Raw genomic sequence first — 57,671 nt, 5'->3', positions numbered from 1 at the left:
AACTGGCAGAGAAGTATGATCTCAAGGTTGTTGAGGATGCCGCACAGGGTGTGGAGGCATATTACCATGGCAGGGCACTTGGAACAATTGGAGATTTTGGCTGCTACAGCTTCCATGAGACCAAGAATTACACAATGGGCGAGGGTGGAGCCCTTGTTTTCCAGAAGAGCGAATATCAGGAAAAGGCAGAGATCCTCCGTGAAAAGGGAACAGATAGAAGTAAATTTTTCCGTGGTCAGGTAGATAAATACCGCTGGATCGATTATGGTTCTTCTTATCTGCCGAGCGAGATGAATGCCGCTTATCTTTATGCACAGCTTGAAGAATGTGAAAAAATCAATCACAAGCGTCATGAGATCTACGATTATTATCATACAAATCTCAAGAATCTTGAGGATGCGGGCAAGCTCCAGCGTCCGTTTGTGCCGGAAGGCTGTGTACACAATGCACATATGTACTACATTAAGGTCAGAGATCTGTCTGTCAGAAGCCGGTTGATCGCTTACCTTAAAGAGAATGGCATCTGTGCTGCATTTCATTATGTTCCGCTGCACAGTTCACCGGCGGGAGAGAAGTTCGGCAGATTCTGCGGCGAGGATGTTTATACGACAAAAGAGAGTGAACGTCTGGTACGGCTTCCGATGTTTTATGATCTTTCCGAAACAGATATGGAATACATTGTAGAAAAGATACAGCAGTTTGAGTTTTAGACGGAGGTAATACAATGAAAAAAAGAATATGCCAGATAGCTGCGTTGGGAAGTGCTTTGATTCTGGCGTTTTCTGCACAGGTACAGGCAGCTGCCGTTACTGCAAACGGTACTCCGGCAGCAGTCGCAACCAACAATATCCAGAGCTGGCCGGCAGGGCCACAGACCACTTCTGAGGCAGCGGTTCTGATCGATGCAGATACAGGAGCAGTTCTCTATGACAAGGGAATGAATGAATGCCGGTATCCTGCAAGTACAACGAAACTGATGACACTTCTGGTAGCAATTGAGAACAGTTCGCCGAAAGATGTCGTGACATTTACAGAGACGGGAATTCGTGATGTGACCTGGGACAGCAGTAATATCAATGCCCAGCTGGGCGAGCAGATGACGATGAAGGACTGCTGGTTTGCTGCCTATATCAAGTCCGCGAATGAGGTTTGTGCCCAGATTGCAGAATATGTCGGCGGTACAGAGGCCAATTTTGTCGATATGATGAATCAGAAAGCCAAAGAACTTGGCTGTACGCATACACATTTTGTAAATGCCAGTGGCCTGCCGGATGAAAATCATTATACCAGTGCACTTGACCTTGCAAAGATCATGAAGGCTGGTCTTAAGAATGCAAGGTTCCGGAAAGTGATTGAAAGTGTTGGCTATACAATTCCGGCAACAAACTTAAGTGAGGCAAGACCAATGCATACTCATATGCCGCTTATGGCAAAAGAATCAGATCTTTATTATGAAGGCTGCATCGGTGGAAAGACCGGTTTTGCCAATGAAGCACAGCATACTCTGGTTGTTGCGGCAGAAAGAAACGGCAGGACATACATTGCGGTGACTATGAGGACGGTTGATCTGGGAATCAACTGTACAGACAGTACAGCGTTGTTTGACTATGCGTTCAATAATTTCGATACGATTGATGTGAATGGTACAAAGATGTCTGTACCTAAGGGAGTCACGGTTAATGATCTGACGACAGAAAGCACAGACAAAAACGGCAGGACCATGAACCGTTATTATTACAATGGTCAATATGTTGGCTATGTGATGGAAGCAGATCCGACACCTGCACCAACAGAAGCACCTGTACAGGAAGAAGTAACCGAAGAAACTCCGGTAGGAGAACAGACAGAAAACGCAGTATCAGAAATACAGAATGAAACAAAAGGATTTTCCATGACATCCAAAATCCTTCTCGGAGTGATGGCCGGAATGGGAGTGCTTCTGGTCATTCTTCTGATCCTGCTTCATCGTAAAAATTATTAGAGTAGATATGTAAACAAAAGGAGGGCAATCCATGAAAGGTATTATTTTAGCAGGCGGTTCAGGAACCAGATTATATCCGCTGACCAAGGCAATTTCCAAGCAGATCATGCCGGTATATGACAAGCCGATGATCTACTATCCACTTTCCACGCTGATGCTTTCTGGCATCCGTGAGATTCTGATCATTTCCACACCGAGAGATCTTCCGGTATTCCGTGAACTTCTGGGAGATGGAAGTCAGCTGGGAATGAGATTTGAGTACGCAGTACAGGAACAGCCGCGGGGACTGGCAGATGCCTTTATCATCGGTGCTGACTTTATCGGTGATGATGCTGTAGCACTTGTTCTGGGAGACAATATTTTCTACGGACAGAGCTTTTCAAGAGTGCTTCTGAATGCATATAAACGCACAGAAGAGGAAAAGGGAGCAACTATTTTTGGATATTATGTAAGGGATCCAAGAGAATATGGTGTCGTAGAATTTGATGAAAATGGAAAGGCACTTTCCATCGAAGAAAAACCGGAGCATCCGAAGTCAAATTATGCAGTTCCGGGACTCTACTTCTATGACAATGATGTTGTAGAGATTGCCAAAAATGTAAAACCGTCTGCAAGAGGCGAGATTGAGATCACCAGCATCAACAATGAATATCTGAGAAGAGGAACTCTTAAGGTGGAGACTCTTGGACGCGGCTTTGCGTGGCTGGATACCGGAAATCATGATTCTCTTCTGGATGCAGCTGATTTTGTTGCAGCATTCCAGAAACGTCAGGGACTTTATATTTCCTGCATTGAAGAGATTGCGTACAAACGTGGATTTATCACAAAGGAGCAGCTTGTTGAGCTGGCGCAGCCACTTCTCAAGACTGCCTATGGAAAATATCTGATCGAAGTAGCGGAGGGATTATAAAATGGGTAAGATCACAGTAGAAACCTGTCATATCGAAGGACTGAAGGTTATCACACCGACCGTATTCGGAGATGAACGTGGTTATTTTATGGAAACATATAATTACAATGATTATAAGGCAGCAGGGATTGACATGGAATTTGTTCAGGACAACCAGTCCAGTTCCAGAAGAGGTGTCCTTCGCGGACTTCATTTTCAGATCAATTATCCGCAGGATAAGCTTGTACGTGTTGTGAGCGGAGAAGTTTTTGATGTTGCGGTAGATTTAAGAGAAGGTTCAGAAACTTATGGACAGTGGTACGGTGTGGTTCTGTCTGCCGAGAACAAGAAGCAGTTCTTTATTCCGAAGAATTTTGCACATGGATTTGTAGTTCTTTCTGATACTGCAGAGTTTGCTTACAAATGTACAGATTTCTATCATCCGAACGATGAGGGCGGTCTTGCTTACAATGACCCGGATATCGGTGTACAGTGGCCAATCCCGGAGGACATGGAACTGATCCTTTCCGAGAAAGATCAGAAGTGGGGAGGCCTCAAGGAATACACTGCAAACAGGAGTAAAAAGGATTGAATAAAAATACCTGGCTGCCCGGAGAAATCTACAAAAACAGAAGATTAGTCTTTTCTCTGGCAAAAAATGATTTCAAAACTAAATATGCCGGTTCCTATTTTGGAACGGTCTGGGCATTCATCCAGCCGATCGTTACGATCTGCGTATACTGGTTTGTGTTTGGGCTGGCGCTCAGAAACGGATCGGACAAAGGCGTTCCGTTTGTGCTCTGGCTGATCGCAGGTCTGATTCCATGGTTTTTCTTTCAGGAGGGACTCACAGGAGGAACAAATGCACTTCTGGAATACAATTATCTGGTCAAGAAGGTGGTGTTTAATATCCGCATTCTGCCGGTAGTCAAAGTATTCTCAGCAGTGTTTGTACATGCCTTTTTTGTTGTGATCCTGCTGGTGATCTATACCTTTATGGGCTATCCGCCGAGCCTTTATGCACTGCAGCTTATTTATTACAGCTTCTGTATTTTTATGTTGATCCTTGCACTGACTTATATGACGAGTGCGGCAGTTGTTTTCTTTCGCGATCTGAGTCAGATCATCAACATTGCCCTTCAGGTGGGAGTCTGGGTGACTCCGATCATGTGGGATTTCAATGATCTTGGACTGGGCGGGATCCTTCAGAAGATACTGAAATTGAATCCGCTGTTTTATATCGTTCAGGGATACCGGGATTCTCTTATCGGCAAGGTAGCAATCTGGGAGCATCCGGTGCTGACACTTTATTTCTGGGTGTTTACAGCGGCAGTATTTATTTTCGGAACCAGACTGTTCAAAAAACTTCAGGTACATTTTGCGGATGTACTGTAATGTGGAGAGTAGAATGAGTGAATTTGCAATTCAGGTAAAGCATCTGGATAAGATGTACAAATTATATAACAAACCCTCAGACCGTCTGAAGGAGGCACTGGGATTTAAGGTTCCGGTGCGGGAGCATTATGCACTGCGGGATGTGAGTTTTGAAGTAAAAAGAGGAGAGACTGTGGGGATTATCGGAACCAATGGTTCCGGTAAATCCACAATTCTTAAGATCATCACCGGTGTACTGAATCCAACCGGCGGCGAAGTTGTGGTAGATGGACGTATTTCTGCGCTTCTGGAACTTGGAGCCGGATTTAATATGGAATATACCGGAATTGAAAATGTCTATCTCAATGGAACCATGATGGGATTTTCCAGAGAGGAGATAGATGCACGCCTGCAGGATATTCTGGATTTTGCGGACATCGGTGATTTTGTTCATCAGCCGGTCAAGGCATATTCCAGTGGTATGTTTGTCCGTCTGGCTTTTGCCGTGGCGATCAACATTGATCCGGAGATCCTGATCGTAGATGAGGCACTTTCTGTAGGAGATGTCTTTTTTCAGGCAAAATGTTATCGTAAGTTTGAAGAATTTAAGAAGATGGGAAGGACCATCCTTTTTGTAAGTCATGATCTGAGCAGTATCGCAAGATACTGTGACAGGGTTGTACTTCTGAACAAAGGCGTGAAGCTGGAGGAAGGTTCACCGAAGCAGATGGTTGATATGTATAAGCAGCTTCTGGTGGGACAGGATCCTGCAAAACAGCAGATTCAGGAGGAAAAACCAAAGGAGAGCTGGAGCGAAGAGTTCCAGGTCAATCCGAATATGCTGGAGTATGGAAGTAAGCTTGCTGAGATCACAGACTTTGCAGTGATCGATGACAAAGGAAGGTCAACCAATACCATAGAGAAGGGAAGTACTTTCCAGATTCGCATGAAGGTTGTGTTCCATGAAGCAATCCAGGAACCGATCATGGCATATACCTTCAAGGATATTAAGGGTACGGAGATCACAGGAACCAATACCATGTTTGAAAAGATGCATATTGAGCATTCTGATGAGGGCGATACCTGTACCGTAACTTTTACGCAGAAGATGTTCCTTCAGGGCGGAGAATATCTGCTGGCATTTGGCTGTACCGGATACAGGGACGGAGAATTTACAGTTTTCCACAGACTCTATGATGCATGTAATATTACAGTTGTTTCTGAACAGAATACTGTAGGTTTTTATGATATGGACTCAAAAGTAGAGATACATTACGGAGAAGAAAAATGAGTGAAAAAATAGGACAGGTTGTGCTGGATGATACGTATTATCCGGGAAAAGATTTATATACGGACGGTGCGATCGAAGATGAGATGCTTGAGATCGCCAGAACTTATCCGGAGGAAGAATGGAATCAGGTGATCGCAGAGCGCAAAAGCTGGCCGATCCTGTATCATTTTTCACATATAAGAGAAAATATCTTAAGCTGGCTTCCGTTTACAGGAGAGGAAAACGTTCTGGAGATTGGCTCCGGCTGTGGTGCGGTAACAGGTGCTCTGTGCAAAAAAGCAAAGAAGGTGACCTGTATTGAACTGTCACGCAAAAGAAGTCTGATCAATGCCAACAGACATAAGGCTTTTGATAATCTCAAGATTCTCATGGGAAATTTCCAGGATATTGAGAAGAATCTCACAGAAAAATATGATTATATCACACTTATTGGCGTATTTGAGTATGGAGAGGCTTATATCCAGAGTGATACACCGTATGTGGATTTTCTGAAGATCATTTCCAGGCATCTCAAGCCGGATGGAAAGATCGTCCTTGCAATCGAAAACCGTTTTGGTCTGAAATACTGGGCAGGCTGTACAGAGGATCATTTTGGTACATTGTTTGAAGGACTGGAAGGCTATCCGACTACCAGCGGAGTGAAGACATTTACAAAGAAAGAGTTTGGTTCGATTCTCAAAGAAGCAGGTGGTCTCAAAGCATCCTGGTATTATCCATTCCCGGATTATAAACTTCCAATGACTATTTATTCAGATGAGCGTCTTCCGTTCAAAGGAGAACTGAACAGGCTGGAAACCAATTATGACAGACTTCGTCTGCAGCTTTTTCAGGAATCTCCGGTGTATGATTCTCTCCTGGATAACGATCTGTTCCCGACATTTTCAAATTCCTTTCTGCTTCTGATCGGAAAAGAAAAACCGGAAATTGAAACAGTATATTCTAAGTTTTCAAATGAAAGATCAGCAAAATTCGCACTTCGTACAGATATCTGTAAACATAACAAAAAAGATGTATTTGTGCGGAAAGTCCCAACAGAAACAGCGGCGGAAGCCCATGTAAAGAATCTGGAATCCATCTCCAGAGAAATGTCAAGGATCTATGCAAAAGAAGGGCTGGAACTGAATCAGTGCACGCTGGATAAACAGGGAGTACAGTTGGAATTTCTCAAAGGCAGGACACTGGAAGAACATCTGGATATCTTTGTGAAGCAGGGCAGGAACGAAGAAGCAGAGAAGCTTCTGTTCCATTATATTGATAAAGTACGCCGGATCCACAGCAGAGAGACATTTTATAAGACACCGGAATTTGTCAAAGTATTCGGAAATGTTTCACTGGAAGGTACATTTTCCTGCAGTGGAATCTCAAACATTGACCTGGTACCGGCCAATATCCTGATCGATGACGACAGGGTTTCCGTGATCGATTATGAATGGTCTTTCCGTTTCCCTGTTCCTGCTAATTATATAATTTACAGGATGATCCACTATTATCTGGAAAGCGACGGCAAACGCCGTGCACTGAAAGATCTGGATTTCTACAGCAAGGCCGGACTTACAGCGAGGGAACTGGAAGTATATGAAGAGATGGAGCACAATTTCCAGAATTATATCAAGGGCAGCCATGTTCCGCTTCTTGATATGTATGAAGATGTCTCTCCGGGAAAAGCCGATGCATTGTCATTCTATGAACAGCTTCGTATTGCGGGGGCGGAAAGAAAACTTCAGGTTTTTTATGACAGAGGTAAAGATTTCAGTGAAAATGATTCGGAGATTTATCCGATGGCAAAGGCAGGTCTTTGTCTGAAAATACGGATCCCGCAGGGAGTAAAGAGACTGCGCCTGGATCCCGGTGAGGCAATGGGCGGACTTCTTCTTAGGAAACTTGCATTTGAAGACGGCAGACCGGTTATTTTCCAGACCAACGGATTTGATATGGGAGATGGAAAATATTATTTCGGAGCAGGTGATCCGCAGTTTATCATCGATGATATTCAGGAAAATACACTGGATATTGAAATCGAGGTATTGAAAGAGCAGGAAGCCAGAGAAGAATTCTGGCGGAAATTCTCACAGGTGTCTTCACAGAAGGATATGGAGATCCGTCATCTGAACGAGAAAATCCGGCAGATGGAAAACACCAGAGTCTGGAAATTGTACCGCAGCATCAAGAAAAATAAGTAGGGGATAGAACATGGAAAATTTTTGTTTCAGCATAGATGAAGAACGTTACGATGACAGACATGGACATGTTCTGAGCCTGGATGGCTGGTATGCACATCCGGAAAGAAAAGTATATGAGTTTGAACTTCTGGGAGATGGCTATGACACTGTTGAGCTTCCGCAGATCCAGCGAAGAGAACGACCGGATGTCGCACAGGCACTTGGCTGTGAATTCGGTGATTTTCTTCCCGGATTTACAGTCCGGATTCCGGAGGTACTGAAGCTGGCAGAAAAATATCAGAGTCTGGAATTGTTTCTCCGTCATGACGAGGAACGCATCAGTATCTGGGAGATCAATGCAGAGGAGCTTGATGAGCTGATCAAGGAAAATCTGGTAGAATATCACCTGGACCGGGTAGAGATCCTTTACGATACGATGCTGGAGATCCAGGGCTGGGTTGTTGACCAGAGGGGAAGCGTGGATGTGACTGTGCATCAGGAGGACGCGTCACTTCTGGACTGCCGGATTAGCCGCGGACGCAGACCGGATGTGGTTGAACGAAGAAATCTTGATGAAGAATATAAGATGCAGGAAATTGGATTTCGCATATCAGCGGCACTTCCGGAAATCAAAGGAAGAGAGATCATTCTTCATTTCTGCGGTGATTCTGTCACAAAAACATGTAATATTGATATTGAAGCACTCCGAAAAGAAAATAAGCCGAAGGGACTCTTTGGCAGACTCTTTGGAAAAGAAAATGTGGCTGAGGGCGGTTATGAAGCGTGGCTCGCACGGCATAAAGCAGATAAGCGGGTACTCCGCAGGCAGAAGCATGCTTCTTTTGCACAGAAACCGTTGATCAGCATTGTAATTCCGCTGTACTGTACACCGCTTCCGTATCTTAAGGAGCTGATCGAATCTGTCCGCAGACAGTCTTACGAAAACTGGCAGCTGTGTCTGGCCGACGGAAGTCCGGATGATAAGGCGAAGGAGTTTCTTGAAAAACATTACGGAAGAGAAAAACGTATTGTTTATCAGAAACTGAAAGAAAACGGGGGTATTTCAGCCAATACAAATGCGGCGGCAGAACTGGCGAAGGGCGAGTATCTCATGTTCTGTGATCATGATGACACACTGGAGCCGGATGCTCTTTATGAAATCGTAAAAGCCATAAATGACACAGATGCAGATGTGGTCTACACAGATGAGGATAAGGTCAGTATGGACGGGCAGCACTATTTTGACCCGAATTTCAAGCCAGATTTTAATCTCTTTCGTCTGAGGGAAAACAATTATATCTGTCATATTTTTGTAGTCAGAAAAAGTCTGACAGATGAAACCGGAATGCTCCGTTCGGAATTTGACGGGGCACAGGATTTTGATTTTATCTTACGCTGCTGTGAAAAGGCGAAGAAGATCACACATATCCCGAAAGTGCTGTATCACTGGAGATGTCACATGGATTCCACTGCGGCAGATCCTTCCAGCAAGGCATATGCCTATGAGGCGGGAAGAAAAGCTATCCGTGAGCATTATCAGAGAATGGGAATTGATGCGAAGGTAGATATGACGGAGCGTCCGGGCTGGTACAGAAGCCATATAAAGGTTCAGGGAAATCCTATGGTATCGATCATCATTCCGAACAAGGATCATACAGATGATCTGGAACTGTGCCTTTTTTCCATGTCACGGAAATCCACCTACCGTAATTACGAGGTTCTGATCGTGGAGAATAACAGCGAGAAGGAAGAAACCTTTGAATATTATAAAAAACTTCCGGAGCGCTATCCGAAGGTAAGGGTGCTGACCTGGGAAAAAGAATTCAACTATTCTGCGATCAATAATTTTGCTGCAGAGGAAGCACAGGGTGAATACCTTCTGTTTCTGAATAATGATGTGGAAATCCTGACACCTGACTGGATCGAGGAAATGCTCCAGAACTGTCAGCAGGAAAATGTGGCGGCTGTGGGAGCAAAACTGTACTATCCGGATGATACGATCCAGCATGCGGGCGTTGTTCTGGGACTTGGCGGAATTGCAGGGCATATTATGTGCCGTGCTTCCAGAGAAGATCCGGGATATTTTGGACGTATGATCAGCGTGCAGGAGATCAGTGCAGTGACGGCAGCCTGCATGATGGTAAAAAAATCTGAATTTGATTCGGTGAAAGGTTTTGATGAAACCTTCCAGGTGGCATTTAACGATATTGATCTGTGCATGAAATTCCGTGCGTCAGGAAAGAAGATTGTTTTTACACCTTATGCAGAGCTGTATCATTATGAATCAAAATCAAGGGGACTGGAAGATACACCGGAAAAACAGTTCCGTTTTGATAAAGAGGTAAAGAGATTCCAGGAGAAATGGGCGCAGCAGCTTGAGATGGGAGACCCGTATTACAGCCCGAATCTTTCTGTGACAGAGGGGGATTGTTCCCTGAGAGAAGACTGAGAAATGAGGTTGGATATAGATTATGGCAAGAGAAATTTTTGAAGTGACCAAAGACAGGTTTCATCTTCAGGATCCGTGTTGTTACATCCTTCAGGGGACATGGCCGAAAGAGGCAAAAATGCGTGCCTGCCTGGACGGGTCAGAGGTAAAAGCGGAGATCAAGAAGCTTGAGATGGTCAGCGCACTGGAGAGATTCAAGGATCCTGACCTTATGCGGGGGGAGAGGATCACAGCTGAGATTTGTCTTCCGGAGTCGCTGGATGGATTTCAGAAACTTTCTATTTATGCGGATATGCCGGACAAAACTTTCTGCTGGTTTTCTGTTCCTGTCAAGGATCTGGAAAAGCGAAGAAATAAACCACAGTTTTTTATTGAAGAAGAGAAGGTTCAGCAGGGATTTCTCAGGGTACGTGGCTGGGCTGTTGCGGCAGAGCCGGTGAGGATCCAGATTTTTGATGAAAATAAACAGAAGATCCAGGCAGAGATCCTTCGCACGGAGCGAGTGGATGTGGAGCAGCTCTATGAAGAAACAGAGATCCATGATAAGACAGGATTCTTTGTGGAACTGACAAATCTTACCGGAAAAGTAGTTTACATCGTTTTTTATGCAGGAAATACTAAGGCTGTCCATATTGCACATCTTCAGCCGGCAGTTGTTCTCAGCAAAAAAATCGAGAAGTATGCAAAGAAGGGACTGCGTTACTGGAGAAGTCAGGGAAGTGCAGCACTTGCAGGTAAGATCGTGGCAAAAGTCAAAACGGCTTCCACAAGAGAGATTCCATATCAGAAATGGATTCTCCGACATCTTCCGAGTCAGAAAGAACTCGAAAAACAGAAGAGGGAGAAGTTTGAATTTCAGCCAAAGATTTCAATTGTAATCCCATTATACAAGACTCCCGAGAAATATCTCAGACAGCTGGTGGAGACGGTCAAAGCACAGACATATCCGAACTGGGAACTCTGTCTTTCTGACGGAAGCGGGGCAAATTCTCCGATAGCAGGACTGCTCAAAGAACTGGAAGCCTCGGATGAGAGGATCAAAGTGGTTTCTCATGAGAGAGCACTGCAGATTTCAGAGAATACAAATGCAGGAATCGAGATCGCCACAGGTGATTATATTGCTTTTGCAGACCATGATGATGAGCTTACACCGCACGCACTGTTTGAGTGTGTCAAGGCTCTGAACAAAGACAGAAAGATTCGTGTTCTGTATTCTGATGAGGATAAGATGTCTATGGATGGGCATAAATTCTTCCAGCCGCATTTTAAACCGGATTATAATCCGGATCTGCTCTGTACGGTAAATTATATCTGTCATTTGTTTGTGGTTGACAGAAAGGTCATTGACAAGGTTGGCACGCTTCGTTCAGAATTTGACGGAGCACAGGATTATGATTTTATTTTCCGCTGTATTGAGGCAGTGAATCCGTCAGAAATTTATCACATTCCCAAGATTCTGTATCACTGGAGATGCCATGAGGATTCTACAGCTGAGAATCCGGAAAGCAAAACTTACGCATTCGAGGCAGGAAAACGTGCAATTGAGGCACATTATGAGAGAACCGGCATCCATGCAGAAGTTTATCAGGGAGAATTTCTGGGACTTTACAGGACAAGATTTATTCGTGACCATGATCCGCTGATCTCCATTGTCATTCCGAACAAGGACCATATTGAGGACCTGAAACGCTGTATGGATTCTATTGATAAGAAGTCAACGTATCAGAATTATGAGTATATCATTGTGGAGAACAACAGTACAGACGAGAAGACATTTCAGTATTACAAGGAACTGGAGGCTTCCAATCCGAAAGCGCATGTGGTCTACTGGGACAGAGAGTTCAATTATTCCGCAATCAATAATTATGGTGCATCCTTTGCGAAAGGGGAATATCTGCTTCTTCTTAACAATGACACGGAGATCATCAATCCGGACTGTCTGGAGGAGCTTCTTGGCTATTGCATGAGAAGTGATGTGGGAGCGGTCGGAGCCAGAATGTATTATGAGGATGATACGATCCAGCATGCCGGTGTTGTGATCGGCTTCGGAGGAATTGCAGGTCACTGTTTTGTGCTTCAGCCAAGAGGAACTACCGGATACTGCCACAGGATCATCTGTGCGCAGGATTACAGTGCAGTGACGGCAGCCTGCATGATGGTGAAGAGAAAAGCCTTTGATAAGGTCGGCGGTCTTACAGAAGAACTTGCAGTTGCTTTTAATGATATTGACTTCTGTATGAAGCTCAGGGCAGCAGGATATCTGATCGTATACAATCCATATGCGGAATTGTACCATTATGAATCCAAGTCCAGAGGTCTTGAGGATACTCCGGAAAAGGTTGCGAGATTTAATAAAGAGATCCAGATCTTTGAGAAACGGTGGCCGGATATTCTGAGAAACGGGGATCCGTATTACAATCCGAATCTGACCCTGAAGAGTCAGGATTTTTCACTGAGACGTATATAGGAGGATTTTGGAAATGAAAGTATTAGTAACAGGCGTAAAGGGACAGCTTGGATATGATGTGATGAATGAGCTGGCCAGAAGAGGTTATGAAGGTGTCGGCGTTGATGTTGCAGAGATGGACATAACAGACAGTGAGGCTGTAGAAAAAGTAATGACAGAAGTTCAGCCGGACAAGGTCGTCCACTGTGCTGCCTGGACTGCAGTAGATGCTGCTGAGGATAATCAGGAGGTTTGCCATAAAGTAAATGTGGATGGAACCGCAAATATTGCAAAGATGTGTGGAAAACTTGATATTCCGATGGTATATATCAGCACGGACTATGTGTTTGACGGTCAGGGAACCCGCCCGTGGGAGCCGGATGATCCGGTTGTGGAACCGCTGAATGTCTATGGTCAGTCCAAATATGAGGGAGAGGTTGCAGTAGAAAAGTATGCTCCTCATTATTATATTGTCCGTATTGCGTGGGTGTTTGGCCTGAATGGCAAGAACTTCATCAAGACTATGCTGAATCTCGGCAAAACACATGACACTCTGACGGTTGTAGATGATCAGATCGGTACACCGACCTATACCTATGATCTGGCAAGACTTCTGGTGGATATGCTGGAAAAAGAAGAGTACGGAAAATATCATGCGACCAATGAGGGCGGATATATCTCCTGGTGCGACTTTGCAAAAGAAATCTTCCGTCAGGCAGGTATGGATGTCAGGGTTCTGCCTGTAAGCTCCGCAGAATATCCTGCAAAGGCAAAACGTCCGTCGAACAGCCGTATGGAGAAAAAGAAACTGGAAGAGCATGGATTTACTCGTCTTCCGGACTGGAAAGATGCTCTTAAACGCTATTTGAAGGAAATTATGTAAACTGATGAATGAAAAAAATAATTCCAGACCAAAGATCCGGACAGCACAGAAGCTGTCCGGATTTTGTCAAAGCCCTGACGTGAGGGCACTTTGCTTTTTGTTTCTGCTGCTGAGTGCAAGCTGCAGCTTTATGTTCCGGGATTATCTCTATGGAAATGATCTGATGATCTTTAACGATATCGGAAGTGATACCTGGCAGCAGTATATCATGAATTATACCAGCATTGTAAATCATCTGAGAGATGGAAGCTTTTCTCTCTGGGATTTTAATAACGGACTGGGAATCAATCAGTTTAACTTTAATCTGTTTGATCCGTTTCTGATGCTGCTTTATGGAGCCGGAGTGATTCTGGGACCGGCACATATGCTTCTCTACATCAATGTGATCCAGATTCTCAAGATCATGGTGGCGGCATTTGCTTTTTACTGGTTTCTCTCGCAGTTTTCATTCAGTGTGTTGTCCAGGATGATCACATCTTATGTATATGCACTGAATGGTTTTCTTCTGGTGTGGGGACAGCATTATCAGTTTGGAACTGTTGTGATCTATTTTCCGCTGATGCTTCTTTTCTGCGAAAAGTTTATTCAGAAGAAAAAGGGTAAGGCACTGTTCCCGGTCATGGTATTTCTGTGCGGAATCTACAGCGTTTATTTCACATATATGTGTCTGGCAGCGACAGGACTGTATCTTGTGTTTCGAATTCTGATGCTGGACGGGCTTAGTTGGAAAGAGAGAGTCCAGAGATTCCTGCTTGGCTGTGCAGAAATGATCCTGGGAGTGGGGATGAGCCTTGTGGTCTTTCTTCCGATGGCAGAAGTTCTTTTGAATGTGTCTTCCAGACTGGACAGTGACGGAACCGGGCTTCTGGATTTTCTGAGGCAGTGTTTTACACCGTATTCGCGTAAGTTTTATCTGTCCATGCTCAAAAGAATGTTCTCAAGCAACCTACAGAATGGTTATGGACTGGCAAAGGGACCTCAGCAGTATGTGATGAATTATTATGAGGATCCGGCACTTTTCTGCTCAACACTGGCTGTTTTTCTGAATGTGCAGTTTCTTGCAGTCCTGCACAGAGCAGAGATGACAAAACGTGCCAGAAGAGTCCTGTACGGAGCGGCTGTCCTGATTTTTGCCGGTGTGGCACTCCCGATCGGTGGAATGGCATTTAATTATTTTACATTGCCGACGCAGCGTTATACATTTGTTCTGATGCCGATATTACTGCTTCTGATGGCATGGATGTGGGATTATATGCGAAAAGGCGGACGGCTGAATCTTGTGCTGATCCTCGGAGTAACTGTCCTTATGGGATGGGCATACAGATGTGGATATGAACAGGCCGGATTTCAGGAATATAAGACAAACATCCTGATCCTGACAGTTACAGGAATTCTGACAGCCCTGTGCCTGACGGTACTCTGCTTCCTGAAAGATACACAGATCCGAAATGTGACCCTTGGATTTCTGGGAGTTGTGCTTGTTGTGAATGTGGTGTCTGAGGGAGGTACAAACTATCAGAATCGTGTGACGATGAAAAAAGCAGATGTTCCGGCAGAAATGATGGAGCAGGAGACAAAGCGTTATGAAGAGATGAAGATCTCAGAGGATAAAGAGACAAAATACAGGGCAGAACTTGAAAAACCGCAGGATTTCTTCCGGGAAATGTACAGAGTTGATCTTAAGGACTGCTTAAACTATCTAAAAGAAAAAGATCCGACCTTCTATCGTGTGGAAAAGGATTATATTTCAGGAACTGTCTCCATGGATTCATCCGGTCAGGGATATCGGGGAATCTCAACCTATAATTCTGTTATGAACGGAAATATCAAGGAATTTGTCGAAATCTGTTATCCGGAACTGTTCTTTGCAGATCATAATCATTATACCTTCTGGAATAATGTGGAAGATAACTGGCTGGCGGCTTTTCTCGGCGTGAAATATATTCTGTCAGGAAACAGCGAACCGGATGAAACGAAGTACAGACTTCTGGATCAGGTAGGAAGCCTTTATATCCATGAGAATATACGGGATGCAGAGACTGCACATTTCTATTCACAGGATATCTCGGAGGAAAGTCTGAAGGAACTGTGTACAGAAGAAACCAGAGAAGAACTTCTGGGAGAGGCGATCGCACTGGAAGACGGGACAAAGATCCAGGATGTATCTGAGATCCGGAAACTGAAATCAGAAGAACAGAAAGCAGCGGAAGAAAGTTCTTCTGTGATGCTGTATGCACCGCAGAAGGATTCTGTTGTCACGGGAAGCATCCATGCAGAGACGGATGGATATGCCATGTTTATGATTCCGTATGAAAAGGGATGGAGTCTTATGATAGATGGAGAAGAGACAGAGCTTCTGCGTGGCGATATTGGTTTTCTGGCGTGTAAAGTGCCAGAGGGAGATCATACAGTTCTTCTTACCTTCCGGGCTCCGGGTCTTAGAGGAGGTGCGGTGGGAAGTATTCTGTGCTGGATTCTGTTTGCAGGAAGCAGGATACTGATCCTGTACAAAAAAGAAAAATCAGCGAGTGCCTGAAGGCATACCGCTGATTTTTCTTTTTGGTGTTTCGTGGGCACTGTTTTATAAAAATACAGGTTCCTTATGATTTCGCAATTTTGATGATCCTCCACAGAATCAGAAGGAATACTACGAGTCCGGCACCGCCGATCAGAATGTATGGAAGATTGTTTGTGTTCTCAGAGTATGCTCTGGCAGCTTCCAGATTCTGTTCGCTTTCGTGGTCGAAGGAAGTTGTCTCTTCCGGTACGTCCTCCATGACCGCAGTTCCAACGGCATTGCCGCCAAAGAAATACTGTCGGGTATACTCGCCATCCTGAATCTCGCCATCCTCAGTGGTGAGGCTGTCGGCTGTGGCACCGGCCGGAACATAAACATCTCCTCCGGAAACCATATTGAAGTCGTTATTTCCAAGAGAAAGAGTCTGGAAATTATCGAACCCATAATCAAGAAGACTTCCCGCTTCCGTGGCAGTTGTTCCGGAAGCACCCTGAAGTACGACTGCGATCAGAGTAGTATTGTTTTTTTTGGCAGCACAGACAAGCGTGCTTCCAGATGCCTCGGTATAACCCTCTCTTCCGCCGAGACAATACTGATAGTAAGCAGCATTGGAGGCGGACATCATAGAAAAGTTGTTTGTAAGGACACGATCACCGCCGGATACGTTTGTAGCAGGGATAGTATAGGAAGCAGTGCCGGCAATGGTCCGGAAGGATTCATTATCGATGGCTGCCTTCATGATAAGTGCCATGTCGTGTGCTGTCGTATGCTGGTTTTCGTCCGGAAGTCCTGTTGGATTTGTAAAAACAGTATTTGTACATCCAAGCTGTGCAGCACGGTCATTCATCATCTGTACAAAAGCGTCCACAGAGCCCCCGATATGTTCGGAAAGCTGAAGTGCGATATCGTTGGCGGAACTGAGCATGATCGCATAGAGGCATTGTTCTACAGTAAAAACCTCATCCAGCTGGGCGGAAATATTAGCACCGCCGTCGGTAACACCGGACACACCGGTTGCTGTCATGGTAACCTGATCCGTGAGCTGACAGTTCTCCAGGGCAAGAAGAGTTGTCATAATCTTGACGGTGGCACCGGGATAAAGTACCTGATTCATATTTTTAGAATAAAGAAGCGTCTGTGTGGCGTCCTCCATGATCACAGCGGCGGAGGAAGTGATCTCCGGGCCCTGCGGCCATCCGGGAATACTGTTGGTGGTTACAGCAGAAGCATCCGTCTGCGTATCTGTGGTTGTTTCTTCCGCTGCAAGAACCGGTGTCTGGAACATTAAAGAACAGGAAATTCCCAGAGTCAGAAGACCACGGCATAATCTTTTTAATTGCATAATCTATTCTCCTGTGACTGATAAAGTAGTATATTTTTTGTTAAAGAAAAATACGTAACTGCGAGGATACTGAACAGTTACAAAAATACATATCAACTCTTATAATATCCCATTTTTCGACGCAATTCAAGCAGAATGACATAGCCCCTTGCAAAAACAGGCCCAGAATGGTAAAATAAAGCCACTTATGAATAAAAATAGTGTAAATAAAAAGTCCGAGGACACAATATATGAATAAAAAACAACAGGCTGTGGGAGGAATCCAGTGGGGGCGTATGCTTAAGAAACTGAATCCCTACACAATTCAAAAAGGATTCCGTTATCTGAAGCATTATGGTCCAAAAGAATTCTGGATTCGTCTGCATGAACGTTTTGAACCGGAAGAAGTTCCGTATGGTCCGTGGTATGAGGCTTATATCCCGGATGCGGCAGAACTTGAGAAGCAGAAGAAACACAAGTTTGGCTATACGCCGCAGATCAGTGTCGCAGTACCGGCATTTCGTACACCGGAGGTTTTTCTGCGTCAGATGATTGAGTCTCTTATTGATCAGACGTATCCGAACTGGGAACTCTGTATTGCAAATGGAAGTCCTGAGGACACCGCAATGGCAGCTGTTCTTAAGGAATATAGTTCCAGAGACAGGAGAATCTGTGTCAGAAATCTGGACGAGAATCTCGGAATCGCGGGAAATACCAATGCGGCGCTTACCATGGCAGGAGGAGAATTTGTAGGACTTCTTGACCATGATGATCTTTTGGCACCGAATGCTCTCTATGAAATCGTAAAGAAACTCAATGAAGACAGGCAGCTGGATGTTGTTTATACAGATGAGGATAAGGTCACAACTGACCTCAGTGAACATTTCCAGCCACATCTCAAGCCGGATTTTAATCTGGATCTTCTGAGATCCAATAACTATATCTGCCATTTTTTTGTGGCCCGTAAATCTATTGTGGATAAGGTGGGAGGGTTTCGGCAGGAATTTGACGGTGCACAGGATCATGATTTTATTTTCCGCTGTGTAGAAGAAGCTTCCGGAAGAGTGGGACATGTACCTGAAATCCTTTACCACTGGCGCACACATAAGGCGTCCACGGCAGATAATCCTGCCAGTAAGATGTATGCATTTGAGGCAGGCAGGAGAGCAATCGAGGCACATCTTAAGAGAATGGGCATTGAAGGCGAGGTAAGTCATACACCGGATCTTGGCTTCTTCCGAGTGAAGTACCCGGTCCATGGTGAACCGATGGTCTCTATCATCATTCCGAATAAGGATGAGAAGGAATCCTTAAAGGCATGTATAGAGTCAATCAGAGAGAAAACAGAATATCAGAATTATGAGATTCTGATCATAGAAAACAACAGTACTTCGGAGGAAATTTTTCATTATTATAAAGAACTTTCCAGAGATCCGAAGATCCGTCTCCTCAGATGGAAGAAAGAATTCAATTATTCTGCCATCAATAACTACGGAGTGCGCCATGCAAAAGGCGAGTATCTGCTCTTTTTGAACAATGATGTAACGGTGATCACCCGGGGTTGGATCAAGGAAATGCTCGGTGTCTGTCAGAGAAGAGAAGTCGGGGCAGTTGGCGTGAAGCTGATCTACCCGGATAATACGATCCAGCATGCGGGATGTGTGATCGGGATCGGTGGTATTGCAGGTCATATGTTTGTCGATATGCCGGCGAACAGAACGGGATATCTTCACAAGGCCTCGCTTCTTCAGGATATGAGTGCGGTGACAGCTGCCTGCATGATGATGAAGCGCAGTGCTTTTGAGGAGGCTGGTGGTTTTACGGAGAAGCTGTCCGTTGCATTCAATGATGTGGATCTTTGTCTGAAGGTGCGTAAGAATGGAAGTCTGATCGTATATGATCCATATGTTCAGTTATATCATATGGAATCCAGGACAAGAGGGGCAGAGGACAGTGAAGCCAAGATAAGACGTTTCCAGGAGGAAATTGAATATATGCGTTGCCAGTGGATCGATATTCTCAAAAAGGGTGATCCTTACTATAATAAGAATCTGTCTCTGACAAAATGGAATTACTCCCTTCGACCGATTCGGGGAATGGAGAAACACGGCAATAAGGAGAAATAATATGGAAGTATCGGTTGTCATACCGAATTATAACGGGATTGCGTTTCTGGACAGTGTGCTTGCAAGTCTGGAGGGGCAGACTCTCAAAAATTTCGAAGTTATCTTTGTAGATAATGGTTCTTCAGATGGAAGCTGCTCGTTTGTAGCGGGGAATTACCCGTGGGTGCACATCATCGAACTGCCGGAAAATTATGGATTCTGCCGTGCAGTCAATGAGGGGATCAAGGCGTCCAGAGCACCCTATGTACTGCTGCTCAATAATGATACAGAAGTGAAGGAAGATTTTCTGGAAGAGATGACTGCTGCGATCCGGAGACACAAGAAAGCTTTTTCCTGTGCAGCCAGGATGGTTCAGTATCATGACAGGGATCGTCTGGATGATGCGGGAAACTTTTATAATGCATTGGGCTGGTCCTTTGCCAGAGGCAAGGGAAAGGACATCCATACCTATGAGGAGGAAGAAAAGATATTTTCTTCCTGCGGAGGAGCGGCAATCTATCGAAGGAAGGTCTTTGAACGGATCGGTTATTTTGATGAAGAACATTTTGCCTATCTGGAAGATACGGATATCGGATATCGTGCAAGAATATACGGCTATGAAAACTGGTACGCACCGAAGGCTGTTGTCTATCATGTGGGAAGCGGTACTAGTGGTTCCAGATATAATCAGTTCAAGACCAGATATTCTTCAAGGAATAATGTCTATCTGATCTATAAAAATATGCCGTTGTTCCAGATTATTTTGAATCTTCCGTTTCTTTTGGCAGGATTTCTGATCAAGTTTCTGTTCTTTGCTGCAAAGGGAATGGGAAAGGAATATCTGGCAGGTATCAAAAACGGTTTTTCCATCAGCCGCAAAGGCCATAAAGTACCGTTTTCGATGAAACATCTGTCAAATTATGCAAGAATACAGCTGGAATTGTGGAAGAATATTTTTCTGCGATTTACTGCATAAAATTCTGCTTACAGAGAAACTGATAAAATTTTATAAAATAAAATCTGGTATTTTATTGATTTTAAGAAATAACTATTATAATATAAAACACACATAACTGTTCAGAAATCTCACAGTTACGAATCAAAATGTATTTTAAATTACCTTCTGAATAGTTACAAAAAAATGGAGAGGTGACAGAACTTGATTCAGGATAATCAGAAGAGTTTCAGTCGTCTCCAGATGCTGATAGATGCCGTTGTCATTGCAGCAGCCTATGTTGTTGCCTGGATGATCCGCTTTATAGGTCCGTTTGCATATTCTGCAGTCCGGGCACTGGCGTTCGAGCAGTATATGTTTGCACTGATTTTTATCATTCCGGGATATCTGCTGCTGTATCAGGCATTTACCCTGTATGAACCTCTGCATATGCAGGGAAGGCGGCTTGTGCTTGCCAATATCATCAAGGCAAATGTGCTGGGACTGCTTCTTGTTGTATTCAGTCTTTATATGATCGGTGAGCCTGATTTTTCCAGACTTACAGTTTATATTTTTTGTGTTGTTAATATTTTTATGGAATGGGGAGTCAGACTTCTGATCGATTCCATTCTTAAAGATATGCGCAAGAGAGGGCTGAACCAGAAACAGATATTGCTGGTAGGTTACAGCCGTGCGGCGGAAGAGTACATTGACAGAATTATGCAGAATCCTCAGTGGGGATATATTGTCCGTGGAATTCTGGATGACAATGTGCCGGCAGGGACTATATATAACGGAGTCAAGGTGATAGGACGCATTGCGAATCTTACCGTGATTCTGCCTGCAAACAGACTGGATGAGATTGCCATCACATTGGGTTTAAGTGAATACTATCGTCTGGAGGAGATTGTTGCAATGTGTGAAAAGTCCGGAGTACACACAAAATTTATTCCGGATTATAACAAGATCATTCCTACGAAGCCATATACGGAGGATATTCTGGGACTCCCGGTGATCAACATCCGTTATGTGCCTTTGAGTAATACATTTAATGCAATGGTCAAGCGAATAATGGATATTGTGGGTTCTGTTATGGCAATTATCGTTTCTTCGCCGGTCATGCTTCTGATGTGTGTCCTCATCAAAGCAACATCACCGGGGCCGCTTATCTACAAACAGGAGAGAGTAGGCCTTCATAACAAGACATTTCGAATGTATAAATTCCGTTCCATGGAAATTCAGCCGGAAGCAGAAGAACGCAAGGCATGGACCGTCAAAAATGATCCGAGAGTTACCGGAATCGGTAAATTTATGCGAAGGACGAGCATTGATGAACTTCCACAGCTTTTTAATATTCTGAAGGGCGACATGAGTCTGGTAGGTCCAAGACCCGAAAGACCGTTCTTTGTCGAAAAGTTCAGGGAAGAAATACCAAGATATATGGTCAAGCATCAGGTGCGGCCGGGTCTCACAGGATGGGCGCAGGTCAATGGATTCAGGGGAGATACATCTATCCGGAAACGAATTGACTGTGATCTGTACTATATTGAGAACTGGAGCATAGGATTTGACATAAAAATTTTGTTTCTGACAATTTTTAAAGGTTTTATTAACAAAAATGCATACTAAGTAAGAAGGAGAAAAGATGGCAGGAAAACGCAGATCAAAAAAGAAAAAAGTACTTTTTGCGGTTGAGATCCTTGTACTTCTGGTATTTATCGGTGGACTTTATGTCTATGGCCAGCTGAATACCAAACTGGACAAGATTCAGCAGCCAGTATTGGATGAGAGCAAAATCAAGGTGAACCAGGAAGTTCAGGATTCTATTAATTCCGAAACCTCTACGCTGACAGGATATACCACATATGCGTTATTTGGTATTGACCACCGTGACAAAAACACTGCTCTTGGTGGCGAAAACAGTGATACGATCATTATTGCGAGTGTCAACAATGATACCAAAGACGTAAAACTTGCATCAGTTTATCGAGATACACTTCTGAACATGGGCTTCAGTGACAAGGAAACCTATTCCAAAGCGAATGCGGCATATGCGTATGGTGAGGCTGAACAGGCAATCACAATGCTGAACACAAACCTTGACCTGAATATTTCTGATTATGCAACTGTAAACTTTAATGCACTGACAACCATCATTGATGATCTCGGTGGTCTGGATATGGATATGTCCTATGCAGAGATCGTTCATATGAATAACTACTGTGTAGAGACTTCTGAGGAAACAGATAAGGATTATACACCGATTGAACTGCCGGAAGAGCCGGAAGACATTGAGAAGATTCAGTATACTTATCATCTGAATGGTGTACAGGCAACTTCCTACTGCCGTATCCGCTATACAGCAAGTCTTGACATGGGACGTACAGAGCGTCAGCGTAAAGTGATCCAGATGATCGTAGATAAAGCGAAATCAGCAGGACTGAGCACAATTTTCAAGATCATGGATGATGTATTCCCGATGGTAACTACTTCTATGGATAAGACAGAAATCCTTCAGATGCTTCCGACCCTGGTCGGATACAGCGTTAATGATACAACTGGTTTCCCGAGTTCTTTCAAGTTCTCCAATGTCAAAGGAAGCGTTATTGTACCAACTTCACTGGAATCAAATGTTATCGAACTTCACAAGTTCCTCTACGGAGATGAGGCATATACACCTTCAGCGACGGTACTTGCCAACAGCCAGAGAATTCTGGAGATCGTAGGTGGTGAGGCAAGCCTTGAGGATACACAGAAGGTAACAGAAGAGAATACTGCAAATGATAACGTCATCTTCGAAAATAACGGAACATCATGGGAAGAAACAGCCGGAAGTGACGACAGCAGTGATAATACAGATTCCACCGGCGGCGGAGACAGCGGAACTACCGGAGGAGATGATTATACCGGTGGCGGAGACAGTGGAAGTACCGGAGGAGATGACTACACCGGTGGCGGAGACAGTGGAAGTACCGGAGGAGATGACTACACCGGCGGAGGAGACAGCGGAAGTACCGGAGGAGATGACTACACCGGCGGAGGAGACAGCGGAAGTACCGGAGGAGACGATTCCACCGGCGGAGGAGAAGAATCTGGCGGAGGAAACGAATCTGGCGGTGGAGATGACGGCGGCTACACAGAACCGGATTATGGCGGAGATGGCGGCGGTGAGGATGTCGCTACAGAATCAGTAGAAGCAGCCTGAAACGCAGTGTAATAATATAAGACGATTTAGAAGGGAATTTCTCAGGCAGGAATTCCCTTCTGCTATAGATGGAGATTTATATGATGGAGAAAACAATAGATGTGATCATTCCCACATATCATCCGGGAAGGGAATTTGAACAATTGATCGAACGACTTTATAAGCAGGACTGTCCGATAAACAAAATTATCATCATGAATACAGAAGATGCATTATGGAATAAGGAATGGGATGAGAAATATCCGTTTCTGGAAGTACATCACATTCCAAAGGCAGAGTTTGACCATGGCGGCACCAGAAAAAAGGCGGCAGGACTGTCTGAGGCAGACATTATGGTTTTTATGACTCAGGATGCACTTCCGGCGGACAGGCATCTGCTTCGGAATCTGACCGCAGCACTGTATGACGACGAACAGACAGGAGCAGCCTATGCAAGGCAGCTTCCGAATGCAGACTGCAGCTTTGTGGAGCGTTATACGAGATCTTTTAACTATCCGGAATTCTCTTCTGTCAGAACAAAAGCAGACCTTCCGCAGTATGGGATCAAAACCTACTTTTGCTCGAATGTGTGTGCCGCCTACAAAAAGGATATTTTTGAAAAGCTGGGCGGATTTGTAGACCGGACGATTTTTAATGAAGATATGATCTATGCCGGAAATCTGATCCAGGCAGGATATAAGATTGCATATGCAGCAGAGGCGAGAGTGATCCATTCTCATAATTATTCCTGTATACAGCAGTTTCACAGAAATTTTGACCTGGGTGTTTCTCAGGCAGAACATCCGGAGATTTTTGAATCTGTGAAGTCAGAAGGAGAAGGGATCCGGCTGGTAAAACAGACATTTTCCTATCTTATCGCAAAGAAAAAAATATGGCTGATCCCGGGTTTTATCATGCAGTCAGGATTTAAATATGCGGGATATCTGGCAGGAAAGAAATACAGGAAACTTCCATCAGGAGTTATCATGTGGTGCACGATGAATCCTTCTTACTGGAATGTGTGAGAAACACGCTTTTTTAAAGGAGTTATCACACTTTGAACACAATTGCTTGTTACACTGTTTTCATATAAAAAAGGGATACAGAAGGGAGCAGAAAGATGGACGATGAAAGTAGATGGAATCCGGCTCCGCAGAATAAGAAGACAGTAGAAGATTCGAACGTGCCGCCTTCCTATGCACATTATCATATGCATCAGGGAACCTCGACACAGAAATCAGAGATTTCAGACAAAAAACCGACTCGTAAGAAACAGAGATCCAGGAACAAATTAGGCACTACGATCGGACTTGCAGTTGTATTTGGTCTGGTAGCGGGAATTGTTTTCCAGGGTGTAAATCTGACAACAGAAAGATTTCTTGAAACAGATACAGAACAGAAAAATCAGGTAGAGACAGCACAGCTTACGAAGGAAACTACAGCGGATTCAAAAGATACACAGAACAGTGTAGTTTCTTCTGAAGTTACAGGAAGCGTGGCGAGTGTGGCAAAGACCGCAATGCCGACGGTTGTGGCGATTACTTCTGTAAGCATTCAGGAGATTCCGTATTATTTTGGATTTGGCTTTTCGTCGAGAAGTACACAGCAATATTCCAGTGAGGGCAGTGGATCAGGTATTATCGTTGGGGAAAATGACGACGAGCTTCTGATTGCTACCAATAACCATGTAGTATCCGGTGCGACGACTTTGAATGTGTGTTTTATGGGATCGGATGTTGTCAGTGCAGAACAGGAAACAGCAGAAACGGCCGCGGATGATTCAGCAGATATCAATGTAGAGGATGCGGTCAGTGCCAAGATCAAAGGAACGGATGAGTCAAACGATCTGGCAGTAATTGCAGTTGCAAAAGCAGATATTCCGCAGGATACACTTTCTGAGATCAAAATCGCACAGCTTGATACCTCCGATGATCTTGAAGTTGGAGAGCAGGTTGTTGCGATCGGTAATGCACTTGGTTATGGACAGTCTGTAACTTCAGGATGGATCAGTGCACTGAACAGGACTATCTCCACAGATGATATGACGGGTTCCGGTCTTATCCAGACAGATGCAGCGATCAATCCCGGAAACAGCGGTGGTGCACTTCTCAATATGAAAGGTGAGGTTATTGGTATCAATTCTGCCAAATTTGCAAGCAATGCAGTGGAGGGAATGGGGTATGCTATTCCAATCTCCAAGGCACAGCCAATCCTTGAAGATCTGATGAGCCGTGAAACAAGAGATAAGGTAGACAGCTCGGAGGCATCCTATCTTGGAATCAACCCGCTAGATCTGTCGGCAGAGGTAACAGCAATGTTTGATATGCCGGAGGGCGTTTTTGTAAGCAGCGTAAGCACAGGTGAGGCAGCAGATAATGCCGGAATCCGTAAGGGGGATATCATTACAGGCTTTGATGGTCAGACAGTGACCGGCAGGGACGATCTTAATGATAAGATGAAGTATTATGCCGCGGGAGAGACTGTGGATATTACGATCGCAAGGGCGCAAAACGGGCAGTATGTGGAACAGACCGTGCAGGTAACTCTGGGAAGCCGCCCTTCCGCAGATTGAAGTAACACGGCAGGTGATTTGCAAAGTATTTTATAAAAACTTTAGTTTACAGCTTGAATGGTTATGTTATAATGAACGCATAGACTTCGGACCGGAATAAGGCTCCAAAGATCTGTGCGTTCTTTGGCTTATAAAGAACGAGAAACCGAAAGGAGATAATGTAAATTATGTCAGACAAATATGACGATGAGATCATAGAGGAAGAAATCAGAGACCAGGATGATGATGACAGGCATGAGCCGGAGAAATTCTGTACGCTTTGCCGCAGATCAGAAAAGCAGGCCGGTAAGATGATCGATCTTCCAAATAATATACATATCTGCTCCGACTGTATGCAGAAGAGCTTTGACAGTATGAACCAGCAGATGAGCAGCAGTAATTTTAATTATAACGATCTTTTTAATATGCCAAATATCAGCATGATAGACTTAGGCAGTCTGTCAAATCCGATGCAGCAGAAGAAGGTCAAACCGAAGAAGAAAGAAAAGAAGGCCGAGCCGGTACTGGATCTTAAGAAGATTCCGGCACCGCATAAGATCAAGGCAACGTTGGATGAGTATGTGATAGGTCAGGAACATGCCAAGAAGGTTATGTCTGTGGCTGTATACAATCATTATAAGAGAGTTGCAACAGATACGATGGACGACATTGATATTGAGAAATCCAATATGCTTATGATCGGACCTACAGGCTGTGGTAAGACTTATCTGGTCAAGACACTGGCGAAGCTTCTGGATGTGCCGCTGGCAATTGCGGACGCCACATCTCTGACAGAAGCAGGTTATATCGGAGATGATATTGAGAGTGTTGTATCGAAACTTCTGGCTGCGGCAGACAATGATGTGGAGAAGGCAGAACATGGAATCATCTTTATTGATGAGATTGACAAGATCGCAAAGAAGAAAAACACCAACCAGAGAGATGTCAGTGGGGAGGCGGTACAGCAGGGAATGCTGAAGCTTCTTGAGGGAGCAGATGTGGAGGTTCCGATCGGTGCCAACAGCAAGAACGCAATGGTGCCTTTAACTACAGTAAATACCAGAAATATTCTGTTTATCTGTGGAGGTGCTTTCCCGGATATCGAGAGCATCATCAAGGAGAGGCTGAACAAGCAGGCATCTATCGGATTTTATGCGGATCTGAAGGACAAGTATGACAATGATCCGCACCTTCTGGAGAAGGTGACCGTGGATGATCTTCGAAACTTTGGAATGATTCCGGAGTTCCTTGGACGTCTGCCTGTCATTTTTACCCTGAATGGTCTGAATGAGGATATGCTGGTGAAGATTCTTTCAGAGCCCAGAAATGCAATTCTGAAACAATATCAGAAACTGCTTGCGCTGGATGAGGTGAAACTGGAGTTTGATGAGGGTGCACTTCATGCGATCGCAGCCAAAGCAATGGAAAAGAATACAGGAGCCAGAGCACTGCGTGCGATCCTGGAAGAATATATGCTGGATATCATGTATGAAATTCCAAAGGATGATAGCATTGGCCAGGTAATCATCACAAAAGAATATATCGAGGGAAATGGAGGACCACAGATTCTGCTTCGTGGACAGGAAGTTCCGCTTCTTCCACATAATGACTAAGATTCTATAAGAAAGAGAGGGCTTTATTATGGCAAAAGATTTTTTTGGCAGTTTAGGAGAAACATTGACAAAGACAGCAAGAGAACTGAGCGACCGTGCAGAAGAAGTCTATGAAACACAGCGCCTCAAAAACAAGATCTCAGGAGAAGAGAGACAGATAACCAAAGCGATGGCAGATATCGGAAAAATAATCTATAAACGATACAGAGATGGTGTTCCGCTGGCAGAGGAAGAGAAGGCAATCTGTGAGCAGATTGATGAAAGAAGAGTACAGATCGACAAATACAAGGAAGAGATGAACGGTGTCAAAGGAAGCAGGTTCTGTCCTTCCTGTGGGAATCCGCTTGGCAGAAACGATGCGTTCTGTTCCAAATGCGGTGTGGCCTGCCCGAGCCCGGAGCCGGAAGAAGCAGCCGGAGATACCGTGGATGGAACAGCTGAGGAGATTTATGAGGCAGAAGAAGCTTCCGATGAAGCGGATATGGCAGAAGAAGTTTCCGGGGAAACAGATGTGACAGTCGGAACAGAAGAAACCGGGAGTAAAGTCAGCCTTACCAAAGAGGAAGCAGTCGGTGAAGCCGAGACGGAAAAGGTTCCGGAAACAGAAACCGGTGTACAGGAAGAGAAATCTGAATAAGTGAAACGGGAGAGAGTATGAGAGGGAATATTCAACTAAAATCTGGCAGAAATAAGATGAAATGTCTGCTGTTTGCGGTATTATTTCTGATCGCAGCTGTTGGAGTTCTGACATTTTCAACAGCAGAAACGCAGGCTGCTACATCAACAAAGAAAACTGTAAAGATCAAACTGGCAGATAAGAGTGGCAGATATTTGCTTGATACAGGTTATAACTGGTGGCTCAAAGATAAGAGTGGAAAGCGCATTGGTGGATTCAATTACATCAAAGTGCCGGCAGGAAAAGGCTTAAGCAGTGGGTATTATATGTTTGACAAAAGAGGCCGGCTTTGTAAAGGCAGGCATTTTCATAAAGTAAACGCTGTGATCGCAGGCAGGAAATTCAAGGGAACCTTTTATTTTGGCGGAAAGAACGGAAGCCTTTACTGCAAAAGAGGATGGATCAAGATAGGAAGCCAGAAATATCTTCTTAGTTCTTACGGGAAACGCTATGAGAATTGCTGGAGATGGGGCTATTATCTTCAGGCAGATGGAACCATTGCCCGCAGTAAGAAACTTCCGGATGGAAGTTATGTGGATTTTGAAGGACACAAATGCACAAAGAAAGATATGGAACTGAACGGTCTCAAAAAGAAACTGTGTCAGATGCTGAACGGATATGGTGGAGCCTGGTCGGTTTATGTCAAAGATCTTAAGAGTGGGGCTGTGATCAATCTGAATGATCAGGAGATGTATCCGGCGAGTACGATCAAGGCATTTGTTATGGCATCCACTTTTGATCAGATCCAGAAGGGAAAGCTTAAATACAATGCGACAGTAAAGAGTCTTCTGACAGACATGATCACTGTGAGTGATAATGAGGCATGCAACCAGCTGATAAGATATAACAGCAGTTCCAGAAGCTTTCTTGATGGTACCAAGACGATCAACCGTTATCTGAGTGCAAATAAATACACGGAAACAGGATGTCATCACAGTCTTCATCCGGCAGCTTCTTCTTATGCAGGAGATGGCAGAAGCAACGTGTCTTCGGCAAAAGACTGCGGAGTTCTTTTGGAACATATTTACAATGGTACTTGTGTATCACAGAAATACTCTAAAGCAATGTTGAATCTTCTTCTGAGACAGACCAGGAGATGGAAAATACCGTCAGGTCTTCCGTCTGGTGTCAGAGTGGCAAATAAGACAGGAGAAACTTCCAGTGTGGATCATGATATGGCAATTGTTTTTGGGAAAAAGACAGATTATGTAATCTGTGTTTTCTCAAGGACCGGAAGTGAAGGATATGCGATCCCGCGTATCCGGGATATTTCGGGAACAGTCTATAAATATCTGAATAAATAAATTTGGCAGGAAATGACAGAATGCAGGACAGGACTTATTTAAAACAGAAATACAGAAAAATATCTGTGGCACTGATATCCAATCTTTTAATACTGGGAGCTATGGCGGCATTTATGCGTCCATCATTTGAGACAAATGATGACATTGTTTTTGCAGAGCTTGGGAGTGGTCTGCGAGGCGTAAAGGATGCACATCTGGTATTTCAGAATTACGGACTGGGAATGATCTACCGCCTTCTGTATGGAGTGACAGGCAGACTGCCATGGTATACAATTGTTCAGTATATGATCCTTTTTGCGGCATTTACTGTGGTTACTTATGTGTTGATAAGCAGGCTGGGAGAAATTTCCGGCCTGTGTCTTTTTGTGATTCTTGCATGCGGATTTGGATATGAAGGATATATTCATCTGCAGTTCACCAAAACAGCAGGGATCGCAGCAGCAGCGGCAGTATTTCTCTTACTTTATCTGCTGGAGCAGGAGAAGTATTCCTGGTGGGGGATTGCAGGAGGGATTTTACTGGCGGTCATCGCCTATATGTACAGAGAGGATCAGTTCTGGGCAAGCTGTGGACTGATGGCAGGGGCAGGATTGTTGTTTTTGTTCGATCTTCGAAAGTACAGGAACAAAAAGCTTCGCAGACTTGGAATCTGCGTTCTGACATTTGGAGTACTTCTTTTGAGCGTATTCGGTGTGGACAGGTGGGATTCTTCAAAGTACCGGAGTGCAGAATGGAAGGAATATCAGGAATTCAACCAGCTGCGTTCGGAACTTCTGGATTATGGATTTCCAGATTATGACAGTAATCAGGAGATTTACGAGGAACTTGGGATCAGCAGAGAGGCATATGAATTATACAAAAGCTGGAATTTCAACGATACAGAGAAATTTGATACAGAGGTCATGAAGAAACTGGTGGATCTGAAACAGAAGAGACCGCTGACGATCCGGACAGTGACTGCTTTTCTCAGAAGGTTTCCGTCCGATCTTCTCAGGATGCCGATGTTTTATTTCTTTGCAGTCTTTGCTGTGCTCTGGCTCTTATGCGGAAAAAAAGATGTCTGTTCTGTAATTTCAGTACTGGCAGAATGTCTGCTGCTTGTGGCGGTATATTTTTATCTGTATTATCAGGGACGCTATATGGTCAATCGTGTAGATGTGGGTCTGTGGTTTAGTGCATGTCTTGTGATGCTGTGGATTTTTTCATCTGGAGAAGTCAGATATATGAATACAAAGGTGTCGGTGCTGTTGTGTATGATCTGTGTGGTGCTGGGACAGTTCATGATGTATAAGGACTGGCGGCTCGCAACATCCTCCATACCGGAAGCAAGGGTGAGTCAGAGAGCGGTTCTTGAAACAATAGGAACAGATAAGGAGCATACCTATCTTGCAAAGAGCGGCATGCTGTCAGAGATCGTGTGCTATGGGCCTTTTGACCGTATGCCTGAGAATCTTCTTGATAATGTATACTGGTTTGGCGGCTGGGAATGCCGGACGCCGGGATATACCAGAGCCATGGAAGTACGTGGGATCATAAATCCGTACAGAGATGTGGTCAATAATGAAAATGTCTATCTGGTGGATGACAATATTGATCTGACCCTTAAGTATATACGACAGTATTATGCCGAGAATGCAGAGGCTGTTTTTGTAAAAACAATCGGAAATGTGGATGTATATCAGATCACAGATGATTCTGTGAAGAAGGAGTAAATAAAATCCCGGGAATTCTGAAATTGCTCAGAAAATCCCGGGATTTTGCTCTGAAATAGTTTGCTCGGATATAAGATATTTTTTGCAAAAAAAGAATGCAGGAGATGGGACTTGAACCCACACGATCTTGCGACCACAGGCACCTGAAGCCTGCGCGTCTGCCAATTCCGCCACTCCTGCATTTCATATGAACCAGACATCCTGTAGAATTGTCTGATTAATGCAGGAGATGGGACTTGAACCCACACGATCTTGCGACCACAGGCACCTGAAGCCTGCGCGTCTGCCAATTCCGCCACTCCTGCATTCATAATAATCAATCGCACTCGTCGACTGCTTGACTATCATAACCCATAGAACACAAAAAGTCAAGAGAAAATTTGAAAATTAGTGTAATTTTTTTGTTTGTCTTTTCAACTGCAACAATTCACCGAAGAAAAGTTTTTGAGTGCAACTGAATTATTTTTAGCATCGGAATCTGTTGAAAAAGTGAAATTCATATGATATAATCTCGAAGATTTAGATAAAAAACAGAAAGGGAGATTATATGAAAGCATTTCTGATATTAGAAGACGGCCATGTGTTTAAAGGAACCAGTATCGGTTCGACAAGAGAAGTTATCAGTGAGATTGTTTTTAATACTTCCATGACAGGATATCTTGAAGTAATGACCGACCCATCGTATGCAGGACAGGCTGTCTGCATGACTTATCCTTTGATTGGCAATTATGGTATTTGTTATGAGGACCAGGAGTCCAGGAAACCCTGGATTGATGGTTTTATTGTTCGTGAATTATCCCGTATCCCAAGTAACTTCAGAAGTGTGGATACGATTCAGCATTTCCTTGAAAAGCATGATATACCGGGTATTGCAGGTATTGACACTCGTGCTCTCACCAAAATTCTTCGTGAAAAAGGTACCATGAATGGTATGATCACAGTCAATGAAAATTATAATTTAGATGAAATAATCCCCCGTTTAAAAGCCTATACAACAGGAAAAGTAGTTGAGAAAGTTACCTGCCAGGAGAAAGATGTTCTCAAGGGAAAAGGACCAAAGGTTGCTCTTATGGACTTTGGTGCAAAACGCAACATTGCACGTTCTCTGAATGAGAGAGGCTGCCAGGTAACGATTTATCCGGCGCTGACACCGGCAGAAGAAATCCTCGCTGACAAGCCGGATGGCATCATGCTCAGCAATGGACCTGGAGATCCGAAGGAATGCACCACTATAATAGAAGAAATCCGTAAGCTGTATGAGTCTGATGTGCCGATTTTTGCAATCTGTCTGGGACATCAGCTGATGGCACTTGCCACAGGCGGTGATACACATAAGATGAAATATGGACACAGAGGCGGAAACCATCCGGTTAAGGATCTTGCAACGGGACGTGTTTATATTTCTTCACAGAATCACGGATATGTGGTTGATGCGGAGGCACTTGAGAAGAAAGGTATTGCGAAACCTGCTTTTGTCAATGTAAATGACGGTACCAACGAAGGTATGGCTTACACAGGCAAAAACATCTTTACCGTGCAGTTCCATCCAGAAGCCTGCCCGGGACCACAGGATTCCAGCTACCTGTTTGACAGATTTATGGAAATGATGGGAGGAACAGATCATGCCGAGAAATAAAGATATCCACAAAGTTCTTGTAATTGGCTCCGGTCCGATTATTATCGGTCAGGCGGCAGAATTCGACTATGCAGGTACACAGGCATGCCGTTCTCTGAAAGAAGAGGGCATGGAGGTAGTTCTTCTGAACTCCAACCCTGCTACAATCATGACAGATAAAGACATTGCAGATAAGGTTTACATCGAACCGTTGACTGTAGAGGTTGTAGAACAGCTGATCCTTAAGGAGAAACCGGATAGTGTGCTTCCGACACTTGGAGGTCAGGCTGGCCTGAATCTTGCGATGGAACTTGAAGAAAAAGGATTTTTCAAGAAGCATAATGTACGTCTGATCGGTACCACAGCAGAAACCATCAAGAAGGCAGAGGACCGTCAGGAATTTAAGGATACCATGGAAAAGATCGGTGAGCCGGTTGCAGCTTCCAAGGTTGTAACAACCGTAGAAGATGGTGTCGCATTTACCAGAACCATCGGTTATCCGGTTGTTCTTCGTCCTGCTTATACGCTTGGTGGAAGTGGCGGTGGTATCGCCAACAATGAATATGAACTGAGAGAAATCCTTGAAAATGGTCTTCGTCTTTCCCGAGTAGGAGAAGTTCTGGTAGAACGCTGCATCGCAGGATGGAAGGAAATCGAATATGAGGTAATGCGAGACGGTGCAGGAAACTGTATCACAGTCTGCAACATGGAAAACATTGACCCGGTTGGTGTCCATACAGGTGACTCTATTGTAGTTGCACCATCTCAGACACTTGGAGACAAGGAATATCAGATGCTTCGTACTTCTGCACTGAACATTATCACAGAGCTTGGAATCACAGGTGGATGTAACGTACAGTATGCACTTCATCCGGAAAGCTTTGAGTACTGTGTTATCGAGGTAAATCCTCGAGTAAGCCGTTCTTCTGCACTGGCAAGTAAAGCTACCGGTTATCCGATCGCCAAGGTTGCTGCCAAGATTGCACTGGGATATACTCTGGATGAGATCCCGAATGCGATCACAGGTAAGACTTATGCAAGCTTTGAGCCTATGCTTGACTACTGCGTAGTTAAGATTCCGAGACTTCCATTTGACAAGTTTATTACTGCCAAGAGAACACTGACCACGCAGATGAAGGCTACCGGTGAGGTTATGAGTATCTGCCATAATTTTGAAGGGGCTCTTATGAAGGCAATCCGTTCTCTGGAACAGCATGTAGACAGTCTTATGTCTTATGATTTTACAGGTCTGGATGAGGATGAACTGATCGATGAGCTGGCGGTTGTAGATGACCGCCGTATCTGGAAGATCGCAGAAGCAATCCGAAGAGACATTTCTAAAGAATATATCCACAGAATCACCAAGATCGACAGATGGTTCATTGACAAGATCGCGATCCTGGTAGAGATGGAGCAGGCACTGAAGACGCAGCCTCTTACAGAGGAACTGCTTCTTGATGCGAAACGCATGGAATTCCCGGATTATGTGATCGCAGATCTCTGTGGAAGAACAGAGGCGGATATCAAGGCTCTTCGTCAGGGCTACAAGATTACGGCCGCTTATAAGATGGTAGATACCTGTGCAGCTGAGTTTGCAGCAGCTACACCGTACTATTATTCTGTATATGGCGGACCGGACACCGAAAATGAAGCAAAAGCTACCCCGGATAAGAAAAAGGTTCTTGTTCTTGGTTCCGGACCAATCCGTATCGGACAGGGTATCGAATTCGACTTCTGTTCCGTGCACTGTACCTGGGCATTCGAAAAAGAAGGATACGAGACAATTATTGTAAATAACAACCCGGAAACGGTCAGCACCGACTTTGACATTGCAGATAAACTGTATTTTGAGCCACTGACACCGGAAGATGTGGAAAACATCGTAAATATTGAGAAACCGGACGGAGCAGTTGTGCAGTTCGGTGGACAGACCGCGATCAAGCTCACAGAAGCGCTGATGAAGATGGGTGTCAAGATCCTCGGAACATCTGCAGAGGACGTAGATGCAGCGGAGGACCGTGAGCTGTTTGATGAGATTCTGGAGAAATGCGAGATTCCGAGACCGAAGGGACAGACTGTATTTACAGCAGAGGAAGCTAAAAAAGCAGCTAATGAGCTTGGGTATCCGGTACTTGTACGTCCTTCCTATGTTCTTGGAGGACAGGGAATGCGTATCGCAGTCAGCGATGAGGACGTAGAAGAATATATCGGAATCATTAACCAGATTGCACAGGAGCATCCGATTCTGGTAGATAAATATCTCATGGGCAAGGAGATTGAGGTAGATGCTGTGTGCGATGGAGAGGATATCCTGATTCCTGGTATCATGGAGCATATTGAGCGTGCAGGTATTCATTCAGGAGACAGTATTTCTGTATATCCGGCACAGACGATCAGCCAGAGTGCAAAGAATACGATCGCAGAGTATACACGCCGTCTTGCACAGGCACTTCACGTAATCGGAATGATCAATATTCAGTTCATTGTGTGCGGAGAAGAAGTGTATGTCATCGAGGTAAATCCACGTTCCAGCCGTACAGTACCATACATCAGTAAGGTAACAGGAATTCCGATCGTGCCACTGGCAACCAAGGTTATTCTGGGACACAAACTCAAAGACATGGGATATACCCCGGGACTCCAGCCAGAAGCGAAGCATATCGCGATCAAGATGCCAGTATTCTCCTTTGAGAAGATCCGTGGTGCAGATATCAGCCTTGGACCTGAGATGAAATCCACAGGTGAGTGTCTTGGTATTGCGGAAAACTTCAATGAAGCATTGTATAAAGCGTTTATCGGAGCCGGAATCAAGCTTCCGAAACATAAGAATATGATCATCACTGTCAAAGAAGAAGATCATGAAGAGGTCGTTCCGATCGCAAGACGTTTTGAAGCACTTGGTTATCGTATCTATGCTACAAGAGGAACCGCAAAGGTTCTCAAAGAAAACGGAATCAAAGCAATCCGTACCAATAAGCTGGAGCAGCCGGCACCGAACCTTATGGATCTTATCCTTGGACATAAGATCGATGTTGTTATCGATACTCCTCCGCAGGGAGTCGAGCATCAGAAAGACGGATTTGTGATCCGTCGAAATGCAATCGAGACAGGTGTCAATGTTCTTACCAGTCTGGATACAGCAGAGGCACTTGTAACCAGCCTTGAGAATACAGACCTTCATAATCTGACACTGGTTGATATTGCAACTATCGCAGGAAGATAAATGAATTAAGGTAACTGTGAGGATACAGAACAGTTACGAAATAAGGCTAAATAGGATGCGCTGACAGGCAGATCCAGGAGTTACTGACCGGAGAGACAGAAGATGTTTCTCCGGTTTTGTTTTTACTTTATAGGAAATTACTTCGTAATGTTCCAATAAAGTAAAAACGGCAGCAAAGTTTGGCCAAAATCCAAAGGAAAGGTTTACGAACCGTCGGAACTGTAATATACTATATTAGTTCAGAAAATAACTGGATAAAAATAAAAAACAGAGAGGAAAAGAAACATGAGTGTTTTGGAGTTTATAAAAGTCGTGATCCTTGGTATCGTAGAAGGAATCACAGAATGGCTTCCGATCAGCAGTACAGGTCATATGATCCTGGTAGATGAGTTCATTAAGATGGATATGACGCCTGAGTTTAAGGAATTTTTTCTGGTAGTCATTCAGCTGGGAGCAATTTTGGCAGTTGTAGTTTTGTACTGGGGAAAATTATGGCCATTTTACATAAGACAGATCCCAAAAAAGAAAAAAGCACAGCTTGCCCGCAAAAATCCTGTTTCCCGTATTGTGTTGACTTTTGTAGAGAAATTTTGTGACAAAGACAAGTGGATCCTGTGGTTCAAAATTCTGGTTGCATGCATCCCGACCATTGTGATAGCACTTCCATTTAATGATATCATTGAAGAGAAATTTAATAATTATGTAGTTGTTGCGATTGCATTGATTGTTTATGGTGTGATTTTTATTCTGATCGAAAATTATAATAAGAAAAGAAAACCGGTCTGCACCTCTCTTGAGGATATGAGCTTTGGAACTGCATTCAAGATTGGTATTTTCCAGGTGTTATCCGTAGTTCCGGGAACCTCTCGTTCCGGTTCCACGATCATCGGAGGAATCCTTGTTGGAACTTCAAGAACTGTAGCAGCAGAATTTACTTTCTTTCTGGCAATTCCGGTTATGTTCGGAGCCAGTCTTCTGAAACTGGTAAAATTTGGATTTGCATTTACGCCTGCTGAGATTCTGACACTGGTGACAGGAGTGGTAGTAGCATTTTTTGTTTCTGTTATTGCGATCAAGTTCCTGATGGGATATATCAAGAAACATGATTTCAAAGCATTTGGATGGTACAGGATCATTCTTGGTATCCTTGTCCTTGGATATTTTGCCGGAAGAAATTTTCTTGGTTAAGTCTCCGGTTTGACATTTAAAGGAAACAGTGGCATAATAGACGCGAAAATAAGACAGAATCTGAATGTAATTTAGAAAGGATGGTCGAAACTATGAATAGATCTAAATATATTGCTGTGGCAGCAGCGGCAGCTATGGCATTAACAATGGCAGGATGCGGATTCTCTGGCGATGAGGTAGTGGAAGTGACACCGACTCCGATGGCAACACCGACACCTACTGTGATATCAATAACTGCGACACCACTGCCAACTTCTACACCGGCACCAAAGATGATTGGAAAGAAGACTGCACAGGCGAAATTTATTTATCTTACCAATAATCTTCAGAATGATATCAGGGAACTCTACCTGAGAATTTCAGGAGATGATGAGGGAGACTGGGGAAATAACCTTCTTTCAGCAGAAACAGCGTTTAAGGCTTCTGAACAGGTACAGATGTATTATAATGGATCTTCCTCTGATGTGTCAGGACAGACAGACTCTGAAAACAGTACGGAAACTTCCGAAAGCTCATTAAAATATGATATGAAGCTGGTTACTGCAGATGGAAGCAGTTATGAGATTTATTCCGTAGATTTTGGAGATATGGAGAAAGCCACACTTCTTTTGGATCAGGATAGTTCTTCTGTATACCTTCGTTATATGAGCCTTTCTACGAAAAAAGAAGCAGATACCAGAGGTAATTCCGTGGAAAGCAGTGATGAAAATTCTGATGACAGCAGCACATCCAGCGATGATACCTCCAGTGACAGTAGTGCCTCTGGCTATGACACTTCCAGTGACAGCAGTGCCTCCGGCTATGACACTTCCAGTGACAGCAGTGATTCCAGCTATGATACTTCCAGTGATGATGGAAGTTATGATAGCAGCAATGATGGGAACTATGACGACAGTAGTGACGACGGAAGCTATGACGACGGCAGTGATGACGGAAGTTATGACGATGGAAGTTATGATGACGGCTATGTTGATGAGGGAAGCGACAGCGGTGACTATGACACAGATGAATCCAGCAGTTCTGACTGGGATTATTAATAATTAATTAAAAAATCGTAACTGTTCACAGGTGATATTCTGTGAACAGTTACAAGGATCCTATAAATAAATCAGTTCTCCTGTATGAGTGGTATCATAACAATTCTGGCTGTGAAGCGACATTCTGAATTCTTCAGAACGGGCAATATCGATCAGAGCCTGAAATCCAGGAGAATCCAGGGACGCGGTTTCCATGACAAGGTACATGGGAACTGTGAGAAGTGGAACAAATTCCAGCCTGTTGGTTTTGAGAACCACAGCTTTTTCTCCAATGGCAGTATCTCCATTTTTATTGATGATAAAAGCGGAAGTGGAAACATCAGAGACAAATTCCTTCTGGTATCCGGATATGGATGCGGAAGAAATCTGAAGTTCCTTCAGCTTTTTATCCAGATAAATTCGGCTGGTACTGCCTTTTTCACGGTTTGCAAGAATAACATCGCTGCGGGTGAGATCACGGATACCGGAGATATTCTTGGGATTTCCCTTTGCCACATATAATCCGAGTGAAAATTCATAGAGCATAAGCGCAGCGAGTGGAATACCCGGAAGCAGTGGAGGAATATCTTCTGCAAAAATTCCGGCGACAGCGGCATGGACTTTATGAAAATACAGAGAATAAAGACCGTTGTAGCTGTTCATATGAGAATGAAGGACCGGAAGACCCAGAGGATGTGAAGCCATCTGACCGATCAGAAGTTCCATGACAGAGGCTGCCTGTCCGCTGATGATAAGCCCGTTGGAATTCAGAAGATAATCTCTTTTCAGAAGGGAACTTTCCGGCTGAAAATCAGGAAAGACCGGCTGTGATTCTGAATCAGACCTGTTTTTATTCAGATATTCCGAAAGCTGGTCTTCACTGATCCGAAGCTGTTTGCCGATCTTTGATGAGGGAAGCTCGCCTCGTTTGATCAACTCGTATACGGTTGTTTTCCTGATCTTTAATTTGTCGGCGATTTCCTGAGCAGTATAAAGTTTATTCATCAATACCAACCATAACGTTAGTGGCTTTGATCACTGCATAAGCATCAGAGCCTACTTCCAGTCCGAGTTCATCTACAGCGGCGCAGGAGATGGTAGAAACGATGATGTTGCCGCCACCGATATCAAGCGTTACGATAGAGTTGACAGCTCCTTTTTTGATGTCGATCACTTTTCCTTTTAACTGATTACGTGCACTTAATTTCATTGAATTTTCCTCCTAAAAAATATTTTTGGTATTTATTAACAATTTCTATCATAGCACAGAGCAAATAGTTTGACAAGAATGACTATTTGAGCTAAAATAAACAAAACAGAACGAAACAAAACGAAACACAACAATAAAAGGCAAAGGAGAACAAATATGAAGAAAAAGATAATCTCAGTAATGCTTGCAGGTGTGCTTGCAGCAGGCATGAGCGCAGGAAGTGTACAGGCAGCAGCAGAGGATACAAGTGGTGATCTGTATGTGTTTATTGCAGCCAGTCTGAACAATGCAATGGAAGAAATCCAGAAGGATTTCAATGAGGATTATCCGGATGTAAACATCCTTTATAACGCGGACAGTTCAGGCACTCTTCAGACACAGATCGAAGAAGGTTCCAGATGTGACATCTTCTTCTCAGCAGCAACCAAACAGATGGATGCACTGGTAGACGAAGAACTGGCAAAGAAAGATTCTGTAGTGGATCTTCTTGAGAACAAAGTTGTTCTGATCAAGCCAAAGGGTGGCGAGACAAAGGTAACAGGCTTTGAGAATATCACAGATGCAGCGAACATTGCTCTTGCAGGAGAGGATGTACCGGTTGGACAGTATGCACGTGAAATCTTTAAGAACCTGGGAATCGAAGATGATGTAAATAAGATGGAGATCAACGAAGGAAAGAACGTAACAGAGGTTCTTGCATCCGTGAGTGAGGGAAGTAACGAGGTTGGTATCGTATATGCAACAGATGCGGCTTCCGTTGCAGATAAAGTAGATATCATTGCGGAAGCTCCGGAAGGTTCTCTTAAGACACCGGTTCTTTATCCGGTGGGACTGACAGAGGATAAAGAGGCCTCTGACTCTGAAGCAGCAGCTGCAGATGCATTCCTTGCATATCTTCAGACAGACGAAACTCTTAAAGTGTTCGAAGAATATGGATTTACACCATACAAAGCAGAAGAAAAAACAGAGGATGCAGAAGAAAACGCTGAGACTACAGAGGCAGCTGCGACAGAAGAAGCAGCAGAATAATACGTAAGGCATTCTTGAATATGACAAACAGTCAGAAAGAGGCAGGAGTTACAGCTGCCTCTTTTTCTGCTAAAGGGGAAATGAGAAACAATGGAATTTTTACAGGAAATAAACTGGAGTCCACTGTGGATATCGTTAAAGACAGGTGTAGTTGCAACGACAATTGCCTTTTTTCTGGGAATTTTCTGTGCAAGAAAAATCATGAAGCTCAAACCGGCTTCAAGAGCGATTCTGGACGGCATTCTCACTATGCCGCTGGTTCTTCCGCCGACTGTTGCAGGATTTTTCCTCCTGCTGATCTTCAGTCTTCGGAGACCATTCGGTAAGTTTCTGATGGACAGCTTTGATTTTAAGGTGGTGCAGACCTGGAAGGGATGTGTGATTGCGGCAGCAGTGATCGCATTCCCATTGATGTACCGCAACGCCAGGGCTGCCTTTGAACAGGTGGATGTGAACCTGATCTATGCAGGACAGACGCTGGGAATGAGTGACAGAAAGATTTTCTGGAAGGTGATCGTACCGGCTGCGGGTCCGGGAATTGCCTCCGGAACTGTGCTGGCATTTGCGAGAGCGATCGGAGAGTACGGTGCGACTTCCATGCTTGCGGGAAATATCCTTGGCAAGACAAGAACCGTATCTGTGGCCATTGCATCAGAAACCGCAGCAGGAAATTATGACGTTGCCGGTTTCTGGGTTGTGGTGATCGTGGTGATCTCATTTGTGATCGTGGTACTTATCAATATCGTCTCCGGAAGGGGAATGAAGAGCAGAAGGTGGATCTGATGGCAGTACATGTAGAAATAGAAAAGAACTTCAGGGGTTTTTCATTAAAGACAGCATTCGATAGCAAAAGCTCTGCGACAGGAATACTTGGAGCATCCGGAAGCGGCAAGAGCATGACGCTCAGATGTATTTGTGGAATTGAAAAGCCGGATAAAGGAAAGATCATCATCAATGGAAAAACTGTCTTTGATTCCGAAAAAAAAATCAATCTCAAACCACAGGATCGCCGGATCGGGTATCTGTTTCAGAATTATGCACTTTTTCCGACGATGACAGTCAGGGATAATATTACATGCGGTTTTCGCGGTGCAAAAGAGAAACTAGATGAAAAAGTAACTGATTTCATCAGAAGATATCAGCTTGAAGGCCTGGAGGACCGTTATCCGTCTCAGCTTTCCGGTGGACAGCAGCAGAGGGTGGCTCTGGCGAGAATGATGATCGGTGAGCCTGAGGTGATTCTTCTCGATGAACCATTTTCTGCACTTGACGGTTATCTCAAAGATACGCTTCAGAAAGATATGGAAGATTTCCTGAAACAATATCAGGGTGATATGATCATGGTAACGCACAGCAGAGATGAGGCCTTCCGGTTCTGCAAAGAGCTTATGCTCCTTAAAGACGGAAGAACTCTGACTTTCGGAGAGACTAGACGGATTTTTGAACAGCCGGGGCTCATCGAGGCTGCCCGCCTTACCGGCTGCAAAAACAACTCCAGGATCCGTAAGCTTGGATATTATGAGGTGGAAGCGATTGACTGGGGAATCAGGCTTTGCACTGCCCGGGAAGTGACAGATGAATTTACTCATATTGCCATCAGGGGACACTGGATCAGACCTGTCGAAACCGATGGGCAGAATTGCATTCCATTTGAAGTGCAGGAATATATAGAAACTACCTTCGAACATCAATATCTTATTAAATGTCCGGATGCAGATTCAAAGGCTGTTCTCTGGTGGATGCGGCCAAAATCTAATTTCCGGGAGTCCTCCGATTTCAATCTCCCGGCATATTTATATTTACCTCCGGAACATCTCATGCTGTTAAAATGAAAAAAGAAGGCCTTCGCATTTCGCAAAAGCCTTCTTTTTTTAGTTGTTTGTATACCGCAGATATCCTGAGACAAGCATCGCAAGTTTGAATGTCATCGCATCCTCAAAGGTTCTCAGATCCAGTCCGAATTTCTTCTGAATCTTCTCAAAACGATATACCAGAGTATTTCTGTGGACATACAGCTGTCGGGATGTTTCAGACAAGTTCAGATTGTTTTCAAAAAATGTCCGTATAATATTCAGGGTTTCTCCATCGATCGCATCCAGGGATTCACCGTTAAAAATTTCTTCGATAAACATCTCACAGATTTCCACCGGAAGCTGATAGATCAGACGGCCGATCCCAAGATTTCGATATCCGAATACATTTTTTTCAGAATAAAAGATCTTGCCTATCTCAAGAGCCATTTTGGCTTCTTTATATGCGTTTGCAAGCTCTTTGAGGCTGTCTGCCACATTACTGTAAGAAACCCAGGCCTGTGTCATGGCCTCTGAACCGAGCATATCGACCAGCATATGGGCTGTAGCTTCCAGATTTGCATAGGTCTCAGTAGAAACCAGTTCTCGTACAATAATAATCCCTTTATCATCCACAGATGTAATAAAATCATGTGTTCTGGCAGAGAAAATATTCCGGATCATAGTCAGTGCATGTTCATCTTCGGTCTGTTTGGTCTCAACCAGAAAAACAGCTCTCTGGCAGGTAGAAGAGACATGAAGCTTTTTGGCTTTGTTAAAAGCCTCCACTTCGTTGTAAGAGCCGAGCAGCAGTTTCTGCATAAAAGCATTTTTATCATTTTTTTCCGAATAAGCCTCAATAAGGCTTCTGATCTGGCATACAGCCAGTTCACCAATCGTAGAAGCATTTTCGCTGCTTCCCCATACGATCAGAATATACAGAAGTTCATCCCGATCCAGGATTTTGTAAAGACAGTAAGTGCTGTTGGCAATGCATAATGCAGGATCGCTCCGAAAATCAGCGAGCTTGTTCAGAGAGGGAAGCCGTTTCTGACAGGTAGTGACAAAAACGGAATTATCCTCCTGAAGAAGACAGAAATCAAGATTGCTGATTTGTTTCCAGTCTTCCATACATTTCTGCAAAGTTCTCTGTATAGACATAATATCTTCCTTTCTGAAAAACAAAAACCCGGGGAAAAATCCCCCGGGTTTTAAATTTTGATGAATTTATCTTAGTTTGTGATAACAAGCTCAGAATCTTTGTCGAAGAAGTGAGTTTTTTCCATATCGAAGTCGAATTTAACAGGATCGCCTGTTTTTGCTTTTGTGCCAGGATCAACACGAGCTGTGATCTGAGTTCCGTTTACATCGAAGTACAGGAATACTTCTGCACCGAGAAGCTCATAAACCTTAACTGTAGAAGACATGGAACCGTTTGGTGTATCGGAAACATCTTCCGGACGAATACCCATAACAACAGTTTTGCCTACATAGCCGCCATCTTTGAGTGCCTTAGCTTTAGCTGCCGGGATAACCAATTCATCCTTGCCTAATACTGCAACGAGGTCAGAACCTTTTTCTTTGATCTGAACATCAAGGAAGTTCATCTGCGGAGATCCCATGAATCCTGCAACGAAGAGATTGCCTGGTTTCTGGTACAGGTTCTGAGGTGTATCTACCTGCTGAACAACTCCGTCTTTCATAACAACGATTCTGGTACCAAGAGTCATAGCCTCTGTCTGGTCATGTGTTACGTAGATGATGGTAGCGCCCAGTCTCTGGTGGATCTTGGAAATCTCGATACGCATCTGTACACGAAGTTTTGCATCCAGGTTGGAGAGCGGCTCATCCATAAGGAATACCTTAGGATTACGAACGATAGCACGTCCCATGGCAACACGCTGTCTCTGTCCACCGGAAAGAGCCTTCGGTTTACGATCAAGAAGTTTGTCAAGGTCAAGGATTCTTGCTGCTTCACGAACTGCTTTGTCGATCTCGTCCTTCGGAACTTTACGAAGTTTCAGTCCGAATGCCATGTTATCATATACTGTCATATGAGGATACAGGGCGTAGTTCTGGAATACCATTGCGATATCACGATCCTTCGGCTCTACATCGTTCATAACTTTGTCACCGATCTTTAAAGTACCGCTAGTGATCTCTTCCAGTCCGGCTACCATACGAAGTGTAGTAGATTTACCACATCCGGAAGGTCCTACAAAGATGATAAACTCTTTATCTTCGATCTCAAGGTTGAAATCTTTAACGGCTTCAAAACCGTTTGGATATGTCTTGTTAATATGCTGTAAAGATAAACTTGCCATTTCTTATTCCTCCAAAATATTTGTAATAGTTTTTGCTTTCGTTTTGAACTGTTATCAGTATAGCGAAAACCCGGGAGTGATACCAGTGAAGATTTTTACAAAGATTCCGGAGGATTCTTGACAGATTGACGAAAAGGGGGAAAAGTTTCGTCAACCTGTCAGATGCGGCGTTCGTTTATGAACATACCCTGCAGTGGTCTGGCTTTAAACTGATACTGGAACCATTCACACTTGCACAGGAACAGGTAATAGATGTTCAGTCCGCAGTCATGAAGGGTTTCATAATTGCCCTGTCCCTTGGAAATGATGAGATCAGCAGTTTCAAGCATTTCACGGGCTTTGGCACTGATATGGGGAAGCCAGGTACCGCCAACATCATTTCCGTTTCCGATCACGCGGGTTATCTCAGTAAGTCCGATATCGCGGGCGTCCTCAAAGGTTGCATCATTAATCGCAGGAAAACCTCTGACAATCACCGTGATGTCAAGCTCTGGATAGAGTTCTTTAAGAAGCTTGATGACCAGTTTGTCAAGAACCACTTCTCCGCAGTTGTCTGTCAGATAGACAAGACGGGAAGCAGAATCCAGGTCTTTACGAAAGTGCAGATATTCCTGTGTATCAAGAGGATCCTTGTTGTCCTCCTCAAGAAGAGTCAGAACGGTATCAGAGTTTACATCTGAAAGTGCGGCAAAATCAATGTAGTTGCCAATACGGGCATAAAGAAGTGCCGTTTCCAGCGGATCGTCAGAATGACGGATCTTTTCTTCAAGGGAATCCTCCAGATCCAGCATAAGCTGGTTAAATTCTTTTTTGGCAGAACTGTAATCTTCCATAGGCTGATCCCAGAAGTCACTGAACATCTTTTTTAATTCAATAGAGACACTGGGAGCACAGTCTTCCTCGTCGATAGATGCCATACGGTCCATGACCTTTTTCATATATTCGACTTTTTTGTCCATATCCTGGAAGGAACGGATTTTCTGTTCCTGTTTGCTGACAGCACAGCACATACAGAATGGATTGAACTTCATGCTGTTAACCTCCTAAAACTATGATTTGATACAGGTAGCTTCTATTATAAGGCTTTTGTCGAAACATGGCAAGATTGACGGAGAATGGCATTTTGCCCCGTATGTCTCGGGATTTTGCCATATCCATGGCAAAACACCTCGCGGGATATTACCTGTGAACAGCTACGAAAAGATTAACTGTTGACTTTCTGCAATATCGCTTCAAGTAAATCTCCCTGGAGATAAAAGGTCGTCTCAAAATGAAGATACGATAAGGATACCTTATCCCACAACAATAAGATTTTTGCCGGGAATTCCTCATCAGCGTCCCAGAACTGGAACAGCACAGAGAAATCTCCCATAACAGGCATTTCAAAAGTCAGATCCGCCCCGGCCAGGCGTTTCTGTAATTCCCCTCCCAGACAGAGACAGGCCTGGCTGACGGCATTTACTTTGCCGGAGAATGCTGCTTCATATTTAGGGGTAAACACATCTCCGGACGGACTGCTTCCGGTGGGAATAAATCTGGTTACCGGCTGCCATTGTCCTGTAAGCGGAGGAAGCGGTTTATCTTCTGAGTAGCAGAGCAGGTCGTAGATCGTCATAACAATTGAATATTCTTTGCAGATTTTCCAGATGCCTTCGGCTATATATTCGATGGAACCATCTGAGCGGCTGATCCGATATTCTGTTCCGATATAATTCAGGTACAGGTATGCGTCGTCATTTTTCAATTTATATTTCTTTATCAGCATATCCTGATTATATTTCAAAAACAAGTCTCTTCCGATATATATCTGTTTTTCGTAATTGCCTGTAAGATTTTTTTCCATATAAGTGCCTTTCGTCTGAGTAATATTACCTTCGAAATTTTTATGGTAAATGGCGGCTGTAATTCCTTTCAGAAAATTATAACAAATTATGAATGCCTTCACAATCTTTTATTCTCTGCATACTCTAACAGAAGAAGTCGGTAAAGGAGAATCTGCATGAAAAATAAAAAATGGATTTCACTGGCGGCAGCAGTCGTTCTGTCGGTGACTGCACTACCGATGGGAGTGTTTGCTGCAAAGAAAGAGGAGCCGAAGCTTACAAAAGTTACCTTAAATGAAGTGGCACATTCAATCTTTTATGCACCGCAGTATGTGGCAATCGAAGAGGGATATTTTAAAGATGAGGGGCTGGATCTGACACTTGTGACTGGTTTTGGAGCAGATAAGACAATGACTGCTGTAATATCCGGTGAGGCAGATATTGGATTTATGGGAGCGGAAGCATCTGTCTATGCCTATCAGGAGGGAGCTACGGATCCTGTTGTAAACTTTGCACAGCTGACCCAGCGTGCCGGAAATTTTCTTGTGGCAAGAGAAGAAATGCCGGATTTTAAATGGGAAGATCTGAAAGATAAGAAAATTCTTGGCGGGCGTAAAGGCGGCATGCCGGAAATGGTGTTTGAGTATATTCTCCGCAAAAACGGTCTGGATCCACAGAAAGATCTGATGATCGACCAGAGTATTGATTTTGGTTCCACGGCAGCAGCTTTTTCGGGAGACACTTCGTCAGACTTTACAGTGGAATTTGAGCCGTCTGCGACAGCACTGGAAAAAGAAGGAGCAGGATATGTGGTGGCTTCTCTCGGTGTAGATTCCGGATATGTTCCATATACTTCCTACAGTGCAAAGACCAGTTACATGGAGAAGAACCCTGAAATTATCCAGAAATTTACAGATGCTCTCCAGAAAGGCATGGAATACGTCCAGACACACACACCAGAAGAAATCGCTAAGGTGATTGCTCCTCAGTTTGCGGAAACAGACCTCGACACAGTTACAACTATCGTAAAACGTTATTACGATCAGGATACCTGGAAATCAAACCTCATTTTCGAGAAAGAGAGTTTTGAGCTTCTGGAAGATATCCTGGAAGATGCAGGTGAACTGAAGGAACGTGTATCATACGAAAATCTTGTAACAACAGAATATGCTGCAAAAGCAGCTGAAAAATAAAACAGCAAAAGTCCCTGAGGTCTGATATGACCTTATGGGACTTTTGAGTCTGTTTACAGATGTTTCCTGTCTTCTGGTTCCTTTTTGGGATTTTTGATCTGGGGCGGCAGATAATGGTAAACCGTCTCATAAGACGTTAACTCATCCTCATTCACCGGACCCGAAGGAATCAGACCGGTGCAGTCCTGGGTGGATGCGGAATTTGCCAGAAAATCATAAGAATCCATGATCTCCTGGTTAGAAGGCGAAGAACTGTGCGGAATTTTATTTTTCATAAAGAAATGCTCCTTTATAATGATAAGTAGTAATTATGACCAGGTTGCTGTGAACAGTAGCACTATTCAGAAAGTAGTATCCCGCAAATGCAAAAAATATATTCAAAATGTGCAGACAGATGCAGCCGGAAAATGTATGGAAAGTAGAGAAAGGAATCGACGCATTTTCAGATTAGTCAAAACATCTAAAAAATTTAACATAAACCATCAATTCTGAACATTGACGATTCTGCTTCATATATGACAAAATAACTATAACGGATAATCAGGATTACCGGGCGTAAGTGGACGCCTGGTTTTTCCGCGTTAGGAATACATGGGAGGAAAGAAAATGGGACAGAACAGAAAATGTGGCGTGCTGCTTCCGATAAGCAGTCTGCCGTCAAAATATGGAATCGGATGTTTTGACAAGAAAGCCTATGAATTTGTGGATGCACTTAAGGAAGCGGGACAGAGCTACTGGCAGATTCTTCCGCTTGGACCGACCAGCTATGGTGATTCGCCGTACCAGTCTTTCTCTACATTTGCAGGAAATCCGTATTTTATCAGTCTTGAAGATCTGATCGAAGAAGGCGTACTGACAAAGAAAGAATGTGACAAAGTAGATTTTGGCGAAGATGAGACCAGCGTAGACTATGCAAAATTATATGAAGGACGTATGCTCCTTCTGCGTAAAGCATATGAGAAAAGTGACATCTATATGGATGCAGAATTCCGTAAATTCCAGGAAGAAGAAGCCTGGTGGCTTAAAGACTATGCACTTTTCATGGCGGTGAAGAAGCGTTTCGGAGGCATTCCGTGGAGCGAGTGGGCAGAGGATATCCGTCTTCGCTGGCAGAATGCACTGGATTATTACAGAGAAGAAATGTATTTTGAGATTGAATTTCAGGAGTATCTGCAGTTCAAATTCCGGCAGCAGTGGATGAAACTCAAAGCTTATGCAAATGAAAACGGCATTCAGATCATCGGCGATATCCCGATCTATGTGGCAATGGACAGTGCAGATACCTGGGCAAATCCGTGGCTCTTTAAGCTGGATGAGAAAAATTGCCCGACACAGGTTGCAGGATGCCCGCCGGATGGATTTTCCGCAACAGGACAGCTCTGGGGAAATCCTCTGTATAACTGGGAAGTACACCGCAACTCCGGTTATGAATGGTGGATCAAGCGAATCTCCAACTGCTTCCGTCTGTACGATGTCGTAAGAATCGACCATTTCCGCGGATTTGATGAATACTATGCAATTCCATATGGAGACAAGACAGCAGAAAACGGCTGGTGGGAAAAAGGCCCGGGAATCGACCTGTTCCGTGCAATCTCAGCAAGACTGGGAGACAGAGAGATCATCGCTGAAGACCTTGGATATATGACAGACAGTGTAAAACAGCTTGTAGAAGAGAGCGGTTATCCAAACATGAAGGTGATCGAGTTTGCCTTTGATGAACGCGATACAGGAAATGCAAGTGATTACCTGCCTCATAACTATCCGAGAAACTGTGTTGTTTATACGGGAACGCATGACAATGAAACTCTGGTTTCCTGGCTTGAGGATATCACTCCGGCAGAGAGAAGACAGGTTCGTGAGTATCTGAATAATTTCAGAGATTCCGGAAAGGAACTTTGTCAGGATCTGATCTGTCTGGTAATGCGAAGTGTTGCTAATCTGTGTATCATTCCAATGCAGGATTATCTGGGACTTGACAATTCTGCACGTATGAATCAGCCTTCCACACTTGGAAAGAACTGGAAATGGAGATTAAAAGAAGGACAGTTCACAAAAGAATTACAAAAAGAAATGAAAACACTTGCTGTCCGTTATGGCAGACAGTAAAAACAGGGGGACATATCAAAAGGATATGTCCCCCTAAATTTATGAAGTTTAAACCTCAGGAGTGTAATATACAGCCGAAAATGGCGGAAGAGTCAAAAGGATTCGGTCATTTTCAAGTGTTTTGACTGTACTCTTGCGTTTCTGTGTGCCGCCGTAAATTTCAAGATTGCTGTTCAGAAGTTCTTTAAGGCTGGTAACGCCCGGGAGCTTCAGTTCATACATCTGTTCATGGTCAGAGAAGTTGAACAGAGAAATGATTTTTTCTTTTTTACTGTCTCGCTCAAAGACATAGATACAGTTTGCTTCCTGATGACAGTCGATCCATCGGAAGCCGTCTGCTTCGTAATCCTTTTCCCAGAGTGCAGGGTGTTCAAGATAAAGATGGTTCAAATCTTTCATGAAGCGGGCAAATCCTTCATGGATCGGATAATCAAGCAGCATCCAGTCCTGTTCGCGCTTCTCATCCCATTCACGGAGCTGGCCGATCTCATTTCCCATGAAATTCAGCTTCTTGCCCGGATGTGCATACATATACATATACAGGGCACGTGCCTGCGGGAACTTATTATCGTAATCTCCGTTCATCTTCTGCATGATTGTTGCCTTGCCGTGAACCACCTCGTCATGTGACAGAGGAAGGAGAAAACGTGCATCATAATAATACATCATGGAGAAGGTGAGTTTGTGATAATTCTCTGTACGATATTCCGGACCGGTACGGAAATAATCAAGTGTATCGTTCATCCATCCCATATCCCATTTATAGTCGAAACCAAGCCCGCCCTGAGAAACAGGATCAGTAACCTTCGGGAAGGAAGTGGAATCTTCTGCTGTAAGGATTGCAGACGGGTGGAGTTGTTTCAATCCTTGGTTCATATACTGGAGAAACTCTACGGCGTTGAGATTTACACCGCGTGCCGGATCACCCTGCCAGTAGATCGCACGGCTGATTGCATCCATGCGGATTCCATCCATATGGAACTCACTCATCCAATAGTTGGCACAGGACTGAAGGAAGCTTCTTGTCTCACCGCGGGAGTGCATGAAATTGCAGCTTCCCCATTCACTGACACCTACGGCAGAGTTTGGATATTCATAAAGGGCTGTTCCGTCATAATTTGCCAGACCATAGGCATCCACTGCAAAGTGGACAGGAACAAAGTCCATCAGAACACCAATCCCATGTTTATGGCAGGCATCCACAAAGGCTTTTAACTGGTCGGCAGTTCCATATCTGGAGGTAGGACTGAAAAATCCGGTTGCCTGATATCCCCAGGATTCATCACATGGATATTCATTTAAAGGCATGATCTCAAGATAGTTGTATCCGTTTTTGGTAAGATACGGGATCAGGATGTCGATCATGTCCTCGTAGGTATACCAGTCGTCTGCTTTGTCAGATGGCTTGCGGAAGGAACCGAAATGAATTTCATAAATGTTGAGTGGTTTCTGACGGCAGTCACTGCGGTTCTGCATCCATTTGGAATCCTTGAACTTATATCGGTTCATATCACGGATGATGGAAGCACTGTTCGGACGGAGTTCCATGCCGAAACCGTAAGGATCACAGTGATCGACCGGATTTCCGCTGCGGTCATAAATACGATATTTATACATCTGTCCAGGTTTTGCTTCCGGAATGTGGCATTCCCAGAAATTTCCATCATAAATCTTGTTCATTTCTTCTTCCTGCCAGTCGTTGAATTCACCGATCACGGCGATCCTGGACGCGGAAGGTGCGAAGGTGCGGAAGGTTACTCCGTGTTTTTCTGTATGTGCACCAAGATACTGATAAGCATCAAAAATTTTTCCTGTGTAAAATCCATAGAAATCCATACGCATATTCTCCTTAATATAATTGTGATTGTAATGGACAAGAGTTGTTTTTTTAATTATACTATAAATAGACAAAAACGGTTTGTCCAGCAACAATAAAAAGAGAAAGACGGATAAGCAACCTATGAAATAAACCGTCGGAAAAGAGAAAAATATGGATATCAGGATTGAAAAAACAGAACGTGCGATCAAGAATGCTTTTCTGGAATTACGCTCCCGCAAACCACTGGGGAAGATCACGGTGAAGGAACTCTGCAGCCTGGCTGCGATCAATAAGTCAACATTTTACAGCCATTATGAAGATATTTATGCTCTGTCAGATAAGATGGAATCCGAAACCATTGTAACTGTGCTCAAGAATATCTCCAGCCAGCAGGATTCTCCGTTTAAAAATCCGGGTGTGTTTACCCGGAATCTTTATATGGCACTGATCTCCAATAATACACTGATCAACCTTCTGTTTTCGGGAACAGAAAAAGCCCGCCTTGGTGACTGCCTGGAGACAGAACTGAAACGGCTGATCTGTGAGAAATATCCTGATTATCAGAATGATGCAGAGAAGGACATCATGCTTTCTTTCTGCATCCAGGGATGTTTTCATGCCTACCTGAATAATCAGGAAAAAGATGTTGCAACGCTGGTCTCTGTCAGTGAAAGTATAGTGCGCAGACTTGCACCTATGTATATGGAAGAAGTGACAGAGGAAGCCTGAGAAAATAAGAATGACTCGAAAGAAGAGAAAAAAATGAAAAAACTGGTGATAGGAATTCTGGCACATGTAGATGCCGGAAAGACAACTTTGTCAGAAAGACTTCTGTATCTGTGCGGTGTGATCAGGCAGATCGGACGTGTGGATCATGGAGACACCTTTCTGGATAATTATGAACTGGAAAAGGAACGTGGGATCACGATTTTTTCCAAGCAGGCGATCCTTAAGACAGAGGATATGGAAGTGACACTTCTGGACACACCGGGACATGTCGATTTCTCTGCGGAGATGGAGAGAACGCTGCAGGTACTTGATTATGCGATCCTTGTGATCAATGGTATGGATGGTGTGCAGAGCCACACGATGACGCTGTGGAGGCTGCTGGAGAGATATAAGGTTCCGGTCTTTCTGTTTGTAAACAAGATGGATCAGAATGGAACAGATAGGGATGCACTGCTTACGGATCTTAAGACCCATCTGCATGAAAACTGTGTGGACTTTGGAAGAACAGAAGGGGATACTTCTACAGAATATCTTCTTGATCCGGAACAGATGGAAAATATTGCAGTCTGTGATGAAAAGCTCCTGGAAAAGTATCTTGAAACAGGAAGTGTGGATGATGCAGAGATCAGAGAACTGATTGTTCAGAGAAAACTTTTTCCATGCTATTTTGGTTCTGCACTGAAAGCGGAAGGCGTGGAGGATTTCTGGAATGGTATACAGAAATATACGTCAGAGCCGCAAAGACCGGAAGAGTTTGGGGCAAAAGTATTCAAGATCGCACGTGACGAGCAGGGAAACCGTCTGACTTATATGAAGATTACAGGAGGCTGCCTCAAAGCAAAGACGCTGCTCTCATCCAGAGGGAAACAGTCTCTGCCTGGTGTAAAACAGAAACAGGAGGACTGGGAAGAAAAGGCAGATCAGCTCCGGCTGTATTCAGGGGCAAAATACACAACAATCACAGAGGCAGATGCGGGAACCGTCTGCGCGGTAACAGGACTTAGCAGAACCTATCCGGGCGAGGGGCTTGGAATAGAAAGCGAGTCTGAACTTCCTGTTCTGGAGCCTGTCCTGAATTATCAGATCCAGCTTCCGGCGGACTGTGATCCGCATCAGATGCTTCAGAAGCTTCGGCAGCTTGAGGAGGAAGAGCCGGAACTTCATATCCTCTGGGACAGCCAGCTGGGAGAAATCCATGCGCAGCTGATGGGAGAAGTACAGATAGAAATCCTTAAGAAGCTGATCTGGGACCGGTTTAATACAGCGGTAGAGTTTGGGGCGGGCAGTATAGTCTACAAGGAAACAATCGCGGAACCGGTAGAAGGTGTGGGGCACTTTGAACCGCTCCGTCATTATGCGGAGGTTCATCTTTTGATAGAGCCGGGAGAGCCGGGAAGCGGGTGTCAGTTTTTTACTGCATGCAGTGAGGATGTGCTTGCGAGAAACTGGCAGCGTCTGATCCTTACACATCTGGAGGAAAAAGAGCATCTCGGTGTGCTGACAGGTTCTCCACTTACGGATGTACAGATCACTCTTCTGACAGGCCGTGCACATACGAAGCATACAGAAGGCGGTGATTTTCGACAGGCAACCTACCGTGCTGTCCGTCAGGGACTTCGAAAAGCAAAGAACATTCTTCTGGAACCGTATTATGAATTCCGGCTCGAAGTGCCGGCAGAGACGATTGGAAGAGCAATGGCAGACGTCCAGAAGATGCAGGGAAGTTTTGAGTCGCCGGAGACAGACGGAACAACTGCTGTGCTTAAGGGAACTGCAGCAGTATCCCAGATGCGTGATTATCAGAAGGAAGTGGTTGCCTACACACATGGCACAGGAAAGCTTTTCTGCACGCTCAAAGGATATGCCCCCTGCAGGAACCAGGAGGAAATCGTCAAAAATATAGGATATGATCCGGAGGGGGATCTGGAGAATCCGACAGGTTCTGTATTCTGTGCACATGGAGCCGGATTTGTTGTGCCGTGGGATCAGGTTGAAGACTACATGCATCTGAACAGCGGGCTGGCGTTTGACGAAATGAGCGGCGAAAGCTGGTATGATGATGTGGATTGTGCGGAAAATCCGGGTACAGCGGTGGAAAATGCGAGTGTTTCCAGGTACAGTGGTGGAAAAAACGGAAAATTTTCTTACAGCGGAAGCTATGAAGAGGAGGAAGAACTTCAGGCGATTTTTGAGAGAACCTTCGGTCCTGTAAAACATGAGCGGACAGCATTCCAGAAAAAAACGGTACATTCCACAGCACCGACAGTACGTTACAGACAGGGCAGGCCCCGTAAAGAAGAATATCTTCTTGTAGATGGATACAATATTATTTTTTCCTGGGAAGAACTGAATGAGCTGGCAAAAGAAAATATTCATGCGGCCTGTGATAAGCTCAAGGATATCCTGAGTAATTATCAGGGTTATCGTAAATGCACACTGATCCTGGTCTTTGATGCCTACAAGGTTGAGGGGCATGTGGAGGAGGTTTTTACCTACCACAATATTTATGTTGTGTATACCAGGGAGGCGGAAACGGCGGATCAGTACATCGAAAAGACAGTCCATAAGATCGGACGGCAGTATCAGGTGACGGTTGCGACCTCGGATGGACTTGAGCAGGTTATCATCATGGGGCAGGGAGCACACAGGATTTCGGCACAGGGACTTAAGAAAGAAATCGAAGATACAGAAAGAAATGCGAGAGCACAGTGGCATGAGCAGCGTCAGAGCAGCAAGACGTATCTCTTTGAACATATGCCGGAAGAGTTCCAGGCACAGATGGAAAAAATCCGTTTAGGCGAGGCAGGCGAAGAATAAGAAATGATATATTTATATAGAAGAAACAAAACAGGAATCTGTATAGACCGGGTATTTGGAAATGACGAGATCGTAGAAGTGCCGGAGATGCTGGAGGGACTTTTGGTGACGGAGCTTGGCGCGTATGTTTTTTCAGATCATATTGACAGAAAGGATCTGGAAAAGTGTAAGTTGAGCGGGAATTTTTGTACAGATAACGGACAGCGTGTTACCGATGAAAATGGGATGCCGGAGATATCCGGAAATATCGTAAAGGAACTGATCCTTCCAGAGTATCTTCGCAAAATCGGAAGATATGCGTTTTATAACTGTTTCAGTCTCAGAAAAATCAGTTTTGGCGGGGAATTGAGAGATATCGGAGCCGGAGCACTGACAGGATGTCACAGAATTGAGAGGATTTCTGTGAAAACAGATGAAGACGGAGAGTCCAGTCTGAGAGATATTCTGACAGAGCTTCCGGAAACGCTGAGAGTTGATATGGACAGAAATGGAGAGCAGGGAAGATTCTGGTTTCCGGAATTCTTTGAGGAAGGTGTGGAAAATACACCGGCAAGGATTTTGGAAAATCATGTGCATGGAAGTGGAATCCGTTATCGAAACAGCTTTCTTCATAAGAAACTCAATATTCTGGAATATGATAAGCTTTTTCCCTATGCGGAAGCATGGGAGGAGGAAGAGATTGTTCTGAAGCTTGCACTGGACAGGATTTTATATCCTATGGATCTGACGGAAACAGCTGAAAAGAAATATATTGACTATCTTCATGAGCATGGAGAGCATGCAGTCGGTGTTCTTGGGAAAAATAAGGAATACGAGGCAATGCACAGTATTCTTGACAAAATCACTCCGGACAGAGAGCAGACGGAAAAGATGCTGGAGCGTGCTCAGCGATCCGGAGATTCCAGATGGGTCAGCATTCTGATGGATACGCTGCAGAAACATGGAAGAAAAAAGAGAAAGGCATTTGAACTGTGAGCAGAGAAGAAAAAAATAAATTTGGAAATTTTGTTCATGAGCAGCGAAAAAAAGAGGATGAGATATTGGAAATCTGTCAGGATATTTTCAGAAATTCCCGCAATGAACTGGCTGTTTCCATGCACTTTTTTCAGAGTGCACTCAGTGGACTTAAGGTTGTGCCATCTGCAGAAACACAGGTGATCGGCACAGATGGGAAGCTGCTTTATGTTTCGCCGCAGTGGCTGCTTCCCATGTTTATGCAGAACAAGATTCAGATCAACAGGCTGTATCTCCATGAACTTCTGCACTGTCTTTTCTGTCATTTGTGGAGCAGGAAGGAGAGAGAATGGAGAATCTGGGATCTGGCGGCAGATATCGCAGCAGAGAGTATTCTGGATGAGCTTTACCAGAAACCGGTTTATATCCGACCGAACAGTTTCCGGCGGGAATGCTATCAGAAGTGGCGAGAGAATCAGAAGGTACTGACCGCAGAAAAACTGTATTATGTGCTTTTGAAATGTGAGGAAGAAGAGCTTGCCCGGCTGGAGCAGGAGTTTCGAAAGGATGATCATCATTTCTGGTATACACCGAACAATCGCAGCGCAATGTCTGATCGACAGAAAAAATGGGAAGAAATGCGCCGCAAAATGCAGACAGAGATGGAACTTTTTTCCAAGGAGGCTGCCGGTGATTCACCGGGACTTGTGGAGCATCTGCAGGCAGAAAACAGAAAACGTTATGATTACCGGGAATTTCTGCGCAAATTTTCTGTGCTGAAGGAAGAAATGCAGGTAGATATGGATTCTTTTGATCCGATTTATTATCATTTTGGCATGGAAACCTATGGAAATATGCCTCTGATAGAACCGCTGGAAACAAAAGAAATGAAAAAAATCGAAGATTTTGTGATCGTGATCGATACTTCCATGTCCTGCAATGGAAGCCTGATCCGCCGGTTCCTGGAGGAAACCTACAGTGTACTTTCAGAGTCGGAGAGTTTTTTCCGTAAAATACAGGTTCATATCATCCAGTGTGATGAGAAGATCCAGGATGATCAGGTGATCCATAACCAGAAAGAGATGGAGGCTTATCTTTCGGATTTTACAGTCAGAGGATTTGGGGGAACGGATTTCCGCCCTGCATTTGCCTATGTGGAGCATCTGCTGAAAATGGGAGCTTTTCAGAGGCTTCGGGGGCTTTTGTATTTTACAGACGGGTACGGAGTATTTCCGGCAAAGATGCCGCCATATGACACGGCTTTTGTTTTTATGAAAGATGACTACCGGGATGTGGATGTACCGCCGTGGGCAATCAAGTTAATTTTAGATACACAGTAACTATTCAGAAGGTAGTATCCCGCGAGGCGTTTTGGCATGTTTTTTGCCAAAATCCCGAGACATACAAGGCAAAATGCCATCACCGAAGGTGATTTGGAATGCATT

General features: G+C 44.2%; 43 protein-coding genes and 2 tRNA genes (1 of these 45 running past the window's edge). 34 read left to right on the top strand and 11 right to left on the bottom strand.

Annotated elements, in window-relative coordinates:
- The 11 genes in view from rffA to GT674_RS06490 are tightly spaced (at most 31 nt apart) and all read left to right on the top strand, a layout consistent with a single transcriptional unit that may run on beyond the window.
- Positions 1-710 carry the 3' portion of a dTDP-4-amino-4,6-dideoxygalactose transaminase gene (gene rffA / locus GT674_RS06540; protein WP_161284962.1) on the top strand. It extends 418 nt beyond the left edge of the window, so 710 of the gene's 1,128 nt are visible here — the last part of the coding sequence; the start codon falls outside the window, past its left edge; its stop codon occupies positions 708-710.
- A gap of 14 nt (positions 711-724) precedes the next feature.
- Positions 725-1,981, top strand: coding sequence for a D-alanyl-D-alanine carboxypeptidase family protein (locus tag GT674_RS06535; RefSeq protein WP_161284961.1), 1,257 nt, complete (start codon positions 725-727; stop codon positions 1,979-1,981).
- Between the two features lie 31 nt (positions 1,982-2,012).
- Entirely contained in the window at positions 2,013-2,891 is an 879-nt protein-coding gene (gene rfbA, locus GT674_RS06530; protein WP_161284960.1) for a glucose-1-phosphate thymidylyltransferase RfbA, read from the top strand.
- A 1-nt stretch (position 2,892) separates the two neighbouring features.
- A complete protein-coding gene (gene rfbC, locus GT674_RS06525) occupies positions 2,893-3,462 on the top strand; it encodes a dTDP-4-dehydrorhamnose 3,5-epimerase (protein ID WP_161284959.1) in 570 nt (189 codons plus the stop codon).
- A complete protein-coding gene (locus GT674_RS06520; protein ID WP_161284958.1) occupies positions 3,459-4,265 on the top strand; it encodes an ABC transporter permease in 807 nt (268 codons plus the stop codon). The genes rfbC and GT674_RS06520 overlap by 4 nt, the downstream gene beginning before the upstream one ends.
- A gap of 13 nt (positions 4,266-4,278) precedes the next feature.
- On the top strand, positions 4,279-5,535 hold the full coding sequence (locus GT674_RS06515) for an ABC transporter ATP-binding protein (protein WP_161284957.1): 1,257 nt from the start codon (positions 4,279-4,281) through the stop codon (positions 5,533-5,535).
- Positions 5,532-7,715: a methyltransferase gene (locus GT674_RS06510; protein ID WP_161284956.1), complete on the top strand. Its 2,184-nt coding sequence runs from the start codon at positions 5,532-5,534 to the stop codon at positions 7,713-7,715. Before GT674_RS06515 ends, GT674_RS06510 begins: the two co-directional genes overlap by 4 nt.
- A 10-nt stretch (positions 7,716-7,725) precedes the next feature.
- Positions 7,726-10,143 carry a glycosyltransferase family 2 protein gene (locus tag GT674_RS06505; protein WP_161284955.1) on the top strand — a complete coding sequence of 806 codons (2,418 nt, stop codon included), beginning with the start codon at positions 7,726-7,728 and terminating at the stop codon, positions 10,141-10,143.
- 22 nt (positions 10,144-10,165) lie between these two features.
- Positions 10,166-12,610, top strand: coding sequence for a glycosyltransferase family 2 protein (locus GT674_RS06500; RefSeq protein ID WP_161284954.1), 2,445 nt, complete (start codon positions 10,166-10,168; stop codon positions 12,608-12,610).
- A 13-nt stretch (positions 12,611-12,623) separates the two neighbouring features.
- Positions 12,624-13,472 carry a dTDP-4-dehydrorhamnose reductase gene (rfbD, locus tag GT674_RS06495; RefSeq protein ID WP_161284953.1) on the top strand — a complete coding sequence of 283 codons (849 nt, stop codon included), beginning with the start codon at positions 12,624-12,626 and terminating at the stop codon, positions 13,470-13,472.
- Positions 13,473-13,476: 4 nt separating this feature from the next.
- Positions 13,477-16,008, top strand: coding sequence for a YfhO family protein (locus GT674_RS06490; protein WP_161284952.1), 2,532 nt, complete (start codon positions 13,477-13,479; stop codon positions 16,006-16,008).
- A 64-nt stretch (positions 16,009-16,072) separates the two neighbouring features.
- On the opposite strand, the gene GT674_RS06485 is transcribed toward GT674_RS06490, so the two are convergent.
- The gene (locus GT674_RS06485; protein ID WP_161284951.1) at positions 16,073-17,332 is read right to left on the bottom strand and encodes a D-alanyl-D-alanine carboxypeptidase family protein; all 1,260 of its coding nucleotides are present in this window, start codon (positions 17,330-17,332) and stop codon (positions 16,073-16,075) included.
- 230 nt (positions 17,333-17,562) lie between these two features.
- Between GT674_RS06485 and GT674_RS06480 the strand changes: the two genes are divergently transcribed.
- The 10 genes from GT674_RS06480 to GT674_RS06435 all read left to right on the top strand — a co-directional run bounded on the left by GT674_RS06480 (position 17,563) and on the right by GT674_RS06435 (position 31,390).
- Positions 17,563-19,437: a glycosyltransferase family 2 protein gene (locus GT674_RS06480; RefSeq protein ID WP_161284950.1), complete on the top strand. Its 1,875-nt coding sequence runs from the start codon at positions 17,563-17,565 to the stop codon at positions 19,435-19,437.
- 1 nt (position 19,438) lies between these two features.
- Positions 19,439-20,392 carry a glycosyltransferase family 2 protein gene (locus GT674_RS06475; RefSeq protein ID WP_161284949.1) on the top strand — a complete coding sequence of 318 codons (954 nt, stop codon included), beginning with the start codon at positions 19,439-19,441 and terminating at the stop codon, positions 20,390-20,392.
- Between the two features lie 183 nt (positions 20,393-20,575).
- Positions 20,576-21,979, top strand: a complete 1,404-nt coding sequence (locus GT674_RS06470) for an undecaprenyl-phosphate glucose phosphotransferase (protein ID WP_161284948.1) — start codon at positions 20,576-20,578, stop codon at positions 21,977-21,979.
- Positions 21,980-21,995: 16 nt separating this feature from the next.
- Complete coding sequence (locus GT674_RS06465; RefSeq protein WP_161284947.1) at positions 21,996-23,555, top strand: LCP family protein; 1,560 nt, start codon at positions 21,996-21,998, stop codon at positions 23,553-23,555.
- A gap of 80 nt (positions 23,556-23,635) precedes the next feature.
- Positions 23,636-24,559 (top strand): glycosyltransferase family 2 protein, encoded by a 924-nt coding sequence (locus GT674_RS06460; protein ID WP_161284946.1) that lies wholly within the window; start codon positions 23,636-23,638, stop codon positions 24,557-24,559.
- A gap of 95 nt (positions 24,560-24,654) precedes the next feature.
- Complete coding sequence (locus tag GT674_RS06455; RefSeq protein WP_161284945.1) at positions 24,655-26,106, top strand: S1C family serine protease; 1,452 nt, start codon at positions 24,655-24,657, stop codon at positions 26,104-26,106.
- Between the two features lie 167 nt (positions 26,107-26,273).
- Positions 26,274-27,698, top strand: a complete 1,425-nt coding sequence (gene clpX / locus GT674_RS06450; protein ID WP_161284944.1) for an ATP-dependent Clp protease ATP-binding subunit ClpX — start codon at positions 26,274-26,276, stop codon at positions 27,696-27,698.
- 28 nt (positions 27,699-27,726) lie between these two features.
- Positions 27,727-28,335: a zinc ribbon domain-containing protein gene (locus GT674_RS06445; protein ID WP_161284943.1), complete on the top strand. Its 609-nt coding sequence runs from the start codon at positions 27,727-27,729 to the stop codon at positions 28,333-28,335.
- A gap of 17 nt (positions 28,336-28,352) precedes the next feature.
- Entirely contained in the window at positions 28,353-29,678 is a 1,326-nt protein-coding gene (locus tag GT674_RS06440; protein ID WP_161284942.1) for a serine hydrolase, read from the top strand.
- 20 nt (positions 29,679-29,698) lie between these two features.
- Positions 29,699-31,390 (top strand): hypothetical protein, encoded by a 1,692-nt coding sequence (locus GT674_RS06435; RefSeq protein ID WP_161284941.1) that lies wholly within the window; start codon positions 29,699-29,701, stop codon positions 31,388-31,390.
- Positions 31,391-31,486: 96 nt separating this feature from the next.
- Here GT674_RS06435 and GT674_RS06430 read toward each other — a convergent pair.
- Together GT674_RS06430 and GT674_RS06425 are read right to left on the bottom strand one after the other, a co-directional pair.
- A tRNA-Leu gene (locus GT674_RS06430) sits at positions 31,487-31,570 on the bottom strand.
- Between the two features lie 41 nt (positions 31,571-31,611).
- A tRNA-Leu gene (locus GT674_RS06425) sits at positions 31,612-31,695 on the bottom strand.
- Positions 31,696-31,937: 242 nt separating this feature from the next.
- Here GT674_RS06425 and GT674_RS06420 point away from each other — a divergent pair.
- From GT674_RS06420 to GT674_RS06405, 4 genes are all read left to right on the top strand, one after another.
- A complete protein-coding gene (locus GT674_RS06420; RefSeq protein WP_161284940.1) occupies positions 31,938-33,026 on the top strand; it encodes a carbamoyl phosphate synthase small subunit in 1,089 nt (362 codons plus the stop codon).
- Positions 33,013-36,228, top strand: coding sequence for a carbamoyl-phosphate synthase large subunit (gene carB, locus GT674_RS06415; RefSeq protein WP_161284939.1), 3,216 nt, complete (start codon positions 33,013-33,015; stop codon positions 36,226-36,228). The genes GT674_RS06420 and carB overlap by 14 nt, the downstream gene beginning before the upstream one ends.
- A 285-nt stretch (positions 36,229-36,513) precedes the next feature.
- Positions 36,514-37,416 (top strand): undecaprenyl-diphosphate phosphatase, encoded by a 903-nt coding sequence (locus GT674_RS06410; protein ID WP_161284938.1) that lies wholly within the window; start codon positions 36,514-36,516, stop codon positions 37,414-37,416.
- Between the two features lie 92 nt (positions 37,417-37,508).
- Positions 37,509-38,453: a hypothetical protein gene (locus tag GT674_RS06405; protein ID WP_161284937.1), complete on the top strand. Its 945-nt coding sequence runs from the start codon at positions 37,509-37,511 to the stop codon at positions 38,451-38,453.
- 60 nt (positions 38,454-38,513) lie between these two features.
- Here the strand turns inward: GT674_RS06405 and GT674_RS06400 are convergent, their stop codons facing one another.
- Together GT674_RS06400 and GT674_RS06395 are read right to left on the bottom strand one after the other, a co-directional pair.
- The gene (locus GT674_RS06400; protein ID WP_161284936.1) at positions 38,514-39,437 is read right to left on the bottom strand and encodes a substrate-binding domain-containing protein; all 924 of its coding nucleotides are present in this window, start codon (positions 39,435-39,437) and stop codon (positions 38,514-38,516) included.
- Positions 39,430-39,642 carry a TOBE domain-containing protein gene (locus tag GT674_RS06395; protein WP_161284935.1) on the bottom strand — a complete coding sequence of 71 codons (213 nt, stop codon included), beginning with the start codon at positions 39,640-39,642 and terminating at the stop codon, positions 39,430-39,432. The genes GT674_RS06400 and GT674_RS06395 overlap by 8 nt, the downstream gene beginning before the upstream one ends.
- A gap of 156 nt (positions 39,643-39,798) precedes the next feature.
- Between GT674_RS06395 and modA the strand changes: the two genes are divergently transcribed.
- From modA to GT674_RS06380, 3 genes are all read left to right on the top strand, one after another.
- Positions 39,799-40,671 (top strand): molybdate ABC transporter substrate-binding protein, encoded by an 873-nt coding sequence (gene modA, locus GT674_RS06390; RefSeq protein ID WP_161284934.1) that lies wholly within the window; start codon positions 39,799-39,801, stop codon positions 40,669-40,671.
- 90 nt (positions 40,672-40,761) lie between these two features.
- Positions 40,762-41,454, top strand: a complete 693-nt coding sequence (gene modB, locus GT674_RS06385) for a molybdate ABC transporter permease subunit (RefSeq protein ID WP_161284933.1) — start codon at positions 40,762-40,764, stop codon at positions 41,452-41,454.
- Entirely contained in the window at positions 41,454-42,503 is a 1,050-nt protein-coding gene (locus GT674_RS06380) for a sulfate/molybdate ABC transporter ATP-binding protein (RefSeq protein WP_161284932.1), read from the top strand. Before modB ends, GT674_RS06380 begins: the two co-directional genes overlap by 1 nt.
- 39 nt (positions 42,504-42,542) lie before the next feature.
- Here the strand turns inward: GT674_RS06380 and GT674_RS06375 are convergent, their stop codons facing one another.
- The 4 genes from GT674_RS06375 to GT674_RS06360 all read right to left on the bottom strand — a co-directional run bounded on the left by GT674_RS06375 (position 42,543) and on the right by GT674_RS06360 (position 46,628).
- The gene (locus tag GT674_RS06375; protein WP_161284931.1) at positions 42,543-43,622 is read right to left on the bottom strand and encodes a PucR family transcriptional regulator; all 1,080 of its coding nucleotides are present in this window, start codon (positions 43,620-43,622) and stop codon (positions 42,543-42,545) included.
- A gap of 71 nt (positions 43,623-43,693) precedes the next feature.
- Positions 43,694-44,785, bottom strand: a complete 1,092-nt coding sequence (locus GT674_RS06370; protein WP_161284930.1) for an ABC transporter ATP-binding protein — start codon at positions 44,783-44,785, stop codon at positions 43,694-43,696.
- Between the two features lie 158 nt (positions 44,786-44,943).
- Positions 44,944-45,816 carry a damage-control phosphatase ARMT1 family protein gene (locus GT674_RS06365; protein ID WP_161284929.1) on the bottom strand — a complete coding sequence of 291 codons (873 nt, stop codon included), beginning with the start codon at positions 45,814-45,816 and terminating at the stop codon, positions 44,944-44,946.
- Positions 45,817-45,989: 173 nt separating this feature from the next.
- On the bottom strand, positions 45,990-46,628 hold the full coding sequence (locus GT674_RS06360) for a DUF3786 domain-containing protein (RefSeq protein WP_227240251.1): 639 nt from the start codon (positions 46,626-46,628) through the stop codon (positions 45,990-45,992).
- Positions 46,629-46,784: 156 nt separating this feature from the next.
- Between GT674_RS06360 and GT674_RS06355 the strand changes: the two genes are divergently transcribed.
- Complete coding sequence (locus GT674_RS06355; protein ID WP_161284928.1) at positions 46,785-47,801, top strand: ABC transporter substrate-binding protein; 1,017 nt, start codon at positions 46,785-46,787, stop codon at positions 47,799-47,801.
- Between the two features lie 53 nt (positions 47,802-47,854).
- Here GT674_RS06355 and GT674_RS06350 read toward each other — a convergent pair whose 3' ends face one another.
- Positions 47,855-48,076, bottom strand: a complete 222-nt coding sequence (locus GT674_RS06350) for a hypothetical protein (protein WP_161284927.1) — start codon at positions 48,074-48,076, stop codon at positions 47,855-47,857.
- 331 nt (positions 48,077-48,407) lie between these two features.
- On the opposite strand from GT674_RS06350, the gene malQ reads away from it, so the two are divergent.
- Positions 48,408-49,907: a 4-alpha-glucanotransferase gene (gene malQ, locus GT674_RS06345; RefSeq protein ID WP_161284926.1), complete on the top strand. Its 1,500-nt coding sequence runs from the start codon at positions 48,408-48,410 to the stop codon at positions 49,905-49,907.
- Between the two features lie 48 nt (positions 49,908-49,955).
- Here the strand turns inward: malQ and glgB are convergent, their stop codons facing one another.
- Positions 49,956-51,743: a 1,4-alpha-glucan branching protein GlgB gene (gene glgB / locus GT674_RS06340; protein ID WP_161284925.1), complete on the bottom strand. Its 1,788-nt coding sequence runs from the start codon at positions 51,741-51,743 to the stop codon at positions 49,956-49,958.
- Positions 51,744-51,897: 154 nt separating this feature from the next.
- Here glgB and GT674_RS06335 point away from each other — a divergent pair, with 154 nt between their 5' ends.
- Genes GT674_RS06335 through GT674_RS06320 form a run of 4 tightly spaced genes read left to right on the top strand, consistent with a single transcriptional unit; the run spans position 51,898 to position 57,566 of the window.
- The gene (locus tag GT674_RS06335; RefSeq protein ID WP_161284924.1) at positions 51,898-52,455 is read left to right on the top strand and encodes a TetR/AcrR family transcriptional regulator; all 558 of its coding nucleotides are present in this window, start codon (positions 51,898-51,900) and stop codon (positions 52,453-52,455) included.
- 33 nt (positions 52,456-52,488) lie between these two features.
- Positions 52,489-55,272 (top strand): translation factor GTPase family protein, encoded by a 2,784-nt coding sequence (locus GT674_RS06330; protein WP_161284923.1) that lies wholly within the window; start codon positions 52,489-52,491, stop codon positions 55,270-55,272.
- Between the two features lie 3 nt (positions 55,273-55,275).
- Complete coding sequence (locus GT674_RS06325) at positions 55,276-56,247, top strand: leucine-rich repeat protein (protein ID WP_161284922.1); 972 nt, start codon at positions 55,276-55,278, stop codon at positions 56,245-56,247.
- Positions 56,244-57,566: a vWA domain-containing protein gene (locus GT674_RS06320; RefSeq protein ID WP_161284921.1), complete on the top strand. Its 1,323-nt coding sequence runs from the start codon at positions 56,244-56,246 to the stop codon at positions 57,564-57,566. Before GT674_RS06325 ends, GT674_RS06320 begins: the two co-directional genes overlap by 4 nt.
- The last annotated feature ends 105 nt before the right edge of the window (positions 57,567-57,671 follow it).

Origin of the sequence: Blautia sp. BIOML-A1 (genome assembly GCF_009883055.1) — a bacterium.
GTDB lineage: Bacteria > Bacillota > Clostridia > Lachnospirales > Lachnospiraceae > Blautia_A.
This window is presented reverse-complemented; position numbering and strand designations above follow the sequence as displayed.

What these genes read in the sequence shown, in the direction of transcription:
- GT674_RS06510 (WP_161284956.1), top strand. Translation starts at nt 5,532, where the DNA reads ATGAGTGAAAAAATAGGACAGGTTGTGCTGGATGATACGTATTATCCG.
- rfbC (WP_161284959.1), top strand. Translation starts at nt 2,893, where the DNA reads ATGGGTAAGATCACAGTAGAAACCTGTCATATCGAAGGACTGAAGGTT.
- GT674_RS06475 (WP_161284949.1), top strand. Translation starts at nt 19,439, where the DNA reads ATGGAAGTATCGGTTGTCATACCGAATTATAACGGGATTGCGTTTCTG.
- GT674_RS06480 (WP_161284950.1), top strand. Translation starts at nt 17,563, where the DNA reads ATGAATAAAAAACAACAGGCTGTGGGAGGAATCCAGTGGGGGCGTATG.
- rfbD (WP_161284953.1), top strand. Translation starts at nt 12,624, where the DNA reads ATGAAAGTATTAGTAACAGGCGTAAAGGGACAGCTTGGATATGATGTG.
- glgB (WP_161284925.1), bottom strand. Translation starts at nt 51,743, where the DNA reads ATGGATTTCTATGGATTTTACACAGGAAAAATTTTTGATGCTTATCAG.
- GT674_RS06365 (WP_161284929.1), bottom strand. Translation starts at nt 45,816, where the DNA reads ATGAAGTTCAATCCATTCTGTATGTGCTGTGCTGTCAGCAAACAGGAA.
- GT674_RS06330 (WP_161284923.1), top strand. Translation starts at nt 52,489, where the DNA reads ATGAAAAAACTGGTGATAGGAATTCTGGCACATGTAGATGCCGGAAAG.
- GT674_RS06500 (WP_161284954.1), top strand. Translation starts at nt 10,166, where the DNA reads ATGGCAAGAGAAATTTTTGAAGTGACCAAAGACAGGTTTCATCTTCAG.
- GT674_RS06485 (WP_161284951.1), bottom strand. Translation starts at nt 17,332, where the DNA reads ATGCAATTAAAAAGATTATGCCGTGGTCTTCTGACTCTGGGAATTTCC.
- carB (WP_161284939.1), top strand. Translation starts at nt 33,013, where the DNA reads ATGCCGAGAAATAAAGATATCCACAAAGTTCTTGTAATTGGCTCCGGT.
- modA (WP_161284934.1), top strand. Translation starts at nt 39,799, where the DNA reads ATGAAGAAAAAGATAATCTCAGTAATGCTTGCAGGTGTGCTTGCAGCA.
- GT674_RS06445 (WP_161284943.1), top strand. Translation starts at nt 27,727, where the DNA reads ATGGCAAAAGATTTTTTTGGCAGTTTAGGAGAAACATTGACAAAGACA.
- GT674_RS06380 (WP_161284932.1), top strand. Translation starts at nt 41,454, where the DNA reads ATGGCAGTACATGTAGAAATAGAAAAGAACTTCAGGGGTTTTTCATTA.
- GT674_RS06375 (WP_161284931.1), bottom strand. Translation starts at nt 43,622, where the DNA reads ATGTCTATACAGAGAACTTTGCAGAAATGTATGGAAGACTGGAAACAA.
- GT674_RS06355 (WP_161284928.1), top strand. Translation starts at nt 46,785, where the DNA reads ATGAAAAATAAAAAATGGATTTCACTGGCGGCAGCAGTCGTTCTGTCG.
- GT674_RS06465 (WP_161284947.1), top strand. Translation starts at nt 21,996, where the DNA reads ATGGCAGGAAAACGCAGATCAAAAAAGAAAAAAGTACTTTTTGCGGTT.
- GT674_RS06405 (WP_161284937.1), top strand. Translation starts at nt 37,509, where the DNA reads ATGAATAGATCTAAATATATTGCTGTGGCAGCAGCGGCAGCTATGGCA.
- GT674_RS06440 (WP_161284942.1), top strand. Translation starts at nt 28,353, where the DNA reads ATGAGAGGGAATATTCAACTAAAATCTGGCAGAAATAAGATGAAATGT.
- GT674_RS06360 (WP_227240251.1), bottom strand. Translation starts at nt 46,628, where the DNA reads ATGGAAAAAAATCTTACAGGCAATTACGAAAAACAGATATATATCGGA.
- GT674_RS06515 (WP_161284957.1), top strand. Translation starts at nt 4,279, where the DNA reads ATGAGTGAATTTGCAATTCAGGTAAAGCATCTGGATAAGATGTACAAA.
- GT674_RS06460 (WP_161284946.1), top strand. Translation starts at nt 23,636, where the DNA reads ATGATGGAGAAAACAATAGATGTGATCATTCCCACATATCATCCGGGA.
- GT674_RS06455 (WP_161284945.1), top strand. Translation starts at nt 24,655, where the DNA reads ATGGACGATGAAAGTAGATGGAATCCGGCTCCGCAGAATAAGAAGACA.
- GT674_RS06400 (WP_161284936.1), bottom strand. Translation starts at nt 39,437, where the DNA reads ATGAATAAACTTTATACTGCTCAGGAAATCGCCGACAAATTAAAGATC.
- modB (WP_161284933.1), top strand. Translation starts at nt 40,762, where the DNA reads ATGGAATTTTTACAGGAAATAAACTGGAGTCCACTGTGGATATCGTTA.
- GT674_RS06420 (WP_161284940.1), top strand. Translation starts at nt 31,938, where the DNA reads ATGAAAGCATTTCTGATATTAGAAGACGGCCATGTGTTTAAAGGAACC.
- rfbA (WP_161284960.1), top strand. Translation starts at nt 2,013, where the DNA reads ATGAAAGGTATTATTTTAGCAGGCGGTTCAGGAACCAGATTATATCCG.
- GT674_RS06410 (WP_161284938.1), top strand. Translation starts at nt 36,514, where the DNA reads ATGAGTGTTTTGGAGTTTATAAAAGTCGTGATCCTTGGTATCGTAGAA.
- GT674_RS06435 (WP_161284941.1), top strand. Translation starts at nt 29,699, where the DNA reads ATGCAGGACAGGACTTATTTAAAACAGAAATACAGAAAAATATCTGTG.
- GT674_RS06325 (WP_161284922.1), top strand. Translation starts at nt 55,276, where the DNA reads ATGATATATTTATATAGAAGAAACAAAACAGGAATCTGTATAGACCGG.
- GT674_RS06505 (WP_161284955.1), top strand. Translation starts at nt 7,726, where the DNA reads ATGGAAAATTTTTGTTTCAGCATAGATGAAGAACGTTACGATGACAGA.
- malQ (WP_161284926.1), top strand. Translation starts at nt 48,408, where the DNA reads ATGGGACAGAACAGAAAATGTGGCGTGCTGCTTCCGATAAGCAGTCTG.
- GT674_RS06370 (WP_161284930.1), bottom strand. Translation starts at nt 44,785, where the DNA reads ATGGCAAGTTTATCTTTACAGCATATTAACAAGACATATCCAAACGGT.
- GT674_RS06350 (WP_161284927.1), bottom strand. Translation starts at nt 48,076, where the DNA reads ATGAAAAATAAAATTCCGCACAGTTCTTCGCCTTCTAACCAGGAGATC.
- GT674_RS06335 (WP_161284924.1), top strand. Translation starts at nt 51,898, where the DNA reads ATGGATATCAGGATTGAAAAAACAGAACGTGCGATCAAGAATGCTTTT.
- GT674_RS06395 (WP_161284935.1), bottom strand. Translation starts at nt 39,642, where the DNA reads ATGAAATTAAGTGCACGTAATCAGTTAAAAGGAAAAGTGATCGACATC.
- clpX (WP_161284944.1), top strand. Translation starts at nt 26,274, where the DNA reads ATGTCAGACAAATATGACGATGAGATCATAGAGGAAGAAATCAGAGAC.
- GT674_RS06490 (WP_161284952.1), top strand. Translation starts at nt 13,477, where the DNA reads ATGAATGAAAAAAATAATTCCAGACCAAAGATCCGGACAGCACAGAAG.
- GT674_RS06535 (WP_161284961.1), top strand. Translation starts at nt 725, where the DNA reads ATGAAAAAAAGAATATGCCAGATAGCTGCGTTGGGAAGTGCTTTGATT.